This is a genomic window from Flavisolibacter ginsengisoli DSM 18119 (assembly GCF_900129295.1).
In the GTDB taxonomy this organism is placed as follows: Bacteria; Bacteroidota; Bacteroidia; order Chitinophagales; family Chitinophagaceae; genus Flavisolibacter; species Flavisolibacter ginsengisoli.
Genome location: NZ_FQUU01000020.1, coordinates 1 through 57,671 on the forward strand (window position 1 = coordinate 1; position 57,671 = coordinate 57,671).

The window sequence follows — 57,671 nt, forward strand, 5'->3', positions numbered from 1 at the left end:
CTCTTCAACCTAAATCAATAAAGTAACGAATTCTATTTTGAAATAGCCCAATAGTCTTACAGGTATGATACGCTGTTCTAATGCAGTCCAAAGATGCTTCGTGCCTCAGCATGACAGCGTTCGATTGTTTATGTATTGCAGCCAGTCTGTTACATTGAGAGACATGTTTTCATTTAGGCTTTGTAAAAGCCTATTATGAAAATGCTCTCCAACCTAACCAATTGTTTGACCTTCGCAACGACAGCATACAATAGTTCTCTTCAGACCTAACGAACCAGAAACAAAAAACCAAAAACCAGAAACTGTCTATACAGCATGTTTAAGGAGAAACATTGGGATTTGGTAATCCGGTGGAAAATCTCCTTCAAACCTTACCTTCCAGTCATAATCCTCCATATATAGTTGAAAGTACTCTGTGTCTTCAGCAGTAAGTGGTGCTGTTACTTTGACAAGTAGTTTATTCTTCATCTTCTTTACCTTTTCTTTCTTGGGCTCTTTCAGCCTTGCTTCCAGTTCCTTTTCAAAGGAAGAAAGCAGCAGCGTAAACTGTTCCTGGGTAAGGGAGATGCGCTTTTGCTCTGAAAGAAAGCTATACAGGGCAGTGAATACATCCCCTATATCCATTCCCTGTTTTAAACCAAAAATAGCTATGGTCCTTACCTGTTTAAACAAATGCCTGTATCTTCTTTTGGTGGGAACAAAGCGGTAGATGATGGAAGACATGATATTGCCTGTACCAAACCTCTGAGCACTTCTCCTGCTTCCTTCAAAGGCAGTGTCCTTCCAGAAGCGCTTACTACTTACTCCGGGAAGCATTCTTACCAGGTAGCCCCACATCTGATCATAATAAAAGTTGGTGTCGCCATCCACTGTACCTGTTGCCTTAACGTATCCTGTTTGCTTTGCCATTTGATATTGGATTTTATAACTGCAAGATTTTGAAAATCCATGTCAGTTCAAAACGACCATGTCCGTTTTGGCCGCTTTTGGCCGAATTGACCGATAATGACCGCTTTTGGCCGCTGGAGAGAGTTGAAAAGTTGAAAGGTTAACAGGTTGAAAAGTTGATAAGGAATAGTCCTCACTTCAACTCACCAATCATCCTTATAAATCCTGCTAATCACAGTTCTTTCCTTCATCATTCGATATTCCTTGTTCATCTGTTCGATATTCCCTCCTTCTTTCAGGGAAAGCCCAGCCAACGCCCTATCTCCGGTATAGATACTGCGTGATCACCACGCAGTATCTATACTGTAGCTATACAGTTGATGGGGAGTTGATGGGGAGAAGCTTACCTGGAAATGGTGATAAAATTGAAATCAAGCAGAATCAGATGATGGATTGCCGTCATACAAGCAATTCTTCGGTAATTTGAAGTATGAATGCAACACCTCTGGCTGAGCGCATGAGGCCCAGGCAGCTTGATGATCTTGTGGGCCAGGAACACCTTACAGGAAAAGGCAGTATTTTAAGGACGGCCATAGAGCATGGTAAGATACCCTCCATGATCCTTTGGGGACCACCCGGAACCGGCAAGACCACGATAGCCCATATCATAGCCAATACGCTTAATGTCCCCTACATACAACTTAGTGCCATCAGTTCGGGGGTAAAGGATGTGAGGGATGCTATTGGGCAGGCTAAACTGACTACAGGAACCATCCTGTTCATAGACGAGATCCACAGATTTAATAAAGGGCAACAGGATGCCTTGCTTGGAGCTGTTGAGAAGGGAACGATCACCCTGATAGGAGCAACTACAGAAAATCCCTCCTTTGAAGTGAACAGCGCCCTGTTAAGCCGCTGCCAGGTATATGTGCTGAAGCCTTTGGGTGAAGAGGATCTGAATGATCTTTTGAAAGAAGCCATTCAAAAAGACGAATGGCTGAAAACAAAGAATATTGAATTGAAAGAAACAGAGGCGCTACTAACCATTTCAGGTGGGGATGCCCGCAAACTTTTAAACCTGCTGGAACTGGTAGTGGATGCTTTATCAGGCAAGAAAGAAATTGTGATTACTGATGAACAAGTGATGAACATTGCACAGCAGCGCATTGCCCTCTATGATAAAAGCGGGGAACAGCATTATGATATTATTTCAGCTTTTATCAAATCCATGAGGGGTTCTGATCCCAATGGGGCCATTTACTGGCTTGCCCGGATGATAGAAGGTGGGGAAGATGTAAAATTCATTGCCAGGCGTATGGTGATCTTTGCCAGTGAAGATATTGGCAACGCCAATCCAACAGCTATTGTATTGGCGAATTCCTGCTTTGAGGCAGTAAATAAGATAGGCTATCCTGAATCAAGGATCATACTGGCACAATGTGCTACTTACCTTGCTGCCTCGCATAAAAGCAATGCATCCTATATGGCCATTGAGGAGGCATTAGATAAGGTTCGCAATGAAGGTGACCTTCCTGTTCCACTTCATATCAGGAATGCTCCCACAGGGCTGATGAAGAAGATGGGCTATGGCAAGAACTATAAATATGCACATAGCTTTGAAGGCAATTTTGCTGACCAGGAATTTCTTCCGGATGAATTAAAGGGAACCGTTTTTTATGACCCGGGTAAGAATCCCCGGGAAGAAGAGCTACGCAAATTCCTGCGCAGTCTCTGGAAAGACAAATACAATTATTGACCAGGGTTGAGCATTATATAATAGTTTAGCAGCTTTCAAATCTTTGATCACCTCATGAAAAAGATATTATCCATACTCCTGTTTGCAGTGGTGGCTACTCCACATGTTTCTTTTGCACAAACCATCATTCACCGCGATCCGGAAATAGAACAAATGGTAAAGGAAATATCTGCAGATTCACTGAAGTCCTATATCCATAAGATGGTAAACTTTGAAACCCGCAGTACACTAAGCACTACAAAGGATAAAAAGAAAGGAATCGGTGCAGCACGGGAGTGGGTAGTACAACGGTTCAATGAATTTTCCGCCAATAGTGGCGGAAGAATGACTGCCTTTGTAGATACTACTACCATTGCAGCTGATGGCAAACGCGTGGATGTAGCAACCCACCTCGGCAACGCCATGGCCATACTCAAGGGTACAGATTCAACAGACAACAGGATCTATTTGATAAGCGGCCACCTTGATAGCCGTGTGACGGATGTAATGAACCGCACCGACCAGGCTCCCGGAGCAAATGACGATGGAAGCGGTGTAGCGGCTGTTATGGAATGTGCACGCATCATGAGTAAGCATAGATTTCCAGCCACCATCATTTTTGTGGCGGTAAGCGGCGAAGAGCAGGGACTCCTGGGTTCAGGTTATTTGGCGGATAAAGCCAGGAAGGAAAACTGGAATATAGATGCTATGCTTAACAATGATATTGTTGGCAGCAATAACAGTAATGAAACCAATATTATTGAGAATACAAAGCTGCGGGTGTTCAGCGAGGCCTTTGCTACCACTGATACTGGAAGAATAGCTCAAAACATCCGCAACATGGGCCTGGAAAACGATGGTAAGGCACGTCAACTGGCACGCTATGTCAAAGAGATTGGTGAACGTTATGTTGACAACATGCAGGTGGTAATGATTTACCGCAATGACCGTTTTCTTCGCGGCGGTGATCATACTCCATTTGTGCAGAAAGGTTTTGCGGCGGTGCGCCTGACTGAAATGAATGAGAATTACAACCATCAGCACCAGGACCTGCGCACCGAAAAAGGGATCATTTATGGCGACCTGCCTCAGTTCATGGATTTTGAATACCTGAGGAAAAATACAGGTGTCAATCTATCAACATTAGCCAACCTGGCAAAAGCACCCTCCATGCCACAGGAAGTGAAGGTGGATGTAAAGAACCTTACCAATTCTACTACCATGGCCTGGAAAGCACCAAAGAACGGACAAGTAAAAGGGTATTATATATTAATGCGGGAAACCACCTCGCCGGTATGGCAAAAAAAGATCTATACAGAAGCTACAACTGCCACGCTACCCTATTCCAAGGACAATTATTTTTTTGCAGTACAAGCTGTAAATGATAGTGGCAATGAAAGCCTTCCTGTAGTTCCGGGTGTTGGTCGTTAAATTTGCGGCATGTCAACACAATGGGTGCTGAAAACATTTGAAGCATTGACCCCTTTTGAGCTTTACGCTATACTTCAGTTGCGCAATGAAGTATTTGTGGTGGAACAGAACTGTGTGTTCCAGGATGCAGATGATAAAGACCAGGCGTCCTGGCACCTGATGGGCATGCAGGGAGACAGGCTGGTGGCTTACACCAGGCTGGTGCCACCTGGGGTCAGTTATAATGAACCTTCTATTGGACGGGTAGTGACGGCACCAAAGGTTCGTGGCACTGGAATTGGCAAAGAATTGATGCAACAATCTATCAATGAATGTTACCGATTATTTGGCGAACAGCCTATCAAGATTGGCGCACAGTATTACCTGAAACAATTTTATGGTTCGCTGGGCTTCGAACAGGTAAGCGAAATATACCTTGAGGATGGCATTGAACACATCTATATGGTTAAGCAATGAGCCAGAGATCCATATTCCTACGGCCAATTATTTTACATACACGATTATCTTACTGCAACATTCTCATTCAAAAAGTACGCACGTTTTGCCGGCTGCATTCATTTTATGTTTTACAAAATGCCTTTAAGTAATCTGCGCTAACAAAGGATAATTAAAATAAGCTCATTTAGCAGCTTATTTATTACGAAATAGATAATCTACTTATTATTATTTAGTAGTTCTACTATGGGTCTTTAGGGTTTCCTCTTGATTATTGAAATTTCTTTACTATACACTTGTACAATATAATTCATGTACATACTTTAGCCATGTTATCCAAATCCTTGTTAAAACCAAAAACCCAATTCTATGAGAACAAATGTACCAGGCGTACGTACACTAGTACTCATTCTCGCGTTAACCCTTTCTACTTTACGAAGTTTTTCCCAATCTATATCTACCGGCAACGGTAAGGTTGAAATCGGCTTAGGAATAGGCCCATTGATATTTCTGGGTGATCTTGGTGGTAACTATGGAAAAGGCACACGGTTTGTGAAAGACATAAACTTCTCTACTATCAATCTTGCCAAAGGCATCTTTGTAAATGTATATCCTGAAGAGTGGATAGGCTTTCGGGTAGCCATTAACCAGGGTCGCCTGGAGGGCTATGATAGTGTCGTTCATAATAAAGGTGGTGATGAATATTTCCGCGAAAAGCGAAACCTGCAATTCCAGTCACCTCTCCTGGAAGCATATGCAGCATTGGAAATTTACCCTACTGTATTCATGGAGCGATATGATGGATTGCAAGGCAAACTACGCCCTTATGGTGTGATTGGTTTTGGAGCTTTTAAATTCAATCCTAAAGGAAAATATTATGATCCATTTGGAAGAGCTACCTGGGTAGATCTAAAGCCATTAAGGCTGGAAGGCCAGGGAATGGCTGAATACCCTGACCGTAAGGAATACAAACTGATGTCCTGGGAGATACCAATTGGTGGAGGTGTAAAATACTATGTAAAGGAAAACTTTTATGTTGGTATGGAAATCATGCACCGCAAATCATTTACTGACTATGTGGATGATGTGAGCACTACTTATATAGACAATGCTTTGTTTGCCAATTACCTGACACCAGAGCAGGCAGCTATGGCCAACCAGTTATACTTCCGTGAAGGTTTCAAGCCTGGAGGATCATCTAACCGTGTGCCACCAGATGGTGAGCAGCGTGGAAACCCAAAGCAAAACGACAGCTTTTTTTCAACCATATTAAAACTTGGCTGGAGATTGAATGATTCCAATTCACCAAACGGAAGAGCAGCCAGGCAAATGCGTTGTCCTTCATTTTATTAATACTGTGAATATGAAAAATAAACTGATACTAACTGCTTTACTTTTTGTTTGTTTCACGGCAGCAAATGCCCAGGCAAGCAACTACGCATACAGCCTTAATTCTACAAATGAGAGCAAGGCAAGGGATACTGACAAGAAGAATAACACTGTTAGTATAAGTCCCAATCCAAGTTATACCGGTGATATCAGTGTAACCTCCAAATCAGAACAGGAATTACACTTTTATATATTCGACCTTGAAGGTACTTTGATCTACCAGACCGTTTTAAAGACCAAAGAGAAGAAAGCCATTAACAGTCTGAATAAAGGCACTTATATGTATAATGTATTTGCCAATGATGAAAGCATAGAAGAAGGTAAATTAATTATCAAATAAAAACATTTCCAATAAGCGGCAGAGAGCTTAATAAAATGCAATATCGGTTGATGAAACCTAATCCGTTCCCTATATTCGTACGCTAAATTTTATTAACTACTTTCTGCCCTCCTTATTGGAACTTTTTTCACCTTAGTTCTTTTCATTGCCATAACTAAAATCCCGTAGAGGCAGAGGGCTTGGTATAATCTTGTATCCGAATGAAAAAGCCACCAGCTCTTTTCAAGAGATTTGCTTAAATACCCTCTGCTATAATATGGGTTCCCTGGATGCTATTGCTTTCCTGCAATAATGAGTGCAATTTTCTTTCCTTAACTTCTTTACAATTAAAGTATTAATTTGAATCATTGAATGCGTAAACCAATTGGTACGCAACATGTAATTCATCCTTACTGACTTTACATGTCACAGCCGTTACTTCAATTCTTCCTTGAGGAAACGTGCAGTGTGGCTTTGCTTAACCTTTACAAGGTCTTCGGGCTTACCTTCAAATAATACAAGTCCACCTCCTTCGCCTCCTTCAGGACCAATGTCTATAATATGATCAGCAACTTTAATGACATCCATATTATGCTCAATAACCAGGACCGTGTTGCCCCTGTCCACGAGTTTATTCAATACCTCCAGCAAATGGTGTATATCCTCAAAGTGTAAACCGGTTGTTGGTTCATCAAGTATATAAAAGGTCTTCCCTGTATCTCTTTTAGCCAGTTCAGTTGCCAGCTTCACGCGCTGTGCTTCTCCCCCACTGAGTGTCACTGCCGACTGTCCCAGCGTTATATATCCAAGTCCAACATCTTCGAGTACTTTTATTTTCCTGTAAATGAAGGGAACTGCAGCAAAAAATTCTACTGCTTCTTCTACCGTCATATTTAATACATCTGCTATTGACTTTCCCTTATAGCGTATTTCAAGAGTTTCCCTGTTGTACCTTTTACCATTACATTTTTCACAATGCACGTATACATCAGGCAGAAAGTTCATTTCTATGGTTCGTAAGCCACTGCCTTCACAGACCTCGCAACGACCGCTTTTTACATTGAAGGAAAAGCGGCCTGCGTTGTAACCGCGGATCTTGGCTTCGGGAATGGATGCAAACAAAGTTCTGATCTCTGTAAAAAACCCACAATAAGTGGCAGGGTTACTTCTTGGTGTACGACCAATAGGTGACTGGTCTATTTCTATGACCTTGTCAATATTTTCAAGCCCTGTAATTTTTTTATAACCCAGCGCATTGAACTTTGAATTGTAACAATATTGTGATAACAAAGGATAAAGCGTTTCATTGATCAGGGTAGACTTACCACTGCCGCTAACGCCTGAAACCACGATCATTTTTCCCAACGGAAACTTAACCGATACATTTTTAAGGTTGTTACCAATGGCTCCCTTTATTTCTATGTTCTTTCCATTTCCTTTTCTCCTTTCTTCCGGAACAGCAATTTTTCTTTCCCCATTGAGGAAATGAGCAGTGAGGGTATCTTGTTTCAGAACAGACGCCGGTGTGCCCTGGGCCATAATATGCCCGCCATGAAAGCCTGCCTTGGGTCCAACGTCAATTAAATGATCTGCAGCGAGCATGATGTCCTTATCATGTTCTACCACTATCACGCTGTTTCCAATGTCCCTTAAGTTTTGAAGTGCTGTGATCAACCGGTGGTTATCTCTCTGGTGCAACCCGATAGAAGGTTCGTCTAGCACATAAGTTATTCCCTGCAGTTGTGAACCGATCTGTGTAGCCAACCGTATACGTTGTGATTCGCCACCGCTCAATGTCCTGGTTGGACGATTGAGTGATAAATAAGTAAGACCTACATCAAGCAGGAACTGGAGCCTTTCTCTTATTTCTTTGATTATCTCTTTGGCAATTATATTCTGTTTGTTGCTAAGCCTTGACTCAATGCCTACAAACCATTGTTGTAATTGAACAAGATCTTTATTACTTAATTCCGCGATATTGTTTTCGTCAACCTTAAACCAAAGGCTTTCTTTTTTCAGCCTTGTACCACCGCACGTGTTACAGGTTGTGAGTTCCATAAAGGCTTCAGCCCATCGTTGTATGGCCTCACTGGTGCTGGTAGCAAACCAACGCTTCACCTGGTTTACCACTCCTTCAAATTCTCCACTGTACACATTACCATCTATCTGCTCATCATCAAACTGCAACTCCTCTCCTGTTATGCCATCTTCCTTACCATATAGTACAAGGTTCAGTGCTTTTTCAGGCAGCTCCTTTATGGGCTTGTCAAGACTGAATTTATTCTTCCTGGAAAGAGTTTGCACCTGCCTGAATATATAAGCTTCTCTTTCACCTCCCAATGGAGCTATACCACCTTCGTTAATACTTAAGTTATCATCAGGAATGATAGCTTTCATATCAACAGTATAAACCTGTCCCAAACCTTTACATGTGGGACAAGCACCATAGGGTGAGTTGAAGGAAAAAGAATTAGGTGATGGTTCCTCATAACTGATGCCGGTATCTTCACACATCAGCTGGCGGCTATAGGCTGCTTCCCCGTATTTTGATAATGATGACTTTTGACCTTCTGCTTCATACATCACAAACATCAGGTCTTTACCCAGGCGAAGTGAATCCTGGACGCTCTGGCTGATGCGCGTACGCATATCCTTTGTCACTTTCATGCGGTCTACCACCAATTCTATGTCATGTATCTTATAACGGTCAACCTGCATTTTTGGAGTAAGGTCTTTCACCTCACCATCTACCCTTACTTTTAAATACCCCTTCTTTCTTACCTCTTCAAATAGTTCACGGTAGTGCCCTTTACGCCCCCTGACCAGGGGTGCCAACAGTGTTATTTTATAGCCATCAAATCTTTTGTAAATATTGTTCACGATCTCATCTTCACTCCACCGTACCATTTTCTTCCCGGTGTTATAGGAATAGGCATCACTGGCCCTGGCGAATAGAAGACGCAGGAAATCATACACTTCTGTAACAGTTCCAACAGTGGAACGGGGGTTCTTGTTGGTTGTTTTCTGTTCAATTGAGATTACAGGAGAAAGCCCTGTGATCTTATCAACATCAGGACGTTCCATCTCACCAATGAACTGCCGCGCATAAGCGCCAAAGGTTTCCATATACCTGCGTTGACCTTCCGCATATATAGTATCAAAGGCAAGAGATGATTTACCACTTCCACTGATCCCGGTTATTACCACCAGCTTATTTTTTGGAATAGCGATATCCACATTCTTGAGGTTGTGCTCTTTAGCACCAAAAACTTCTATAAACTCTTCAGGCATTTCACCATTTCCAGGCAACAAATTTTTTTTCATAATTAAGCTCCACAGCTAAAAAGCGAAGATACGTTGACCTTTTATTTTGCTAAATAATTTAACAATCAGGGCAGTGCCGGGGAATTATTTTCCTGTTTTTTAAAATTTGGCACAGTATTACGTAAGTAGGGCGAAAACCTTTCCCAAATAAAAAGTTTTACGTATGAAAAACACCATTTTTCTATTTATTGCAGCACTGTTCATCACAGCTTCTGTAAATGCACAATCAACTGTTGACTCAATCAGAGCCAAGTATACGCTTCAGCCAATGCCAGGAGCTTTAACACTTGAAAAAGCTTTCCCGGTTCTAGGTACTTATCACCTGACAACCGATTCTACGAGTACACTTACTGTTAGTATGGATTCAGCCAGCAAAGGCATCGTATGGGTTGAAGGCCTGCCACAAGGAAAATTCAAAGCTTTCCTGAAGCAATCGCCTGCAACTTATAGAATTACTGCTCAGAAAACAGAAAGCGGCACAAGTGTACCAGAAGGAACTTTGATGTTTGACACAACTACCAACACATTAAATATTGCGTTAGGTAAAGCATACAACGAAGCCAATCCAGCTGAGATCTTTGGAACTGTAGCTGATGCAGGAGTATCTGCTGATGTGGCTAACACAGGTACAGAAGTTAAAGTGAAAACTAAAACAAAGACAACGAAATCAAAAGCCAAGGTTGTATTTTACTCTGCCACAAAAGTAGATCAGAATACTACAGCTACGACAGGTTCGCTGCAGCCACAAAGCCATCAATAAATAAATAGCTTTAAGATAGTCTTCTCGGTAAATAGGTAAAGAGGTTGCTCATGCAGCCTCTTTTCTTTTGTAAGGCCCGGTAGTAAATTTTGAAACTGTTAACAGAATTCTTAAAATTTCGTTAGGGAAACAATTGGGTATGGAGTTTGGAAACTGCAAAGGAAATAAAACGCTATGAAGACAATTAAACTATTGACAGTAACAATTGCATTGATGGGTCTTATCGCCACCGGATGTAAAAGCATGAACAAAACACAGAAAGGTGCGGTAATTGGTGCTGCAGGAGGTGGTGCTATAGGGGCAGTAATTGGAAAGGCAGCAGGCAATACCGCAATGGGGGCTATTATAGGAGCCGCAGTAGGAGGAGCAACGGGTGCAGTGATAGGCCATAAGATGGACAAGCAGGCAGAAGAAATGAAGAAGGTATTAGGTGATGCTGAAGTGAGGCGTGTTGGAGAAGGTATTGTAATTGATTTTAAAGAAAAGGTGCTTTTTGGTTTTGACAGATCAGACCTGGGTGCCAGTGCAGCAACTAACCTTGATAAATTGATCAATGTCCTGAATAAATATCCCGATACAGATATCAAGATCCTTGGACATACAGATAATAAGGGTACCGCAGAATATAACCAGGGGTTGTCAGAACGCCGGGCCAATTCGGTATCAGGTTATTTAAGAAATCATGGCATTAACAGCGGTCGTATAAGTACAAAAGGAATGGGAGAAAATGATCCGATAGCTAGTAATGATACAGAAGAAGGCCGCTCGCAAAACCGCAGGGTTGAATTTGTTATCACTGCGAATGAAAAAATGAAAGCTGATGCCAAAAAAGAGGCCGGGCAATAAACAGCGTAATCCTTAAACTATAGAATATGAATAAGAAAATGATCATTGCCGCTATTGCGGGAATCATGACAGGAACTGCCTATGGACAAAGCATGGTTAAAGAAACTGGACGGACCAGTTTTGGGATCCGGGCAGGTGTAAATTTTCAGAACATCAATGGAAAAGATGGTGCCGGTAATAGCTTGAAAAATGATCTTTTAACCGGATTCAATGCGGGTTTTAATGCTGAAGTACCATTGAGTTCAGGGTTTTACCTGCAGCCTGGGGTCTTGTACAGCGCAAAAGGTGCCAAATGGGCTAGTGGCAGCAAGGTGAAGCTGTCTTATATAGAAGTGCCGGTAAACTTTGTGTATAAGCCTGTATTAGGCTCAGGCAATATGTTATTAGGATTTGGACCTTATGTAGGGTTTGGCATTAAGGGAAAAGTAGAATCGCCTAATGGTTCTTCAGAAGATGTAAAGTTTACCAAGGACTATGATGCTACAGCTGGTGCCCCCCAATTCAAACGTTTTGATGCGGGTGGAAACTTACTGGCAGGCTATGAGTTTGCGAATAACGTTTCTTTCCAGGTGAATGCACAATTGGGGTTAGCGGATATCAATCCAAAGACCACTTTAACCAATGACAAGACCAAATTGAATAATACTGGTTTTGGCTTGTCGCTTGGTTACCGGTTTTAACATCCATCCATTCTATATCCACGAAACCGCTTTCAGTGAAAGCGGTTTTTTTATTACTTACATTTCAGGGCCCTATATCTTTGTCTCTAAAAGCCTTCCTGTTTTGTTAAGAAGTCAAGCCTATTGGCATTTTAGATTTGCTGCCGGTTTTAGCCTGTTCTTAGGTATCCTTATAAGTTTTTTTCTTACTGTTTATGGTAAGAACCATTCATTCCTGATCATCAATCAATTTCACAATCCCTCATTCGATGTATTCTTTAAATATTACACCTACCTGGGTGATGGAATGATATGGTTACCCCTTTTAGCCTATGTGCTTGTTTATAAAAAGGACTTTCTTTTTACCGTCATAGCTGCTTTCGTTATCTGCACCCTATTAACGCAATTCTGCAAATGGGTGGTATTTCCTGATGCCATGCGGCCTATTGCCAGTTTAAGGCAACAGGCACATATCATTTCGGGGGTGGAAGTTCATAGTACCAGTAGCTTTCCTTCCGGCCACACGAGCATCGCTTTTACCTACGCCTTGCTGATGGCCTTTTTATTAAAAAGAAAATTCTGGACAATCTTTTTCCCTGTGGTGGCCTTTTTTGTAGGTTATTCAAGGGTTTACCTTGCCCAGCATTTTGTGACTGATGTACTGGCAGGCATTGTTGTTGGTATTACATCATCATTCCTTGCATTGGTGATGTATCAAAGATTCAGGGATAGCAAAAAGCTGAAGGAAGAAAACCAAAAGCAGTTCACTAAAGCTGTTTAATTAAAGATTAATAATTAATACAAAGTCCATTAATACTTTCTGACTTGTTTTCAAATAAAGAATTAGAGAGCAACATACACAATAACCATGATCAATGAAGTAAAGATCCTGCAGACAGAAATATTATCAGATAATTGGTACACCCTCAGGAAGGTGGTCTATGAATACGTAAAAGCCAATGGGGAAAGAATGGTTCAAAGCCGGGAAGCCTATGATCGTGGTAATGGAGCTGTAATCCTGCTTTATAATAAAGAAAACCGATCAGTCATTCTCACAAGGCAATTCCGCTTACCGACATATATTAATGGTAATGAAACAGGTATGTTGATTGAGGCCTGTGCAGGATTACTGGACAAGGACGACCCTGAGGCCTGCATCCGGAGGGAAACAGAAGAAGAAACAGGATACAAGGTACAGGATGTGCAAAAGGTATTTGAAGCCTATATGTCCCCAGGTTCTGTAACAGAAATACTTTATTTCTTTGTGGCACAGTATACTCCCCTGATGAAAATCACAGATGGTGGTGGCATGGAACATGAGGAAGAAAATATCAAAGTATTGGAAATGAGCATAGACACAGCCATGGAAATGATGAAGTCGGGCGAGATACGCGATGCAAAGACAATTATGTTACTTCAGTATGCACTTCTAAATAATTTATTCTAATGTCAATATCTTCTTTAATGATATTGGTGGCAGGGCCTTACCGTTCCGGCACCAATGACCAGCCCGAGCTCATAGAAAAGAATGTAAAGGCCATGACAGATACGGCCTTACAACTGTATCAAATGGGTCATTTGCCGGTGTTAGGTGAATGGTTTGCGCTTCCACTTATAGAAGCCGCAGGATCGAAAGCCATTGGAGATGTAATTTTTAATTCGATGTTTCACCCTATAGCTATTCAATTGATCGATCATTGCGATGCAGTACTAAGAATTGGAGGCCCTTCGACAGGTGCAGATGAAATGGTGAATGTTGGTCTTTCCAAAGGAAAAAGGATCTTTAAAGGGATCGATGAAGTGCCTGGAACAGGGAACATATAGTTTGCTTTTTAACTTTTATTCCGGGACTCTTCTATACTTAATTTACCAGTGGGCATAACCTGTTCTTTACAGGCATGGAAGGCCAGGTGACAGTGCAGCACCCCGGAAAATTGAATCAAAGTTGTGAAGCAAGCATGTGCCGGGAGTACCTTTGATTAAAATAACAGTCATGGAGTTAGGTATTGGTATGTTTGGGGATCAGCACATTAACAATAAGGGTGAAGTGCAGTCCACGCAGCAGCGGTTACAAGAGCTAATAGAGGAGATCAAACTGATGGACGAAGTGGGACTGGACTTTTTTGGTATTGGCGAACATCACCGTCCGGACTATGCTGTGTCGACACCTGAAATTATCCTGGCAGCTGCAGCAACAGTAACTAAAAACATCAAACTGGGTAGCGCTGTTGCAGTATTAAGTTCCTCTGACCCGGTGAGATTGTATCAAAGCTATGCTACTATAGACCTGATCTCGGGAGGACGCGCCGAACTAATGGTGGGGAGAGGAAGCTTCATCGAGTCTTTTCCGCTATATGGCTATGACCTGAAAGATTATGATGCTTTATTTGAAGAGAAACTGAACCTGTTATTAGAAATCAATAAAGCAGAACGGGTAAACTGGAAAGGACAGTTCAGGCCTGCACTTGTCAACCAGGAAATCTATCCCCGTCCTGTAGATAATCACCTGGATATTTGGGTAGCCGTGGGAGGTACACCAGAATCGGTTCTCCGTGCCGGAAAGCATGGATTGCCGGTGATCTTTGCCATTATTGGTGGCAATCCTGCACAATTCAAGCCCTTATTTGATTATTACAGGAAAGTATATGAACATTTTGGCCATGATGCAAAGACACTCCAGGTGGGTGTTCATATGCATTCTTTTTTTGGAGAGAATAGCAAACAGGTAGCAGAAGCATATTATCCATTATATGCAGCTCAAATGGACCGCATTGGACGTGAGAGAGGGTGGCATGCCTACCAATCGCAGCAATTTGAGAACGGGCGCGGCCCGCAGGGTCATCTTTTGATTGGTGATGCTAATGAGGCCATTGATAAGATCCTGAAAATGGAGGAACTGTTTGGTCTCACTCGTTTTTCTGCGCATATGGATGTGGGTGGCCCATCGCATTTGTCTTTAATGAAATCCATTGAGTTGTTTGGGACTAAGATCGCCCCTAAGGTAAGGGAGGCATTGGCAAATAAACAGCAATAATTAGGAGGGAATAAAAGTCAAAAGGTAAAGCCTTTGGGGTACTACCGTGCTTTAGGGCTCTTGCATGTTAACTAATAAGCTGCACCTGTTTCAAAACAATAATGAATAATTTAATCAGCTTGAAGGGAATTCTGCTTTTTTAAATAAGGCACGTTGATCTTTATCTCCATCATTATGAGTCTTGAAATGGATGGTGAGGCCACCATCTCAATTTGACGACAATTGAAAAGATTTGTAACTCCTGCATTAATAGAAACCATTGCATTGAATTTATAACCAGCACTCAGGTCAACCGTTGTGAAACCACCCAATGGTCCCCAGTCAAAATTCTTGATGAGAGGGGGCTTGCCTGGAATTTCAATTTTTCCTCTTTTGCCTTTACCGGCTACAGTTCCTATCTGGCTACCACTATAAAATTCATATTGTTCCACATAGCGCATGGAAAAGTTGACAAATAATTTTGACTTAAATAAGTTCTGAAGATTTATTATGGCGATGGCCCTGTTTTGGGGCGTGTTTAAACTTTTTTCTTCAGCAGATACATAACCGTCTTTATTGGCGTCATTCTTAGGATTATCCTTTTTTATGTCTGATCCAAACCAGGAATATCTCACAGTAAAATTGATATGCTTATTGTAACTGTAGCTCACGCCTGCATCTATCCCAAAAGTTCTGACGTCTCCATAATTAAAAAACGTACTGAATGAAGCATTCTTTAAAGTATCGTTCTGAATTGATCCTGCAATAGCCGGGTTGTGTGTGACTAGAATTCCATTTACCGATATCACTCTTCCACCTACGCTTCGTGAAGGACTGATGAAGTTTTTACTAAGTCCATTATAATAGTTCACATCTATGTATAATTTCCTGAAGAAGTTTCCTTTATATCCGATCTCCCATGTTTGCACTTGTTCGGGCTGTAAAGGAGTAGTTGTTCGGTAATCTTCAGTATTGTGAATATTGGTTCCATTTGGTATGTAATATATACCTGATGCATTTCCAAAAAGAGATCTGCCGATACCGGCATATTGATTTTGAATGGAAGGCATTGCATAAGCTTTTCCCCAGGTGATGCGCAAGCTTCCATCTCGAAATCCTTTCAATAAGCCAAACCGGGGAGCAAAAAAGTTTCCAAAATTGCTATGGTGATCCAACCGGAGGGTACTGATGAAGCGGAACTTTAATGGCAATGATTTATCCAGTTGCACCACGGCCCCATATTGAGTAGTTCTTATTTTTTGAAAACTATCAATCAGAGTCAGGCCATATCCATTCGGCATATCTTTTTGAAACGCCATACCTGCTACCAGCAACAAACCCGCTTTTTCAAAATGATAGTTGTATTGCGCATCCGCATTGACACGTTGACTTTTTTCTGTCACATAATTTCCCAAACGCGTTGCAAATATTTCGGCAGAATCCGGAGGCAGGTAGCGGTTAGGCCCTATGGTTTGGCTACTGTGAGTTCGGTTCCAGAAATCACGCGTGTAGTTCCCCAAAAACAAAACCTTTCCAAGGTTGCCCCAGGTATTATAAACATTGGCAAATAAGTGTGGGTGAACAAAACGTGCCTGCAGAAAACCATAAGTGATATTTTCCAGGCGATTGTGTGTGCCGGTAGTTACCTGTGTCCTTGTAAACTTACTACCACCACCTGACACAATAATATCCTCACCAGGCTTTAGTGTATAATACAAATGCGCCTCACCCCGGGAGCGCCTGAAACCAAAGTCCTGGATGCGTTCGGGAATAGCGACTGCAGAACCAAAGAAGGGCGTATTGCCATTTTGATTGCCAGCATACACTGAATCGTGCCATTCATAATCTTTACCTATCGCATGTTCGCCTGTGATTTTATATGCCCATTTATTATTGATCTGCAAAGCATGCCGGAATCGGGTACTGTACTGGCTTTGACTTCCAATACTAGCAGAAACTGATGTTCCCTGGTATTGCCGCGGATCTTTGGTAATATAGTTGAACAGGGCATTATGTGCATTGGGGCCATAAAGCGCGGATTGGGGGCCCATTACGATTTCTATTCGTTCTATATCATCTTTTATAGTGCTACCGTTATTGAACAAGGCAAGTCCGGCACTTGCTGCGGCCATGGTGTTTCTCCCATCTACCATCTGGAAAACCTTGTTGTTGAAAGCACTGTTTAATCCCCTTGCATTAAAAGTAATGTCATCAACTCCAGAGCGTGTGTATTCAATGCCCTGAACCTTACGTACAAGTTCCGTGACATTGGATCCTGGGAATTCCTCCAGGTCCTTTCTTCCGATCACCTGAATAGAAGCAGGTGCGTTTGTGATTTTTTCCGGTCGCTTGGATGCAGAAATAATTACTTCATTTCCTATACGATTTCCTACAGTCAGTGAAACATTTACAAAGCTGTTATTGTGATCACTGATTGAAACAGGCAACTCCATTTGCTCATAAGCCACATGAGAAATGATCAGAAATATTTTCCCTGGAATCAGATCGCGCAATATGAATTTGCCCTTATCATCGGAAATTGTAAAAATATTTGTGCCTTTTACAGAAACACTTGCCCCGGGCAATGCTGTATTCGTTTGTTCATCGAAAATGACTCCATTTACCTTTCCTGTATTTTGAGAAAAAGCTAAATGAAAACCAAGCAGAAGCAAAGGCAAAATGATTTTTTTCATAACACAACTGGTGTTTGATATCACTGGCAGCTTTGTTTAAAAATTAATTCCCCTGCAGCTTCAAAAAGACATTGCGATAGAGCTTACCAATGGGCAGCTCTTTGTTTCCTATTTCAACACTTTCGGCAGTAAACGATTTCAATTTGCTTAATGAAACAATGTATGAGCGATGTACACGAATGAACTTGCTGTCAGATAGCATGGCTTCAACAGAAGCAATGGTTTGTCGCGTGATTAAATATCCCTTGTCCGTGTAAACCTTCACGTAGTCTTTGTCGCTTTCAATGTAGAGAATGTCATCAAGCAACACTTTTACCATTTTGCGATCGACACGTAAATAAATAAACGACGCAACAGCCTTATTTCCTCCAGCCATCAAAAGTGGTGAATCCGGTTCTTGTTGCTTTTGCGGAAATGCTTTATTAACTGCTCTCAGGAACCTATCGAACCGGATGGGCTTCAATAAATAGTCTGTAACGTCCAGCTCAAAACCTTCGTGCGCATATTCTTTATGTGCGGTAGTAAAAATAATTTTAGGAATGGTACGTAAGCTTCGTACGAACTCGGTACCACTAAGTTCCGGCATTCTGATATCCAGGAAAATTATATCAACAGAATGCTCCTGCAGGAAAATAGTGGCATCAATCGCATTTCCAAATTCACCCATTAATTTTAGCTTAGGCATTTGCTGAATGTACCTCTTAATGACGTCTCTAGCCATCGGCTCATCATCAACAATGATACATTTGGTCGTTATGTAGTTGCCATTAGACATAAGTTGCTTCTGATTTCTCAACCCGAACTTCATGTTGTAGGGGTTCCCCTTTGATTAATTCAACCCTGAGGTCCACTACATACACCTCTGCTTCCTCTCTTATCTGCAGATCATATTTGCCAGGGTATAATAATTCAAGTCTTTGCCGAACATTATTGATGCCGATACCGTCTTTGCTTTGTTCCCCAACCACAGCAGGCACTTTTCCATTCATTAATTTCATGACCAGGATTGCATCCCTTAATTCAACAGTAAGGCTAATCCATGGACGCTGAAGCACCTTGCTGGTTCCATGTTTAAAACAATTTTCCACAAAAGGCAGTAGCAGTAAAGGTGCTATAGATAGATTCCCTGTCTTATCTGGTATCAACACATGCACATCTAATTTGTTACCATACCGGATTTTTTCCAGGTTAATATATTCTGAAATCATTGAAAACTCTTGGTTTAAGGGCACTAAATTCTTTTGACCCTCATACAAAATATACCTGAGCATATCTGAAAGTCCCATGATCATTTTCGACCCTCTTGGTGACTCCAGTTGTGTCTGGGAATAAATGTTATTGAGTGTATTGAATAAAAAATGGGGATGCACCTGTGCTGTAAGCAATTGCATTTGAGCGGCAGTGTTTTCCTTTTGCAGTTGAAGGGTCCGCAAATTTTTTACATAGTAATACTTAAACATTTTAAAACTAGCTGCTAAGGCCACAGCAGTCAATGCCCCCTGCATAGCTGATAAGTATGCCAACATATATTTTAAAGATGTACTGGCGCCCTGGAATATTGCCGCTTGTGATGATATCCATATTACTTTATGCCATGGAATATAAATTAATAAGGAGGCGCTAACAGAAATAGTAATGATCAAAAGAATAATTACCCAAAAAGATGCCTTAATATATTTGCCTGTGAATACATACCGTGGAAGTATAAAATAAAGGAAAGGATAAACCACTATTGCCTGTGGCAAGAGTAATAAAAACGCCTCGGCCATAGATTGAAATATATTAGGCAAATGTCCAGTATCCTTCAAAAATTTCGGATTGAACTCACGCACCAAACCAAACCAAAAACCCCAAAAGCCCCAAAAAAGTAAATGCCTGTAAATACGGTACTTTCTTTCGTCAGAAAGTATAAACTTATTGTTGCCAAGAATGCTCATGCTTTTACAAGAATTTCATTTAAAGGGATAAATGAATCTGAATGCTTTCCCGGATACAAATCTTCCATTAAATATAATTTAATTTAAGATTAATGCGAAATACGAAGAGCAGGAAAAGACAGACGAAAGATTAAGCACGATTAATGCTTTTTACCTGCGACGAAAAACATTCTAAGAGGTAGTTTACCAACAAAATATACTTTCGTGAGAAGTCTGGCTTACTAAACGACAGGCATCTACTTTCTATATCTAAAGCTTTTGCATTTGTCGCATTTTGTAAAAGAGCGGTAGTAATGAAAAATAATTTTGATGTTGTAAACAATTATAATAATCAAAACCTTTTTACCATGACTACTTTATCGAGGCTTACAATTTCCGGTTTTTTGTTGCTCTTTATTTTTATTTCCTGCAAGAAAGAAATAACTGAACCAACCGACATAAATGCATCGACCTTAAAAAAAAGCAACTCACCGCTTAATCCTGGATTTGTAGAAAATGATATGGTGCTCTACTGGAATGACAAAGTAGCTACCGTGCTTGGCGCACCTATGAACCAACCCACACGCACCCGCTATTTTGCCATCATTGAAATAGCTGTTCATGATGCTTTGAATAACATTAAGCCCAAGTATGAAGGCTATGTACTAAATGACCGTGAGCAACATGCTGATCCAGATGCTGCTGTAGCCGCCGCAGCCTATTGGGCTATAAAAGGACTGAACCGGCAAGGATCCTTTCCAGTAGATGTATGGTATAATGAAAGTCTTGCCACCATACCTGATAACGAAAGCAAAGAGTTGGGAAAAACACTTGGCAAAAAAGCTGCTGACGCAATTATTTCCAACCGAGCAAATGACGGATTTACGCAAACTATCCTTACCTCACTCACCCCTGCTAATGGAGTGAATCCTGGTGAATATCGTTCAACAGTCACCGCCGTAAATAGTGTACCGACACAAACGCTTTTCCCTTTCAGGATACTTTATAACTGGGGCACAGTAATGAAGCCTTATGTAATTGAAAGCAACCAGCAATTCAGGCCTGACGGTCCTTACCCAGTCACCTCTAATGATTATACAGCCGATTTCATTGAAGTTAAATCAAAGGGATCAAGGGCAGCAAATACAAGAACTGAAGAAGAAGATAAGATGTCAAAATTCTGGAGTGAGAACCGGCAATCTATCCTCTGGAATAATATTGTGCGAAAAGCTATTGAAAACAAGAAGCTCGATGCATGGAAAACTGCAAGATTATTTGCCCTGATGCATGTATGTATGGCAGAAAGCATCAACTCACAATTTAATGCAGGATACTATTTTTATTCATGGAGACCAGAATCTGCTATCCGCCTGGCTGCAGCAGATGGCAATAACGATACTGAAGCTGACCCAACCTGGTTGCCTGCTTTGTCAGAAACGCCTACATCTGCTACTCCTTCTGTACCTGGTTATCCTAATGGCTTTGCTGCTTTTGGTGGAACAACAGCTGAAATACTTCGACTGTTCTTTAACTCTGATGAAACCTCAATTGAAATCACTACTTCATCAACCAATCCTGCTGTTACAGAACCTAAACCTACCTTTCATTTCTCTACTTATTCTGAAGCGGCAAGAAGTAATTCGCTGAGCATGATCTATTCAGGATGGGATTTTAGAAAATCAGTTTTAGATGGAGAAACAATGGGAAGACAAATTGCCAATTATGTATTTAACCATGCTTTTAAAGAAGTGGAATAATTACATTAACAAGATATAAGCAGCCTAAACATTCCCAGGGGTATAATATAATTAAACAAGGTGGCCTTAAAGCCGCCTTGTCCAGTTTAGTCTTTAACAGAGTTAAGCTCTACTGATCAGCCTCAAATATATTTTTTATAAGAACTATGAAACTATTACGCAACCAAATGTTGTATGTATCAGCTGAAGTTTTTCACTGCTATTACTTTGTTATAGAGTTAAATACGAGCCCTTGCAAAAGAGCTAACGCAGTACTCTTTCCCATCAATGTATATGAATGACATGGAGGTATAATGAAAGATTGTGTATCCTTTGTGATTAGTTATTTCTTCTTTCAATAAGAAAAGTCTATCTTCACCCTGACAATTTGAGCCTCGCATTAGTATTCAATAATTATTCTGCATCTGCATCTTAGTTAATTTTTACTCCTCGCCTTCCTCAGATATTTTTAATCTATTTATATTTTCAAATGAACATTTATGTTTCCAATTTAAGCTTCAACGTACAGGATGAAGACTTAAGAGAATTTTTTACACCCTATGGTGAGGTTTCTTCAGCTAAGATCATCAACGACAGGGAAAGTGGCCGTTCAAGAGGCTTCGGCTTTGTTGAAATGAGCGATGATGAAGCATCTCAAAAGGCAATAACTGAATTAAACGAAGCCACCATTGATGGCAGAACCATTAAAGTAATGGAGGCTAAACCGAAAGAGGATAGACCCGCCCGTAACTTCAATAGTGGTAACAGTTATAACAAAAACAGATATTAATTAGTTGTTTATAAAAAAGCCCCGGTCAACCGGGGTTTTTTATTGCTTATTTAGTTTCATCATTAAATTTTAAACATGGAAAGATTTGTAAAAGAAATAGAAGTAGGAAATGAAAACAGGTTATTTGAATTTACCCGTATGGAGAATGTGAATGGCGTTAAATTCTTTATTACATCTAAAGATGAAAAAAAGAAACCTATTTCCTTTAGCCTGGTCCGTGCAAAAGATGATAACTGGAAGCTGAACCCAGGATCACTGCGTTGGTTGTATGGAATAGAGTCACAATTAGCAGATGCTATTCGCGATTCCCGTTTAAATTAAGCATTTGTATAGTAAACAGGGTTATTTGTTACTACAAATGAAATAGTGGTCAAGTAACTCGGTCGAACAGAAAAATGTTTAGGAGTAATCCCAACAGAAACAATAGCAAGTAAGACTTGCTTTTTTCTTTTTAAGTGCCACCAACCTTCATGGATATAATTTGCCTGGATTGCATATATATGCTTTAAGGTAATTGGACTAGGGCTTACTGTTATTTATTATTTTGTAGATATCTACCCTCCTGTCCTTAAGGTTCCTTACAGCCCCAAAACTGTGAAGTTCTTTTAACAGATCCACATCAACATCCGCTATCAATGTGGTTTCAGTATTTGGAGTGGCTTCCGCTTTGATTCCATTACTTGGAAATGAAAAGTCAGAAGGTGTAAAAACTGCCGATTGGGCGTATTGAATATCCATGTTGTGAACCTTAGGCAGGTTGCCCACACTACCAGCAATTGCCACATAACATTCGTTTTCAATTGCCCTTGCCTGGGCGCAGCTACGTACACGGGTATAACCGTTTTGTGTATCTGTCATAAAGGGAACAAATAATATTTGCATTCCCTGTTCAGCCAGCAAACGTGGTAATTCAGGAAATTCAACATCGTAACAGATCAGTATGCCGATCTTGCCGCAATCCGTGTCGAAAGTAGCAATTGAATCACCTCCTACCATTCCCCAGGCACTCTTTTCCGCAGGTGTTAAGTGAATCTTCTCATACATCTCGTAGGTACCATCTCTGCGGCACAGAAATCCTACATTGTGCAGCATTCCGTTGTCTAAATAAGGCATGCTCCCCGTAATGATATTAATGTTGTAGCTAATGGCATAGGCCATAAACTTATCCCTTAAAGGAATGGTTGATTTAGCTATTTCCCGCATGGCTTCGGCGCCACTTAAATGATTATAGGCAGTCATTAATGGAGCATTGAATAATTCGGGGAAGAGGATAAAATCACTTTGATAATCGCTAACAACATCCACAAAAAACTCGATCTGCTCACATAATGATTCCAGGTTCGGAAAGGGCCTCATCTGCCATTGTACCAATCCCAGTCTTATAATTGATTTTTTAGAATTGATATGAGCTGCTTCCTCATTATAGTAGATATTATTCCATTCTAATAGAGAAGCGTATTCTAACGACTCTGTATCACCGGGCAAGTATCCCTTCAATATCTTTTTAACATGGAAATCGTTTGATAACTGGAAGGATAAAGTAGGGTCGTGGATTTCTTTTCCTTTCACCTTGTCAAGGTATTCTTTAGGGGAAAGCTTATCTGCATAATTTTTAAATTGCGGAATACGCCCTCCTGCTATGATTGCCCTAAGGTTATGCCTTTCACATATTTCCTTCCGGGCATCATACAATCTTCTACCCAGGCGCATGCCCCTATACTCAGGGTGCACAAAAAAGTCGATGCCATATAAAACATCTCCTTTTGGATTGTGTGTAGAGAAAGTATAGTTCCCTGTAATCTGAGCATAGGTATGATTGTCGCCAAACTTGTCATAATCGACAATTAGTGAAAGGGCACATCCTGCTATAGCGCCATTGACCAATAAACAAATCTGCCCTTCCGGAAAGATCTCCACCAGCTTACTAATATGAGCCTCACCCCAAAAAGAAGCGCCTTCCCAATCGGAATAAGCTTCTACCATGGAAGCTTTTAGCCCTAAATAATCATCTTTGGTAAGCTTCCTTAACTCGATCTTCAGATCCTCGTTCTTGATATCCATAGGGATGCAATTTACCCCGCTTTTATAAAGTCCTTAGTTAAAACCCTGTTTTATAAAAGCTCATTTCTTTGATTTCTCTAAATTGAAAAAGTGGAAATTCCTGATTAGCTGCTATTGTCCTTATTGGTCCTAAACAGATTTGGCCACTTTAGTGTTGCGCAATTACATATGTTCTACCTTCAACCATAAGTACTTCCGTTTGGATGACGCCAAAATAAAAGCCACTTGCTTTTATTAGAGTTTGATCTTTTATGTCGGGAAGTAAGGATTGATACCTCTGACGTATTCTAGTGGAACACATTGTGCTACCATGCTGTACCACATCCCGATTGATTAATGAATTTGCTATAATTCAATAAATGTTGATTTCAATTGCAGCTTTTAAAATATCTATACGGCAAGTTGTTCTAGCTTTCTTTGAGAAACAGCAAGGGGCTTTTTAAGGTGGAAGTATTTTTTTAATTCCAGAGCTTTTTCTTCTATCAAGACCCATGAAAGCCAGGAAATAAGCAACAATGTAACAAAACTTTCTACCATGATAAGGCCTTCGCTATAATAGCCAATTTCCATGGGCAAAAAGCTATTAAGAGTTTTAAAATAGGATCGGAAGATTTGAGGGATAACCAGGTGGTATAGGTAAATACCATAACTTATTTTCCCAATGAACATCAATGTGTTGCTTTCCAGTAAAAATTTAAAAGATTGTTTTTCTTCCGGAAGGGTGCTACGATACATGATATAATTAATCAACCACATTCCAAAAAAGGAAATAGATTCCCTGGCTATAATAAAGCTCCATTGCTGCTGAAGGGTTTGTATAATTAAAACAATAAGGAGCATACAGAAACCTGCTGACAAAATGATATGCGTTTTTTTCAGGTAAGCCACCGGCTTTTCTACAAAGATCCAGGCTAAGAAGCCGCCCATAGCCAATGAGTCGAGACAAGTATAAGGCAGCATTTGTCCAAACAAATTATTTCTTACGCTGTATTCGCAAACAATGCCAGTGAAAGCTGTAGCAGCAAGCACATAAGGCATCCATTTCTTATTTAAAAATAAAATTAGCCAGGGCCAGAGAATGTAAAACTGCTCCTCCACTCCCAACGACCAAAGGTGAGAAAACGTAAAATTCCAATGCTGTATTTTAAAAAAATAAATATTAGGGGTATAAGTAATCAAAAATTTCATTTCATAGCTTTCCACATCCTTAGAAAATAAAGAAAGCAGTGTTATGTACAGAAAGTAGATAGGGAAAATGCGCAATGTACGCCGTATAAAAAACCATATAAAAACATTTGTTAGTTTGATATTCTCCTTTTCTGCTTTGTTTCGTGCTGACAACAATATTTGGGTAATCAAAAAGCTGCTCAAAACATAAAATACATCTATTACGTTGAATCCATAGGGAATGTATTGTTTCATAACATTGCCCGGTACCCAATGAAAGAATACAACAAAAAAAACAGCTAACGCTCTTATACTGTCAAAGGCTTTTATATATTTCATAAGGTGGAGGAAGGCAAGGCCACAGTCTTTGCTCTTTCCACAAAACTTAAAAAAATATGGCAGTGGTAAAAGAAAGTCAGGAGTTCATCTTTGTTCAGAGATTAAAAAGGGTTGTTTTTACTTTTTAGGTACACTTCATGCATCCAGGTTTTTTGTTTTGTCTGGAAGACAGGATTAGCTACGCTGATCCTAAAATGGGCGGCCTAAAACAAACAAAGCCTCTGCTTGCACTTCGTGCATCCTGGGGTTTTTGTTTTTCCGCCATCAGCAAGCAAGCTTGCATGGCTCTAAAACAAATGATAGGATTAGCTACGCTGATCCTAAAATAGGGCGGCCTAAAACAAACAAAGCCTCTGCCTGCACTTCGTGCATCCTGGGTTTTTTGTTTTTCCGTTTTTGCAAGCAAGCTTGCAACACTTCAAAACAAAAAACCCCTGGCTTTCGCCAGAGGCTTTGTTTGTTTAGTCGGGAAGACAGGATTCGAACCTGCGACCCCCTGGTCCCAAACCAGGTGCGCTACCGGCCTGCGCTACTTCCCGTTTCCAGCGGTGAGGGAGGGATTCGAACCCTCGGTAGAGCTTTAAGGCCCTACGACGGTTTAGCAAACCGTTGATTTCAGCCACTCATCCACCTCACCCTTTGCCCACAATTCCCTCACCTCATTTGCAAGGGTTGCAAAAATAGGGATATCAGGGTAATTACTAAAAAAAATAAACCCCAAATTCTAAAATTTTTGCTTTAGAATTTGGGGCCTTTAATATAAATATCAATCTATTACATAGCTGCCAACTGCACTTTTTGCTGTAGTTCCATCACGCTGTCGCGGAAGGTACCATCAGTATCCATAAGGTCCTTTACAGTCTGGCATGAGTGAATTACTGTAGTATGGTCACGTCCGCCAAAATGTTCTCCAATAGTCTTTAATGAATTCTTGGTAAATGCTTTAGCCAGGTACATTGTGATCTGCCTTGCCTGCACGATCTCCCTCTTACGGGTCTTCTGAAGAAGCTTGTCATAAGGCACATCGAAATAATCACAAACCATTTTCTGTATGGTATCGATGGTAATTTCTTTACTGGATGTTTTTACAAAGTTTCGCAACACTTTTTTCGCAAGGTCTAGGTCAATTTCTCTTCGGTTAAGCGAAGATTGTGCCAATAAGGAGATCAAGGCTCCTTCCAACTCACGGATATTGGTGTTGATATTGTAAGCTATATACTTCACTACTTCTTTAGGCATTTCCAACCCGTCATTCTTCATCTTTCTTTCAAGGATCTCAATACGGGTGTCATAATCAGGCATTTGAATGTCTGCACTTAATCCCCACCTGAAGCGACTTAATAATCTTTCCTGAACACCTTCAAGGTCTTTTGGTGATTTATCAGAGGTCAATACCAATTGCTTTCCTGATTGATGCAGGTGATTGAAAATAGCGAAGAAAGCATCCTGGGATTTCTCTGCCCTGTTGAAAAATTGCACATCATCAATAATCAATACATCTATCAATTGGTAGAAGTGTATAAAATCATTTATGGCATTATTTCTACTATGGTCTACAAACTGGTTGATAAACTTTTCAGAACTCACATACAACACAACTTTATTAGGCTGCAGTCTTTTCACTTCATTTCCAATAGCCTGGGCAAGGTGTGTCTTTCCCAATCCTACGCCACCATAGATCACCAATGGATTGAATGAATTAGCTCCCGGCTTTTCCGCCACCGTTTTGCCAGCCCTGCGTGCTACCCTATTACTATCACCTTCTATATAAGACTCTAATGTATAATTTGGATTCAGTTGCGGGTCGATATGCATTTTCTTCAACCCTGGAATAACAAATGGATTTTTGACAGGCGTGTTGATAACGAGTGGGAAGTCCATTTCATTATTGGTAAAAGATTTATAAGAATGACCCGCCATGTCAACAGTCACTGGTTTGTTGCGGGTATTACCTCCGTCCACCATAATCCGGTATTCCAGGCGTGCATCCTTTCCTAACTCTCTTTTTAATGTCTTGGCCAACAGGTTTACATAATGTTCTTCCAGGTATTCATAAAAGAACTGGCTTGGCACCTGGATGATTAAAACATTCTCTTTTAAAACAACAGGTTGAATAGGCTCAAACCATGTTTTAAAATGCTGCCATTCTACAATATCTTTTATGATAGATAAACAATTGGACCAAACTAGTTCTGCATTTTTCTCCATGTACGCCAAGGCAGTTTTTATATTGAGTTACAAATTTATTCAGATAAGTTTTTCACAGAGTGTGTAAAAAATTATTTTTTTAGGACAGGAAAGCGAATATCTAAAAAAGCATGCTAAAAAAAAATTTTTATATCTGAGAATTTTTATTACCTGAAGAAGAAGACCAATTCCAAAAATTTCCCCTTTCAATCTACGAACATTTTGGGTTATTACAACTATAAAAAGCTGAACTCTTCTTTTAATCTGACAAGAATCATTTAATCAAATAGAATTGGGAACTCCTTATGCTTAATTCCCAATCTCTTCCTCCATTTTTGCATGGTCATTCTTTTCGGGATAAAAACCTGACACATGCAACAAAAAATTTCCTTAAAGCTACTTCCTTCAGAGGCCGCAGATGATCAAGTCATAAAGAAATCACTCTCTCAGTCTATTGGTATTCCACAGGATAGAATCTCGGGGTTTACCATCAATAAGAGATCTATTGATGCACGGGGTAAACAGCCATGGATCAATCTTACGCTTACCTCCTTCATTGACGAACCTTTTCATTATACCAGGGATCTTGTTCCACTTGAATTGAAAGATGTTAAACAATCTGACACCAGGGTAGTTATAATAGGAGCAGGACCTGCCGGCCTGTTCACTGCCATGCGATTGATAGAGCATGGTATTAAGCCTGTTGTATTAGAAAGAGGCAAAGATGTCCGTGCTCGAAGACGTGATCTTGCTGCCATTAATAAAGAAGGAGTTGTAAACCCGGAGAGCAATTATTGTTTTGGAGAAGGAGGTGCCGGCACTTACAGCGATGGTAAACTCTATACAAGAAGTAATAAAAGAGGTAACATAGACCGCATTTTGAATATACTGGTTCATTTCGGTGCTTCTGAATCTATATTATCCGACGCACACCCACATATAGGAACCAATAAGCTTCCACATATCATTACTGCTATCAGGGAAAAAATAATTGAATGTGGCGGAGAGGTGCTTTTTGAAAAAAAGGTCACTGATTTCCATATTATAGAAGGTAGCATTAAAGGTGTACAATGTAGTGACGGTGATAGCGTTAGAGGTGATGCTGTGGTACTGGCCACCGGCCATTCTGCACGGGATATTTTTGAATTGCTACATGCAAAGAAAATATTAATTGAACCAAAGCCTTTTGCACTAGGGGTAAGGGTTGAACATCCCCAGGCTCTTATAGACTCTATTCAATACCACTGCCCTTCACGCGGTGAGTATCTGCCACCTGCATCTTACAGCCTGGTGCAACAAGTTCAGGGCAAAGGTGTTTTTTCCTTCTGCATGTGTCCTGGTGGTATCATTGCTCCTGCTGCCACCAATCCCAACGAGATCGTTGTCAATGGCTGGTCACCTTCTAAAAGAAATAATCCCTATGCCAATAGCGGTATAGTGGTAACGGTAGATGAAAAAAACATTGCCCCATTCAAAAGTCATGGGCCTTTAGCAGCCATGTATTTCCAACAATCCGTTGAGCAGAAGGCATTTGAGATTGGGGGAGGCAAATTGGTTGCCCCTGCACAACGCATGGCAGACTTTACCAAAAATATAGTGTCATCCAATTTACCGGATTGCAGTTACCTGCCCGGAATTCACTCTGCTAATTTAAAAGAAGTACTGCCCCCATTCATATTGCACTCTCTGCAAGGCGCCTTTATTGAATTCGGTAAAAAAATGAAAGGCTACCTGACCAATGAAGCAGTAGTAGTAGCTACGGAATCCAGGACATCATCCCCTGTACGAATTCCCAGGGAAGAAGAAAGCCTTGAGCATCCCCAAATAAAAAAACTCTTTCCTTGCGGAGAAGGAGCAGGATATGCCGGTGGAATAGTAAGTGCAGCTATGGACGGCGAAAGAATTGCCAACCGCATTGCAGTGATTACAGGCAAAGCCAAATAAAGCTATTTATATACGAATACTTTCCTTTTGTATGGGCAAACTGTCTTTTGGTATAATTTTATCGCCAGGCCGTTTCCAGGATTTTATATTTACCACACAAAACTCTCTGCATGGCTCTATTAGAACTTCATAATTTAAAAAAGTATTACGCCACTCAAAAAGCTGTTGATGACATCAGCTTTTCAGTTGAACCGGGAACCATATTTGGATTATTAGGACCCAATGGTGCAGGCAAAACTACTTTGCTTAGAATGATCACCGGCATTCTATACCCCGATTCTGGTAGCATACTTTTTAAAGGGGAACCTTTTGATGCTATGAAAGATGTTGAACAGATCGGGTATATGCCTGAAGAAAGGGGATTATACAAGAAAATGAAGATAGGTGAGCATGCTCTATACCTTGCTCAATTAAAGGGACTCGAAAAAAACGAAGCATTAAGGCTGATCAAAGAATGGTTTATAAAGCTGGAAATGCAAAGCTGGTGGAATAAGAAAGTGGAAGATCTGTCCAAGGGTATGTCACAAAAGCTCCAGTTTGTAACCACGGTATTGCATGATCCCAAACTGATCATCCTTGACGAACCTTTTAGTGGTTTAGATCCTGTTAACAGCAATATCATCAAAGAAGAGATATTCAAACTGGCAAAAAGAGGTGCTACCATTATTTTCAGTACACATCGTATGGAGCAGGTGGAAGAGATATGCGACCAGATTGTGCTTGTCAATAAAGGCCAGAAAATATTAGACGGAAGCGTAAAGGAAGTAAAACAGCAATTCAAGCAAAACCTATTTAAAATAGGTTTAGACTCTAATACCAGCCTGGAAAACAGTAACGTTTTTGAAGTTATAAAAGAAAACGAAGACCATTCCTTAATTGTAAAGATCCAGCAGGGCTATACACCTAACGATGTATTACTGCATTATATCAACCAAAACATTCCTATCCATTCTTTCCAGGAAATACTGCCTTCTCTGAATGAGATCTTTATTCAGTTGGTTGAAGGCACACCGGCTGCAAGGCAATTTCAACACATACCTGCTTAAAACATTACCATGAACAAAACTGCACTCATTATTAAGCGCGAATACCTGAGCCGCGTACGCAAAAAGACCTTTATACTTTCTACTATACTGACCCCTTTGCTTTTTGTAGGTATCATTGGCACTGTGATTTTCGTTACAGTCAAAAACATCCGCAATGAAAAGATCGCCGTTGTGGACCCCAATGGAATTTTAAAAGCCAACCTCGAAGGAAGTAAGTCAGTCAGCTACGATTTCCGAAATGATATTGATACCAGTAATTTTAATACAAAAGGTTACTCAGCTTTATTATATCCTCCCCATACTGGCATCAATCAAACGAATAATTTTAAGGTCATCACAGAAAAAAGCCTTAGTCGCTTTGCCAATGACCAGATAGAAAAAGATATCGCCCGTGCATTGGAAAATAATATAATCGCGGATTCTCTGAAGATAGATCCCCGCCGCATTGATGATTTAAAAAAACAGGCCGAGCTAACCTCAGTTGAATCAGTGAAGAAAGGTGAGTTGGGAAACAGTACCCGGTCCGATTTCAATTTGGCAAGCAGCATTGGCTATCTAACGGCCTTTCTAATCTACATTACTTTATTTGTTTACGGTGTGATGGTTATGAGAGGTGTTATGGAAGAAAAGACTAACAGGATAGCTGAAGTGATCATATCCTCAGTAAAGCCCTTCCAATTAATGATGGGAAAGATATTAGGGATTGGTGCCGTAGGATTAACACAATTCCTTATCTGGATCGTATTGATTTTTGGCATCAGCAGCGTAATGATGTCCTTTATTCCCGCTGAAGTATTACAACAAGTGCAGGCCCAGGGCAACCAAATGTCTGGCTCATCTGCCCAAACTTCTGAAGCGATAAAGACCATTGCCAATGCACAACTAACTCTTTCATCAGTCAACTGGCCCCTGGTCATTGGTTGCTTTATTTTCTATTTCATTGGTGGATATTTATTTTATGCTGCCTTGTTTGCAGCAGTGGGAAGTGCAGTGAATGAAGATGCGCAGGATGCACAGAGCCTTACATTCCCTATCACCATGCCCATAGTGATTGCCATCATCATCATGATCAACTCCATTAATGACCCCACCAGTTCCCTGGCCAAATGGAGCAGTATCATTCCATTCTTCTCCCCTATTGTGATGATGTCAAGAATTCCATTTGGTGTTCCCAGTACTGTTGCCTATTGGGAATTAGGCGTTTCTATGGTTTGCCTGGTGATTGGTTTTCTCTTCACTACCTGGTTGAGTGCCAAAATATACCGGACAGGCATCCTTCTGTATGGCAAAAAACCAAGCTGGAAAGAAATGGCTAAATGGATCAGACGTTAAAGAAAATGAAAAATACATGAGTAAATTTGGTTTTACGAAATCAATCGTACATTTGATACGAAGAGTTTCGTTAATCAAAAAACCATGTTTATGAATCAGAAATCAATACTACAGAAGTTACCCATTGTCGCAATAGGTGTGGCTGTTGCTTGTACAGCCCTTGCCTTTCAACAACAACCTTTAAAAACAAAACCAGCACATAGTGATACTTTACCTGACCGCAACCGGAAGGTCAGGAATATTGATGATGCCCTTGAGGAACTGGAAAGAAGCAAGGCGGAGGTGGATCGTTCATTGAAAGACATAGATTTTAATAAAATGGAAAAAGAGATCCAGGAGGCCACTAAAAACCTGCAGTTAGATACAAAAAAAATGCAGGAAGAGCTTGCGCAGGCAATGAAAGAAGTTGATAAAGCTAAAATCAATGCCGATATACAAAAGACTTTCCAGGAGGAGAACCTGGCAAAAATGAAAGCCAGCCTGGATAGCAATATAAAGTCAGTAGATTTCGATAAGCTTAAGGCAGAAATAGAGAATTCTGTAGCTAAAGTAGATTGGGATAAGATCCATGAAGAACTGGAAAAAACTAAATCAGTCAACATGGATAGTATCCAATCCAATCTTAAAAAAATAAGGCCTGAAATAGAAAGATCCATGAAACAGGCTCATGAAAGCATTGATAAGGCAAGGAAAGAATTGACAGGATATAAGCATTTCCTTGATGGTCTCACCAATGATGGTTTAATCAATAAAACCAATGATTATACCATTCAGTACAAGTCCGGCAAATTGACCATCAATGGCACGGAACAACCAGCATCTGTAACTAATAAGTACCAATCCTTTTTGAAGGAGAAAAAAGATTTCACTATTGAAAAGTCAAAAGACGATTTTAATATAAAGAATGATTAAACCGACCTGGCTTAATTGCTAAAAACATTCAAAAGAACTCCTCCATGGGGTTCTTTTGAATTTCATACCTGTACTAACTTCATTGTGCATTTAATTAACATTATTATGGAAATGTATTTTATTGCACAGGTGCTCCCTCCAGCATTAAATGAAAAAATTCTTGCTTTTAAGCAATTCATGCTAGAGCGTTTTGAATGCCGTGTTGGATTAAAATCACCTGCACATATCACTTTCATTGCACCTTTCTGGGAAGACATAGGGAAGGAAGATAGTTTGATAGCAGATCTTGATCATATCAGCAGGCCGCACTTTCCCTTTTACATCAACACTATAAATTTTGGAGCATTTAAACCAAGAACAATATTTGTTGATGTTATGGCTAATGACAAACTAAATGAATTAAAGAGTTCAATTGAATCCCAACTTTTAAACAGTAAGAAGTATAGTATCAAGTCAGAAGGAAGACCTTTTAAGCCCCATATAACCATTGCCACCCGTGACCTTTATAAAAAAAACTTTAGTGAGGCCTGGTCCTATTTTGAAAACAAACAATTTAATGAGCAATGGATGGCTGACTCTGTGTCTATATTGCGCCATAACAAAAAAAACTGGGATGTCATTCACACATCCCAGTTCGCAATTTCTTTAGAACAAATTATTCAAAATCACTGAATAACAGTCCGGGCAATATATGAAAAACATCATTTTCAGACATCTCTACATTTAACTGGCAACCTTCTTCAGGTCTTATGGTAACTTTTTCCTTTGTCACCTTTTTAAAGCCATCCTTTTCAAATACCAGTTTGTAGGTACCCGGCTTGAGGTCAGTAAAATAATAGTTCCCATTTCCATCAGTCAGGGCTACCTTTTCCTTTTTAGAACTGGAATAGGCTACCACATTCACATTGCATAATGGCTTATGTGTATCAGCATGTATAACCCCTCCGGCTATATCATTTTTCTTAGTGTTCTCAACTTCTGTCCCAGGAGTGGTATTAGCCCGAGACAACATAGCAGTTAAGCAAAATACCGAAGTAATAAGCAGTGGTTTCAATTTCATGGTTTTCTATTAATAGGTGATCCGCATCTATACCTCATTAACCTTCATAGTTAAATTTACTATTATTTATGGGATTTGAAAGCCCCTCCTGAAATTCCTTCCATAGATTATGCACTATGTCTGCAGCAGGTAAGATATTATGCAACAAGGCACTAGCCTGTCCTATCTCCAATTCCCCTTCATCCAGGTTTCCTTCATACATACCCGTCTTAGCCCTGGCCCTTCCTAATAAAACCTTCAGTTCTTCTACAGTAGCGCCCCGGGTTTCAGCTTCCTGTACCTGCTGGAAAAATTTGTTTTTCAAAAGTCGCACCGGCGTTAGCTTCTTCAAGGACAATTGGGTATCCCCTTCTGCTGCACCAACCACCGCCTGTTTGAAATTTAAATGCGAAGAAGCCTCTTCACTGGCTACAAACCTGGTACCCACCTGAACGCCTTCGGCACCTAACACCATACACGCCAGCATTTGCCTCCCTGTTGCAATACCACCTGCAGCAATCACGGGGATGGATACAGCATTACTAACAGCCGGTATTAAAACCAAAGTAGTTGTTTCTTCCCTGCCATTATGCCCACCTGCTTCAAAACCTTCGGCAACCACAGCATCACAACCAGCATCCTGGGCTTTTAAGGCAAACTTGCTGCTGCTAACAACGTGTACGACCTTAATATTATTTTCTTTCAGCTGTGAGGTCCATGTCCTGGGATTACCCGCTGATGTAAATATGATTTCCACTCCTTCCTCAATAATTACCCTGATATGTTTATCAATGTCTGGATAAAGCAGTGGGATATTAACACCAAATGGCTTTTCAGTAGCGGCCTTACACTTCCTTATATGTTCCCTTAAAACATCCGGGTACATACTGCCGGCACCTATCAGGCCAAGACCCCCGGCATTGCTCACCGCACTTGCCAACTTCCAGCCAGATGCCCAGATCATACCTGCTTGTACAATAGGGTATTGAATATGAAACAGTTCCGTTATCCTGTTAGAAAACATAAGTAAAAATAAGCGAGGGTTTCAGATTTTCCTCTCTTATGGTAATATGTAAAAATGAAAAAAGGATCAACCCAGGTCGATATCTGTATTGTCCCCAATATTCAGGGACCTGGTTTCACCCCTGATAGTAGTGTCGCTCCCAATGAGTGAATCATCCAATACAATATCAAAAAGATTGGAAAATGATCCTATGATAGAATTCTTAACAATAGAAAAATCGATGGTTGTATCGTCTCCAATAGTAGCGTTTGGACCTACTATCGAATTTTTTATAGTACATCCCTTGCCTATACTAACCGGCTGAATCAAAACTGTATTCTCATACTCAGGCCTTAACTCCGCCTTTGCACCAAATTTTTTGAGAAGGGTTGCATTGGATTCCAACAGGCTCTCTCTTTTACCACAGTCAAACCAACTGTCTACCTTAAAAGCATTAACATGTGCACCATTCTTTATCATGCAATCCAGGGCGTCTGTTATGCTGTATTCTCCATGCGTTTTGATGCCCTGCTTGATATTGACATCAAGGCATTGAAAAAGCATTTCTGTTTCCTTTATCTTATAAATGCCTACCAGCGCCATATTTGATTTGGGAATATGTGGCTTTTCAACAAGATGAGTTATGTTGGCGTCACAATCTATTTCAGCTACACCAAAGCTTCGTGGGTCGTCCACCTTTCTCACACCAATCATGGAAGTATTGCTATTGATCACTGCAGAAACGTCATAGTCGCAAATAGTATCACCCAATACAATCAGTATTTCATCATTGGCCACAATATTACTGGCAAGCCTTACAGCATGCCCTATTCCCTGCCTGTCATTCTGGTACACAAAATGAGCGGTAATAGTAGGATAGTTTGCTTTTACATAGTCCTGTATCTTTTCACCAAGGTATCCTACTATAAAAATAAATTCGTTGATACCGGCATCCCTTAACTGGTCGACGATAATACTTAGTACGGTCTTCCCTGCCAGGGGAATCAGGGCTTTTGGTTGTGTGTAAGTATGCGGTCTTAATTTAGTTCCTGCACCGGCTAACGGAATAATTGCTTTCATTGATAATTATTTTGGTGGTCATTAGGCACCTTTCCATACACTTCCACCATTATTCATTGATTATTCAATAAAAAGAAGCGGTCGAAATTACTGATTTTATATTAAACAAGTCAAATGCCTTTACTTGGCAGTACACACTTATTTTTGCAATATGTACCTGGTGATAAAAAGGTTAATAAGCCATTGAATTTTGTTCTTTCACCGTCCCGTACAGCAGAACCATAATCAATCAGCATGCAAAGAGATCAACTTGTTTTTGACATTATTCAAAAAGAATTACAACGCCAGCGCCATGGAATTGAATTGATCGCCTCTGAAAACTTTACCTCACTGCAGGTGATGCAGGCCATGGGTAATGTAATGACCAATAAATATGCAGAAGGATATCCCGGAAGAAGGTATTACGGAGGATGTGAATTTGTAGATGAGACCGAGCAATTGGCTATTGACCGCATCAAACAGGTTTTTCATTGTGAATACGCCAATGTGCAACCCCATAGTGGTGCACAAGCCAATGCAGCTGTGCTGCTTGCGGTGCTAAAGCCCGGAGATAAGATCCTTGGTCTTGACCTTAGCATGGGAGGGCATCTTACCCATGGCTCACCAGTCAACTTTAGTGGCAAACTGTACCAACCTTTCTTTTATGGTGTGCATAAGGATACAGGTCTTGTGAATTATGAACAATTGGAAGAAGTTGCCCGCAAAGAAAAACCCAAATTGATCATCTGCGGAGCTTCAGCCTATAGTCGTGATTGGGATTATACCCGCATCCGGAAGGTAGCTGATGAAGTAGGCGCTTTTGTAATGGCCGATATTGCCCATCCTGCAGGTCTTATAGCCAAAGGACTTCTTGCATCTCCTTTCGAACATTGTCATTTTGTAACATCAACCACACATAAAACGCTAAGGGGTCCAAGAGGTGGTATCATATTAATGGGTAAAGACTTTGAAAATCCTTTTGGTGTAAAAGATCCAAAGGGAAATACCAGGATGATGAGTCACCTGATGGATATGGCAGTTTTCCCGGGCATACAGGGTGGCCCACTGGAGCATGTAATAGCCTCCAAAGCCATTGCTTTCGGAGAAATATTGAGTGATGAATTTACAAGCTATGCCCGCCAGGTGCAGTCGAATGCCCAGGCCATGGCAAAAGCATTGGTAGCTAAGGAATACAATATCATCAGCGGAGGTACGGACAACCACCTGATGCTGATAGACCTGAGAAATAAAAATATCACAGGCAAAAAGGCCCAGGAAACCCTTGACAAGGCGCATATCACTTTAAATAAGAACGCGGTTCCATATGATGACAAAAGCCCGTTTGTAACTTCAGGCATTCGTATAGGCGTGCCCGCCATAACTACCAGGGGCATGAAAGAATCTCATATGCAGACAGTGGTAGACCTTATAGATAAAGTGTTAATGAATATTGATGATGCACAGATGGTTAGCACTGTCTCCAAAGAAGTACATGAATTCATGCTGCAGTTTCCACTATACCCTGAATTAAGCTAAACAGAAATATATGATCCAAAGAATTCAAAGCATTTGGTTACTACTGGTGGCTGCTTTTTGCGCCATTACTTTTCGTTTTCCTTTTGCCAACGGCGATTATTTAAAAGATACGGTACCTGCAAGTGTGCCCCTTGAGGCAACAACTACTATCTGGTTAAGTATCATTACCGTGGTAACAGGTGCTCTTGGTTTTGTTACCATCTTTCTTTTTGACAACAGGAAGCTCCAGTTAAAACTTTGCTACCTGGGCATTTTTCTTTCCATCATACTGCTGTCGATGTACTTTATAGAAATGACCAATTTTGGCAATAGCGTTATTGCCCTATGGTGCATCTTTCATTTTGCCATTCTGGGTAGTTATATTTTAGCTGCCAGAGGCATATGGAAGGATGAAAAACTGATCAGGAGTATGGACCGGTTGCGATAAGATCTTCCCATTGACCATAAAAAAAGGCTGTTTCGAAACCTGCGAAACAGCCTTTTTTATTTCCTTCCCGCAACTTGCCTCCTTATCACCCTCTACTTTACTGGATTTATTCAACCATGACATCATTTTCAATTATACCAATGAATGTATAAAGACAAAGGTTCTCCCGGGTCAAACCGAAGATCTTCCATAGATATACCAGGCATATTCCAAGGATATCCCAACCCTTATATAGTTGGGATATCTATGGGATATCTATGGGTCATCTATGGGATATCTATGGGATATCCTCCCCTTAACCTGGACCCTGAACGGAACCCTACCTTCCGGGAGTATATAAAACCGTAAGAATACCCTGAAGTAGCAGGATAGGATCATTGAATGGCATGATTCAGGCACCCTTCACTCATTACACGGAATATGGGTCTGCAGACGATTGCCAATAAAAAAGGCCGGAAACTATGGATAACATAGTTTCCGGCCTTAGATAAAAAAGTTGTTTAGCTTATTGCTTGATCACTTTCAGAGTTTCTGCACCGCCGGTACCGTTTTCAAAGCGTACCAGGTAAAGACCTGGTTTAGCTGTTGAAAGGTCAACCAGTGTTTGCTGGCTACCGGAATTGGGAACCATAGATTTTACCAACCTGCCATCCGCAGAACTGATGCTTAACAAGCTGCCATTCACAGCTTCATTGTGTTGTACCGTCATTGTATTTTTGGAAGACATGTATGCTTTCATTGGCACTGCAAATTGACCTCCCTTGAAAACTACCACAATGCTATACATGTATTTGCCATCATTATCTACAGATTTGATCCTGTAGAATCCTGTAGCCAAAGGCTTGTTGTCTACATAGCTGTATGAGCTGGACAGGCTTGCCTCAACAAATCCAATAGTTGTAAAGCCACGGCCATCACCGCTTCTTTGTATTTCGTAACCTTTTACATTCTCCTGCATGTCAATGTTCCAGGTAAGGCCTACACCGGCATTAACGGCTTTAACATCAACACGTGCAAAATGAACCGGAAGTGGAGTAGCATTTGCAATCACACGTGTGATTTGGAAATCATCGAAAGTCAAAGAGCCTCTTCCAGAAGTACCAGGATCTGTAGTAAATACTATTACGAAACGGAAAGGTGTAGAGGATGGATTGAAAAATAAATTGTTCACTTGAAGGCATTGCACTCCTGAAACTCCTTGCGATCCACTTGACACTGTACCTATAGGTACTATGCCATTAGCACTTGTTTGAACATTAACAGTGTATGACGTAACCTTGGAACTTCCCCCTATTGTAAACCTTAAATTAACTGTTGGGGCAAGGGTTGTATACGTGGGTGTAGTCAAGTGATAACTAGTATTCTCAGCCGCTGATGGAATACTAATATATTGTTGTGAACCCTGGATCACCTTTGTCCATCCTGTTCCTGAAAACCCTGATAAGCTGGTTGTTGATCCATCATTAAAATTGGCTCCTTCTGCTCCATTAAAATTTATGGAATTACAGGCGGTATTAGATAGTGGGGCCAATGATACCTGGCTATAACTTTTTACGGTTACAAATGAACATGCGAGTGCTAAAGAGTAAGTAAAAATCCTTCTCATGAGAATGCGTTTAAGTTTGAAAAATCGGTTAAACGGCAGTCAGAGGAAAATTGGGGTTAGGATTTCGAGAAGGTATTGTAATTCAGAAGGCCTTTTCCAATGGATATGAGAGGATAGTACAAACTTATATTGAATTTTCAAAGATTGCAATAGCAGCTCAACAATTTCTTCACTTATTTTATATGATTCCTGTCATAGAAACTGCCCGGTCCTGCTTTCCTTTATTTTTTTGAGATCAGAAGGCTTTCCTTCAAACACCAGGTAACCCCCATCGGCACCTGCTTCGGGACCGAGGTCTATGACCCAGTCTGCACTTTTAATAACATCGGTATTATGCTCTATTACAATGATGGAATGGCCTTGTTCTATCAGGGCATTAAAGGAGGCCAGGAGTTTTTTGATATCGTGGAAGTGCAGCCCCGTTGTAGGTTCATCAAATATGAAGAGGATCTTGCCAATGTTTTTTCCTTTTCCTAAAAAAGAAGCCAGCTTCACTCTTTGGGCTTCACCACCGGAAAGGGTATCTGAAGATTGTCCCAGTTTGACATATCCAAGACCTACATCGCTCAGGGGCCTGATACATCCACTGATATTTTTTTCGTCCTTAAAGAACTCAATGGCCTCGTCCACGCTCATTTCCAATACCTCAAACACATTCTTGCCTTTGTATTGCACTTCAAGCACTTCCTCCTTGAATTTTTTACCATGGCAAACTTCGCAAGTGAGGTGCACATCGGCCAGGAACTGCATTTCCACAATCTTCTCGCCTTCACCCTTACAGGCGTCGCAACGTCCACCATCTACGTTAAAGGAGAAATGCTTGGGCTGAAAACCCCGCATTTTACTCAAAGGCTGAGAGGAGAACAGGTCCCTGATATTGTCCCAAGCCTTGATATAGGTAACGGGATTGCTGCGTGAGGATTTTCCAATTGGATTCTGGTCAACCATTTCCACGCTGGCTATAGAGTCAGTATTACCTTTTATACTTCTATGGAAACCCACTTTATCAGCCGCTTCACCATGCAATTTCTTAAGTGCAGGAAAGAGTATATGCTTGATAAGAGTGGTTTTTCCGCTACCACTGACTCCACTTACCACACAGAGTACATTTAATGGAAATTCAACAGTAACATCTTTTAAGTTATGCTGGCGGGCTCCTTCGATAGTGATGGATTCATTCCACTTCCTCACCTTTGCCGGGGCATCAATGCGAAGCTCACCTTTTAAATATTTTCCCGTCAGACTTTCGGGGTTTTTAATGATAGCGTCATAATCTCCTGAAGCAATGACCTCGCCACCCAAATGGGATGCTAAGGGACCCATATCAATAATATGGTCCGCTTCACGCATCATCATTTCATCGTGTTCTACCACCACTACTGTATTGCCAAGGTCACGCAGTTCTTTAAGTACACTGATCAAATTATTGGTATCCCGTGGATGAAGGCCTATGGAAGGCTCGTCAAGGATATACAAGGAATTGGTAAGGTTGCTGCCCAGGCTTCTGGTTAACTGAATACGCTGGCTTTCACCGCCGCTGAGCGTATTGGCCAGCCGATTCAGGGATAAATAACCTAAGCCCACGCTAAGCATTGTATCAATACGGTGATTGATCTCTATAAGGATCCTTTTAGCTACCTGCGCCTCAAATGGTGTAAACTCTTTGGATGCATTGTCAAACCACACCCGCAGGTCACGTATAGGCATTTCACTAAGCTCCCCAATATGTTTACCATTTACTTTGATGTATAGGGCTTCTTTACGCAACCTGTAGCCCTGGCAATCGGGGCATAAGGTCCTACCCCGGTACCTGCTTAAAATAACTCTGTACTGAACCTTATACAGGTTTTGCTCAACTTCCTTAAAGAAATCATTGATACCATTTACAAACTGGTTCCCTTCCCATAACACCTTGTATTGTTCAGGGGTAAGATCTGCAATAGCCTTATGAACCGGGAAATCAAACTTTCGGGCATTGCGGATAAAATCTTCTTTCCATTTGCCCAGCTTTTCTCCTTTCCAGGGAGCTACCGCACCTTCATAAACACTTAAAAGCTTATTAGGTATTACCAGGTCATCGTCAATGCCAAGCACCAGGGAAAAGCCCTCACATGTGGGACAAGCCCCATAAGGATTGTTGAATGACAATAGATTAGGTGATGGCTCTTCAAAGTTGATCCCGTCAAGCTCAAACCTGTTATTAAAAGAAAGTAGTTTCTCTCCGTTCACTTCAAGGTACACATCCCCTTCTCCCTCATAAAATGCAGTTCCAATTGAGTCAGAAAGCCTGTGGATATCATCTTCGTCAAATTTCTTTACCACAATACGATCTATGAGCACATATACATTTTCAGGGTAGGTAAAAGCTTCAATAAAATCACCAGGTGAAGACAAAAGTTCCTCAATATGGTAAATCTTACCCTCTTTGACAGGGTTTTCCTTTTGAACATGAGAAAAAGGAGAAACATAGATCCGGCTGAACCCCTTTTGCATTAATATATTCAGTTCTTCCCTTTCGTCCCTATTGCGATGTTGTTTAAAGGCCGCCAGGATAAAAGCTTTATTGCCTTCCTTAAGGTGCACTATAGCATCCAGTACATCTATTACATCATCTTTCTTAACCACCCTTCCTGAAATGGGAGATATGGTTTTTCCGGCACGGGCAAAAAGTAACCTTAAGTAATCATAGATCTCAGTCATGCTGCCCACAGTGCTGCGGGGAGTGCGGGTTATGACCTTTTGTTCGATAGCAATGGCCGGGGCCAATCCTTTGATATAGTCCACATCCGGCTTATCCATGCGATTCAGGAATTGGCGCACATAAGCACTAAGACTTTCAGCATACCTGCGCTGACCCTCTGCAAACAGGGTGTCGATTGTCAGTGAAGATTTTCCCGAGCCGGAAACGCCGGTAACCACAATAAACTTATTGCGGGGGAAACTGACATCTATATTTTTAAGATTATGTACCCGGGCTCCCTTTATAAATATAGAATCCGCGGTACCATTGTCCTTTGCCTGTTTTTTAGCCTTTGCTGTCTTTTCTTTCATTATTGTCACGCAAAAATAAGAACATGCTAAATAGTTTAGTTTGAAGGTTAACAGTTCTTTTAGGAAAAGAATCCAGGGAAGTGCAATAAAAATTGTGAAAATTGAAAAAGAATTCTATTTTTAGGATAAGAAAATAATCCTATTCTATAAAACCACTAAAACACTTCTCGCCTATCGCTTAAACTTCTACTCTGTTTTTTTTATTATTTATTGTTCGTCCATATCCGAAGACCACCTAAACTGTAGGAGTTTATGAATTTATTATCCAGACTGTCCGACCACGAGCTCATCAACTCGTTTACCACAGGTAATGTTAACGCTTTGGAAACCCTTGTATTGCGTCACAAGGAAAAGCTTTATACCTCTATCTTCTTCCTGGTGAAGGACAAGTATCTTGCCGAAGATATCTTCCAGGATGTTTTTATCAGAATTATAGATACTATACGTAGTGGCCGCTACACGGAGGAAGGTAAGTTTCTTCCCTGGGCTATGCGTATTGCTCATAACCTGTGTGTTGATCACTTTAGAAAAGTAAAGCGTACACCTGTTATTAAAAACAGTGAAGATCAGGATATTTTCGAGGTCCTTAATTTCACTGAAGATTGTGCCGAAACCAAAATGATCAAGCGCCAGAGTTATAACAGGGTGAAAGACATGCTGGATCTTTTACCAGAGGACCAAAGAGAAGTGATCATCCTGAGGCATTATGGCGATATGAGTTTTAAAGAGATTGCAGCCGTCACCAATTGCAGCATCAATACAGCGCTGGGAAGAATGCGTTATGGATTGATCAACCTTAGAAAGATGATGATGCAAAAACAAATTGCACTGTAATAATGAGGACCTGAAGTCTTCATAGAAGATATGTCATTCTTATTCTCCCACTACATGCTTGCCGTAGTAGGTTGAATAAGAATGACGCCCAATTAAAAATGCTCCTTTAGAGGAGCATTTTTTTATATAACCATACTATGTTCAATTATTGTGCAGGCATCATTTTATCTACAATGGCCTGGGATACACCTGTGAAGCTGAATCCACCATCATGAAACAGGTTCTGCATCGTAACATACCTGGTAAGATCGCTAAATAAGGTGGTGCAATAATTAGCGCAATCTTCGGCAGAAGCATTGCCCAGTGGACTCATATTATCTGCATAATCAACAAAGGCATCAAAACCCTTTACCCCGCTCCCGGCTGTAGTGCGTGTGGGTGATTGAGACACTGTATTGACTCTTACTTTTTTACGAACTCCATAATGATAACCAAAACTCCTGGCCACGCTTTCCAATAAGGCTTTGGCATCTGCCATTTCATTATAATCAGGAAATACCCTTTGAGCAGCTATATAGGATAAACCGACAACACTACCCCATTCATTAATGGCATCCATATCCCAGGCTGTACGCAAAACCCTGTGAAGGCTCATAGCAGATATATCCATAGTTTTCTGGTTCCACTCGTAGTTCATCTCCGTATAGTGCTTGCCCTTTCTTACATTCAAACTCATTCCAATGGAATGTAACACGAAGTCTATGCCACCATTAAAATGCTTTTGTGCTTCTTCAAAAAGGTTTTTTAAATCATCCATATTAGTGACATCAGCACCAATAACAGGCGCCTGAACTTTTTCAGAAAGTTTATTAATCTCACCCATACGCAGCGCCACAGGGGCATTGGTTAGCACGATCTGTGCTCCCTGCTCGTGGCATTTTAAGGCCGTTTTCCAGGCAATGGATTTTTCGTCAAGCGCACCAAATATGATTCCTTTCTTACCTGCTAGAAGATTATTTGCCATAATAAGTTGATTTTATTGATGCTGCCCATACACAAATTTTAGTAACAGCCATACAAATATAAATGTATAGACAAATGCCAGGGCAAGACCTGTGAACATATAGATTAAAAAACGGAGGAAAGAGGTGCGGGGTGCTAGCTTTTTTACTAATACCTGGTTGATATAATAAACAGGGATTATGACAAATACAATAAAAGCTGCCAATCCTATCAGATCATGCTTCATTTGTCCATTCAATTCATGATCATTTCCCTTGCATTTTCCATGGCAGCCGCAGTAGGCTTTTCACCACTTAACATCCTGGCAATGGCCACTATACGTTCGTCTGTGTTCAACAAGCGCATACCTGTAGTAACCGTATCATTTTTAAGTGCTTTATATACAAGATAGTGAGCATCGGCCTTACCGGCGATCTGTGGCTGGTGCGTGATACACAACACTTGCCTGGATGCCGCCAGTTCTTTCATAATGGCACCTACCTGCCTGGCAGCTTCACCGGAAATACCCGTATCTATCTCGTCAAAAATAAGCGTGGGCATATTCATAGACCTGGCTACCAAAGATTTTATACAAAGCATTAAACGGCTCAATTCACCACCGCTTGCCACCTTTCTGATTGGCTGAAAATTATTGCTTTTGTTTGCATCAAATAAGAAGACCACATCATCAATGCCATAATTATATAATGGCACTTTCCTGATCTCAACCTTTAAACGTGCATTAGGCATGCCCACAGGCCCAAGCATTTTATTGACCTGTTGCTCCAATGGCTTCACCTGCGCCAGTCGGGCAACTGATATTTTAGAAGCCAGGTCTTCAGCCTCTGATAAAAGCTGCTGGTGCTTCTTTTCTGCTTTAGCAATGGCGTCATCTATATTCAAAACTTCCTGCAACCTGGCATTGAGGTCTGCATGAATACCAAGCAGTTCATTGGTTGTTTTCACACCATGCTTTTTAAGCAGTTTATAGCCTAAGGATATACGCTCATTGATCTTATCAATTGTGGAGGCATCGGAACCTATATGATCATTGATCCTTTCAGTTTCGTCCGCTATATCCTGCAATTCAAGGTATGAGGATTGCAGCCGCTGTACGAGTTGAGGAAGTTCGGGATGCAGATCTGCATATTGCTGCAGCTGACTACTCAATGTTTTTAAACGACGGATCAAAGGGGCTTCATCTTCTTCCAGTTCAAAATACGTTTTCGTGAGGGCGTTTTTAATTCCTTCTGCATTAGTGAGCATTTTTAATTCCTGCTCCAGTTCTTCCAGTTCATTTTCCCGGAAGCCTGCTTCGTCCAACTCATTAAATTGAAACTGGTGGTAATCAAATTCTTTTTCAAAACGGCTCTTTTGCTCTGTCAGGAGGTCCAGTTCATGGGCCGCAGCCTGCATATCAGCATACAGCTGTCCATATTTTTTGAGGTTTTTGCTATTGCCTGCCAGCACATCCAATACTTCTCTCTGAAAGTCGGTTTGCCCCAACTCCAATGTATCAAATTGCTGGTGAAGATCCACGAGCAAGCTGCTTAATTGATTCAACTGGCTAAGGTTAACAGGTGTATCATTAATGAAAGCCCGTGATTTGCCATTAGGAGCGAGTTCCCTGCGCACGGTTAATTCATCTAAAACATCCAATTCATTAGCTTTAAGAAAGCTGACCACATGGCTGTCTGAGGCCTCGCCCTTAAAACAACCTTCCACTACACATTTGCTATCTTTATTCTTTAAAATATTACTTTCAGACCTCTGGCCCAATATCAATCCCAATGCACCGACAATGATTGATTTGCCTGCCCCTGTTTCACCTGTTATAATATTCAGATTGGATGAAAAGTCAATTTCCAATTGTTCTATTATAGCATAATTGCGGATAGATAACCTGCTCAACATAATCAGTGACAAATTAAAGCATTTCCTATTTCTCAAATAAAAAAAGCCGCTATTTTAGAGCGGCTTCTGAATAAATATTTAACGTTCTTATTTTATTTCAATAGAGTCTGTCAGTTCTGAGTCAACCAGGATACGACCACAGTTTTCGCAAACCATAACTTTTTTACGCTGTTTGATCTCACTTTGCTTTTGAGGGGGAATATAATAAAAGCAACCACCACAAGCATCCCTTTCAACAGGCACAACAGCCAGGCCATTGCGGTAATTCTTACGGATCTTTTCATAGCTGGCCAGTAAACGAGGGTCAACATGCGATTTGGCTTCCTCGGCCAGCTTATTAAAATGTTTTTCTTCTTTTTCGGTTGCGGCAATGATCTTTTCCAATTCACCCTTCTTGTTAGCTAGTACACCTTCTTTAGTGGCAAGGGCTTTTTTAGCCTTATCCAGTGCCTGGGCCTTCTCGGCTATCTCTTCATTGGCATCTTTGATATGCTTTTCACACAGCTTTACTTCCAGCTGCTGCATCTCCATTTCTTTATTAATAGCTTCAAACTCCCGGTTATTCTTTACGTTTTCGCTTTGCTTCTCATATTTTTTTATCAAAGCTTCGGCTTCCTTGATTGCTTCTTTCTTTTGAGCAATAAACTCCGTGATACCGTTGATCTCTTCTTCTATACGAAGCTGACGAGCATGCAAACCATGAATTTCATCTTCCAGGTCAGCCACCTCAATAGGAAGTTCACCTTTTAAAATGTGAATTTCATCCAGCTTGGAATCCACTTTTTGTAACTGCACCAGTGAACTAAGCTTTTCTTCTACTGAATATTCTTTAACGTTTGCCATTTTAAGTTTATAGTTTGAAGTTTGTTTTTACGGATCATCAAACGTCAACCATGAATACCAACCTGCATTATTAAGTTATTTCTGCCTCCCGGCTACATCTATTATCCTAAATAATTGACTGGATTTGTATTCACGCTTGATTTAAGGACGGCAAAGGTAGGGAATTTTTTGAGCAAAAGGTCAGAGAGAAGCTCTACAGTATACTGCTCGCTTTCATAATGACCTATATCTGCCAGGACTATTTTACCTTCTGCATCGAAAAACTCATGGTATTTCACATCACCGGTAATATATATATCAGCCTGGCTGCTAATGGCTTTCTTTAGCAAAAAGCTGCCAGCCCCGCCACAAACAGCCACTTTTTGAATGGGTTTTCCCAACAGGCTGGTGTACCGGATACCATTTGCTGCAAAACGGTCCTTTAATAAATTCAGAAACCCTTTTTCTTCCATTGGGGCTTCCAGGTACCCAACCACCCCTGAACCCATGCCCAGGTGGCTATTTTCCATGGTAAATATATCATAAGCCACTTCTTCATAGGGGTGGTGCTTAACCAGGGCTTTTACTACCTGGGTTTCCAGGTAGAAGGGATACACGATCTCTATCTTGGTTTCTTTTTCCTGGTGCTGTTTGCCAATTTCGCCCACGTAGGGGTTGGCGCCTTCTTCAGCCTTAAATGTTCCGGTGCCTTCACTGTTAAAAGAGCATTCTGAATATTGACCTATATGTCCTGCACCGGCGTTAAAAACGGCTTTTCTCACCTCTTCGGCTTTATCAACGGGTGCAAATGTGATGAGCCTGCGTAGTAACCTTTTTTTTGGCTGAAGCACCTCTATGTCTTTTAGTCCGAGCTTTTGGGCTATCATGCCATTGACTCCTAGTAATACATTATCAAGATTGGTATGGGCTGCATAAAGAGCAATATCATTTTTTATAGCTTCTATGATTATACTTTCAACGTAGCTTTTGCCATTGATTCGCTTCAGTCCCTTGAAAATGATTGGATGGTGAGATATGATAAGATTGCAATTGCTTGCCTGCGCTTCTTTTATTACCTCAAGTGTCACATCAAGAGAGCAAAGTACTCCTGAACATTCCCGGTCACCATTACCTGTGATAAGACCAGCATTATCATAATCCTCCTGCAATTCAGGGGCAGCAAATACTTCAATAGCAGAAATAAGATCAATTATTTTCATGAGTGAAAGTTAGTGCTTTGTAGTTTTGAATGAATTCAATGACCATCATAAATCGAATAAGCAATATTTTTCAAACCGATCGAAGCCGTACTGTTGAAAGTATTCAAAGACGCCAGGCTTCAAAAAGGTTGAAAAAACGGGTATTGAATTACCTGCGTGACTTCCTGATCATTATACTAGGCGTGGTTTCTGCTGGTTTTGGACTCAAAGGCTTCCTGATGCCCAATGGCCTGATTGATGGAGGGGTGACCGGTATCTCCTTATTGATCAACAAGGAATCACATATCTCTTTATCTATCCTGATACTTATTTTAAACATTCCATTTTTGTTATTAGGTTTCAGGCAGATCAGTATGGGCTTTTGCATGAAGAGCATTGGCAGTATTACAGCCCTGGCAATAGCAGTGGCTATCATCCCCTATCCTATAATTACCAATGATAAAATATTAGTAGCTGTATTTGGAGGGTTTTTCCTGGGTGCGGGCATAGGCCTGGTGATCAGGGGCGGAGCAGTCATTGACGGCACTGAGGTGCTTGCTATTTATTTAAGTCGCAAGGCAAGTCTTACAGTAGGTGATTTTATTCTGATCTTCAACATTATAATTTTTTCTGTAGCTGCCTACCTGCTCACTATTGAAGTGGCCTTATATTCCATCCTGATTTACCTGGCAGCATCTAAAACAGTAGATTTTATACTGGAGGGTATTGAAGAATTTACAGGTGTCACAATTATTTCTACAAGAAGTCACCAGATAAGCCAGATGATCAAGAAAAAGCTGGGGCGGGGCCTTACTATCTATACTGGAAGAAAAGGCTTTGGTAAAAGTGGTGAAAGCAACCAAGAGGTAGATATTATTTTCACTGTCATTACAAGGCTGGAGATCAACAGGCTCACCACTGAAGTGGAAAGAATAGATCCAAGGGCTTTTATAGTAATGCAAAGTATTAGAGATACAAGAGGTGGCATGGTAAAGAAGCACCCTTTAAAGGAAAAGTAATTAGAAGCCTTATCTTCTTTATTAACTGGTGTACATCGCCACTATAGTATTGCCAAATCATTATTCCCTTAGATTTGAAAAATGAACACCCCTGAACTATACGAATTGTACAAAAGCAAAATGCAAAGAATTGCAGATATAAGAAATGCAAGTGCATTAATGCAATGGGACCAGGAAACATACATGCCACCAAAGGGTGCTACCCTCAGGGGCCAACAAATAAGTACTCTTTCAGAATTAAGCCATACACTATTTATTGAAGAAGAATTAGGCAGCATCTTAAATGACCTGTCAGGAAAGAATGATCTTGACATCACCCAAAAACGGAATGTTGCAAGAACATTGGAGGATTACCAAAAGAACAAAAAATATACGTCTGCATTTGTGCGGGCTTTATCTGACCAGGTCAATAAAGCCTTTCATGCCTGGATAGAGTCAAGGAAGCAAAATGCGTTCTCCATATTTCAACCGGAACTGGATAAACTCATTGCACTAAAAAAACAGGAAGTCCAATTACTTGGTTTTGAGAAACATCCATATGATGCCTTATTGGATGAATTTGAAAAAGGATGTACCGTGGAGTTGCTGGACAAAACTTTTTCCGGCATTATCCCGGTATTAAAAACCTTACTCGGTAAAATTGCAGCCAGCCCGCAGGTGGATGACAGTTTCCTGCAACAGGCTTTTCCTAAAGAAAAGCAATGGGAATGGGGAATGCACCTGGTGAAACAATTGAATTTTGATTTCGAAGCAGGAAGGCAGGACATTAGTGAACATCCCTTTAGCACCAGTTTGAATAGCAAGGATGTGCGGATTACAACACGGATTGACGAAAATGACTTTGCCAATATGACCTGGAGTTGTATTCACGAAACAGGGCATGCCTTATATGAACAAGGACTATTAAGTGAAAATTATGGACTTCCTTTAGGTGAAGCCTGCTCCTATAGTATACATGAATCTCAATCAAGGCTGTGGGAGAACAATGTGGGGCGCAGCCTGGTATTCTGGCGCCATTATTTTTCGGGGCTTCAGCAATTTTTCCCCGAACAATTTAAAAATGTGACAGTAGATCAATTTTATAAAGGCATTAATAAGGTACAACCTTCATTTATCCGAACGGAGGCTGACGAGATCACCTATCATTTCCATGTGTACATACGATATGAACTGGAAAAGAAGCTTATAGATGGTTCATTAACTACCGGGGACATACCCGCCTATTGGAATGAACAATATAAACAGCTAATGGATATTACCGTGCCGGATGACAAAAATGGCTGCCTTCAGGATGTGCACTGGAGCCATGGAAGTTTTGGGTATTTTCCCACTTATAGCCTTGGAAGCTTCTATGCAGCCCAGTTTTTCCACCAGGCAGAAAAAGAGATCCCTTTGCTACAATCCGGGTTGGAAAAGGGAGATTCTTCCCTTCTTTTAAAATGGCTGAGAGAAAAAATACATAGTAAAGGAAGATTTTATACAAGCGAAGAATTGTGCAAAGCTGTGACGGGCACTGGTTTGGAAATAAATTCTTTTACTTCCTACCTGTTGGATAAATACAGTTCAATTTATACCTTGTAAGCAAATACTCTTATGAAACAGATCTATACCCTTATCCTCCTATCATTTCTTTGCGGTTGCAGCAAAGAACAGTTAGTGAAAAATGCAGTTATTGATGCCATGACATCCGGGCAATGGAAAGTTGTGAATTTCAAAAACGATAATACTGATAAAACCAGTGATTTTGCAGTCTATAAATTCCAGTTCAAAGAGAACCTGACAGTAGATGCCATCAATAGTACTTCAGTGGAAACTACAGGTACCTGGACAGCAGATGGAAATGCAAGGACGATTAGCTCCACATTTAATAATGCAAATGCTACCATAACCTTATTAAATGGGACCTGGCAGATCACTGATAATAGCTGGACTTACGTGGTAGCCTCTCAATCGGTAAATGGGACCATCAAATCATTGCGTCTAGAAAAGCTTTGAGACATTTTTTTATTTAAATCCAATTAATGAAATACCGGGAATACTTTTTGCAATTATGAAACGTTAATCTTTAACAACCTTACGAAAACTTGCCTAAGGGGCCTAAAAGTGAGCAAATTGAGACTGAAAACAACTGTTACCATTATAATGCTGTTTTTAGCAGTCGTAATTCATGCTCAGGCACCTACCCCCAACTTTTCAGCTTCAGTAACTTCAGGATGCTCTCCTTTAGTTGTAGATTTCAATGATCTTTCAACCGGTAATCCAACAAGCTATTTCTGGGATTTTGGTAATGGTGCCACTTCAACAATTAAAAATCCCTCAACCACGTATTTTAAGGAAGGGGTTTATACTGTCAAATTAACCGTTACCAATAACAGGGGTTCCAATACATTAACACGTTCCAGCCTTATAACAATTTATGGAAAGCCAATACCACAATTTTCTGTGAGTGATAGCACAGGCTGCTTTCCCATCAGGTCCCAATTTACAGATGCATCCGGATCCAGTTCAGGTACCACTAATACAAAATGGTTTTGGGATTTTGGAGATGGCACACAAGCCACTGACCAGAATCCTTTACATACTTATACTTCGAGTGGCAATTTTGGGGTGACCATAAAAGTCACCAATGATAAAGGGTGTTCGAATGTTTTAACAAAGCCTGCCTATATCAGGACCACTAATGGAGTAAAATCCGATTTTACCAATTCAATGGCAGGGGTTTGCAAACCTCCATTTTCAATAAGTTTCACTAATAACTCAACCGGACCTGGCACACTTTCCTACCTATGGGATTTTGGAGATGGAAATACTTCTACAGTTCAATCGCCTTCCCATAGTTATATAACACCCGGAAATTATACTGTTAGTCTTGCTACCACCAGCACAGCCGGTTGCTCTGATACAATGATCAAAAAAGACCTGTTTGCTATTCTTGATATCCATACAGATTTCAATGCTCCGGACAGCATTTGCATTAATAGCGAAGCGGGATTTATAAATACTTCATCGCCTGTGCCGGTGAGCTCATTATGGAAATTTGGAGATGGAACGAGCAGTACGGACACTATGCCAATTAAAAGGTTTACAAATGTTGGCAACTTCAATGTGACTTTATATAATACCTATAGCTTTTGTAAAGATTCTTTTACTAAGGCGATTAAAGTATTGGCTAAACCCAAAGCAAATTTTACTGTAAGTAGTACATTCAAGTGCAGTCCACCCTTTTCAGTAAACTTCACTGATGCAACACCAGGGGCTGTTTCCTGGTTATGGAATTTTGGCGACAGCACCACCTCCACTGATCAGAATCCAGTGCATGTTTTCAACGATTTTGGTTACTATACGGTTAAACTCATTACTACCAATGCTTCCGGATGTTCAGATACTTTGCAAAAAGATTCATTGATAAGTATAGTTAAGCCTATTATTACCTTACCAGACTTACCTCAAAATGGGTGTATACCATATACAATCAATCCTTTAGCAAATATTATTACGGGTGACAATGTAACTTCTTATTTATGGGATTTTGGTGATGGAGGGAGTTCTACACAAAAAAATCCAACTTATACTTATTTAACGCAGGGCACTTATACGGTAACATTAACTATTACCACAAGTACCGGATGCACGGAAGTCTTTTCATTACCTGCTGCAGTAAAAGTAGGAACAAGGCAACCTGTGGATTTTACTGTTTTACCTAATCCTGTTTGCGCTTTGCAACCAGTTCAATTCACCGGCATTTCAGATACCTCTGATGCCTGGCTTTGGGAATTTGGGGATGGCGCTGCAGCAACAGATAAGAACACCTCCCATTCCTACCAGGATATAGGAACATTTACTGTAACCTTTACTGCCTATAATAATGGCTGCCCTTCAATCATTAAAAAAACAAATGCTATCACTGTTAGCCCACCCATTCCTGCCTTTAGTTTCGATGTAGATTGTTCCAATAAACTTAAGGTGAACTTTACTGATAAATCACAAGGAGCCATTAGCTGGTTATGGGACTTTGGCGATGGCACAACATCAACTTTACAAAATCCTACGCATACTTATAGTACTTATCAAACGTATACAGTATCACTTACGGTTACAAACAATACCTGCTCAAACAGTATTTCAGATGCAGTTAAGCTGTTTACTGATATGCCTGATTTTAATGTGACCAATCCTACAGTTTGCCGCAAATCAACTGTTTATTTTGGTGCTGTGGTAAAAGATCCGGCCAACTATGTTAGATATATCTGGGACTTTGGAAATGGTGGCACCTGGGATAGTGACCTTTTTGACCGTACAGGCGCAGCGTATCATTATTATTCCGTAGCAGGAACTTATGATATTACTTTAACGCTAACGGATATACATGGTTGTAATACTGTGGTCACAAAAACCAAATATGTACGCATTAATGGACCAACAGCTAATTTCTCATCTATTAATCCAAATGGTTGTGTTTCTACTGTAAGAAACTTTACTGATCTTTCAAAGGATGATGCCATTCACCCAATAAAATCATGGAAATGGGATTTCGGTGATGGAATCATTACCACGCTTACCAAACCACCTTTTACCCATACTTACGCTGATACCGGTACCTATTCTGTAAACCTCGTCGTAACAGATTCTGTGGGCTGCCGTGATAGTATTTCCAGAGCAAACCTCATTCATGCTACCAATCCAAAAGCGGCATTTACAGTTGATACGCTAGCATGCCCGGGAAGTAACTTAACATTTACCAATACTACTGCCTCTACTGGGTTTACCAGCTCCTGGAACTTTGGTGATGCAACTAGTTCAACACTTGTTTCCCCTGTCCATTCCTATACAGATTCAGGGTATTATTCTGTAAGTTTAATGATCACAGATCAATATGGTTGTACGGATACGCTGACTAAACCAAACCATATCCGGGTGGCACGGCCTGTGGCCAGTTTTTCATTGAGCGATTCAATAAGTTCCTGTGTTCCTTTCGAAGTACAGTTCACTAATACCTCCTATTTCACGAACTCAATTTTATGGAACCTTGGAAGTGGAACGAGCAGCGTTCCCAACCCTGTTCAATACTATATTACGCCTGACACATACCAGGTAAGCCTTACAGTTACCAGTCCGGGGGGATGTACAGATAAAGCTGTTAAAAGTATAACCCTATACGATACGATTGGATCCAAAATCACTTATTCACCATTAAGTGGATGCAAGCCGCTGAATGTATCCTTAGCAACCTACAGTCCGGGGCCTGTTACCTATACCTGGGACTTTGGAGATGGAGTTATACTTAATAATAAAACTGACAGCCTGGAGCATATCTACAATTTCTTTGGAGATTTTGTACCCAAGATCATTATGACTGATCCATCTGGATGTCAATATCCCATCACAGGATTTGATACAATCCATATTATAGGGGCGATTGCGAAATTTGGACTGGATAAGAAGCTGTTATGCGACAGTGGGCTGGTAACTTTTATTGATTCAACCACTTTCAATGATCCATTAACTTCTTATCAATGGAGTTATGGAGATGGTTCTACTTCCACCTTACCTGATCCGGGGAGCCATTATTACGCCTCACCGGGCATTTATTCGGTATCCGTAAATGTAGCTACCCTTAACAATTGTGTGGACACTTTCACCTTGAAGGATATAATAAAGGTTGTTCAAAGTCCATTAATATCGATTGTGAGTGATACCGTTGTTTGTTTAGGGGATTCAATGCTTCATAAAGGAGTCTTCCAGCGAAGTGACACTTCTGCAGTTAATTGGTTATGGAATTTCCCTAATGGAAACATGTCTGTTTTGCAAAATCCTGCATTGCAGGCTTATGGCACAGCAGGAAACTATTCTATATCCACTATAGCTACGAATAGCAGCGGCTGTGCAGATACGGCTTATAAAAATCTTCTTGTCAACCCTTTACCAGTTATTACAGTTCCATCACCCTTAACGAAACAAGCCGGATTTCCATTAACCATTCCGGCCTCATACAGTTCAAATGTGACCAGTTATACCTGGATGCCTGCCGCTACATTAACATGTACTGATTGTCCACAACCAGTTACCAATACAAAATTCAATAAACTATTTAGTGTTGCCGTAGTAGACAGTAACGGTTGTCGCAACAGGACCAACGTCCAGGTAATTGTTGTATGCCCTAATGCCAATGTATTTATCCCAAATACTTTTTCACCTAATGGTGATGGTAGTAATGATGTACTTTATGTAAGAGGAAAAGGATTGGAAAGGGTTAAAACCCTTAGAATATTTAACAGGTGGGGAGAAGTGGTTTTCGAACAGACTAACTTTCCGGTAAACGATGCTTCCTATGGATGGAATGGCAGGTACAAAGGTGCTTTACCTCACCCGGATGTATATGTGTACCAGGTAGAAGTATTTTGTGAGAATAGCGATATCATACGTTTTGAAGGAAACGTTGCCTTGATACAATAGTTATGAGAAAGAAATTATACCATATTATTTTTTCTTTATTAACCCTGTGTTGCAACGCTCTTGTGTCTGGGCAGGACATTCATTTCTCTCAATTCTTTGAAGCCCCTCTTTTAAGAAACCCATCGCTTGCCGGAATCTTCACAGGAGATATTCGTATTCAGACTGTTTACAGGGATCAATGGAATAGCCTGACCGATGCATTTAAAACATTTTCTCTTAACGGTGAGTATAAAATGCCAGTAGGCAAGGGTTCTGATTTCTTAACTACCGGCTTACAAATATTACACGACCGTGCTGGCACTGTGTCATGGGTTTCCACACATGTTTTACCTGCTCTAAACTTTCATAAATCACTAAGCAATGACAAAAACAGGTATTTATCACTTGGTTTTATGGGTGGCTTTGTTCAAAGAAGTTTTGACAGGAGTAAAATGACTACTAACAGTCAATATGATGGCATGGGTGATGGTGAGATCTTTCTTAAGCCACTATATTCTTACCTGGATGTTTCTGTAGGAATGAGTTATAATTCCCAAATTGGCGAAAACCCCAATAACAACTTTTTTGTTGGTGCAGCGTATCATCATTTAAATAAACCAAAGAATAGTTTTTACCGTAATGCATCTGCTGAACTGGAACCGAAATGGGTAGGTTCCGCAGGTGTACGTCTTGCCGTAACTCCTATAAGTTACCTGACTATCCAGGCAGACCATTCCAGGCAGGGACAATTTATGGAAACTGTGGGTGGTGCATTATATGGAATTAAAATAGGAGATGATTGGGATAAGCCATTATATACCATTCATGGCGGGGCCTTCCTTCGTTGGAACGATGCTTTGATCCCTGTCATCAAACTTGATTATGCACCATTTTCTGCATCCTTTAGCTATGATATAAACCTATCTAAATTAAAAACCTCCAGTTATGGCCGGGGAGGATTTGAATTGAGCATTTCTTACATAGGATTTATCAATCGTGAAATTGAATCATTGAATTGCCCCAGGTTTTAAAAATATCATTGCCAGGTTTCGTCATGCTAACCATCAAGTATTATTCTCCCTAAAGCCTGGTCCAGCCTATCAAGACGCTTCGACAAGCCTCCTTTTAATGAGTATATTATTACATTGGCAAAAACAATAGATTCTATACTTTCATAGGATATATCGATATTATGAACCTGCAACAATTAGAATATGTAGTAGCAGTAGATCAAAACAGGCACTTTGCCAAAGCCGCTGAGAAATGTTTTGTTACCCAGGCCACATTAAGCATGATGGTTAAAAAACTGGAAGAAGAATTAGGGATCATTTTATTTGACAGGAGTAAACAACCCGTAGTTCCAACTGAAGCTGGCAAGATAGTAATTGAGCAGGCACGTGCGGTTTTAAAAGAAACAGCATTAATAAAAGATCTTTCGTTAAATCTTAAATCAGGTTTACAGGGCGAACTAAAAATAGGCATTATACCAACTTTAGCCCCCTACCTCCTACCCTTATTCCTTCAATCCTTTCTTAAAAATTATCCATCGATTAAATTAAAGATCCAGGAACAAACAACAGATCAACTTTTATTACAGCTCTCCTCGGAAAAAATTGATGTGGCTATAATGGCCACTCCTCTGAATGATAAAAACTTTAAAGAGAGACATTTGTTTTATGAAGAGTTCAAGGTTTTTGTTTCATCCACTGATAAGAACTTAAAAAAGAAATACCTCTTACCAGAAGATATTGATATTAATAAACTGTGGTTATTGGAAGAAGGACATTGTCTGCGTTCACAGGCATTAAACCTTTGCGAATTGCAGAAACAACAGGCCAGGGCGCATAATCTTGATTATGAAACCGG

The 57,671-nt window shown here is 40.6% G+C and carries 47 protein-coding genes and 2 tRNA genes (1 of these 49 running past the window's edge); 29 read left to right on the forward strand and 20 right to left on the reverse strand.

Annotated features, from left to right (window positions below):
- Positions 1 to 306: 306 nt before the first annotated feature.
- On the reverse strand, positions 307 to 909 hold the full coding sequence (locus BUA53_RS17740) for a hypothetical protein (RefSeq protein WP_072836738.1): 603 nt from the start codon (positions 907 to 909) through the stop codon (positions 307 to 309).
- Between the two features lie 469 nt (positions 910 to 1,378).
- Between BUA53_RS17740 and BUA53_RS17745 the strand changes: the two genes are divergently transcribed.
- The 5 genes from BUA53_RS17745 to BUA53_RS17765 all read left to right on the forward strand — a co-directional run bounded on the left by BUA53_RS17745 (position 1,379) and on the right by BUA53_RS17765 (position 6,218).
- Positions 1,379 to 2,644, forward strand: a complete 1,266-nt coding sequence (locus tag BUA53_RS17745) for a replication-associated recombination protein A (protein WP_072836739.1) — start codon at positions 1,379 to 1,381, stop codon at positions 2,642 to 2,644.
- A 54-nt stretch (positions 2,645 to 2,698) separates the two neighbouring features.
- A complete protein-coding gene (locus BUA53_RS17750; RefSeq protein ID WP_072836740.1) occupies positions 2,699 to 4,054 on the forward strand; it encodes a M28 family metallopeptidase in 1,356 nt (451 codons plus the stop codon).
- Positions 4,055 to 4,063: 9 nt separating this feature from the next.
- Positions 4,064 to 4,510: a GNAT family N-acetyltransferase gene (locus BUA53_RS17755; protein ID WP_072836741.1), complete on the forward strand. Its 447-nt coding sequence runs from the start codon at positions 4,064 to 4,066 to the stop codon at positions 4,508 to 4,510.
- Between the two features lie 348 nt (positions 4,511 to 4,858).
- Positions 4,859 to 5,842 carry a hypothetical protein gene (locus BUA53_RS17760; protein ID WP_072836742.1) on the forward strand — a complete coding sequence of 328 codons (984 nt, stop codon included), beginning with the start codon at positions 4,859 to 4,861 and terminating at the stop codon, positions 5,840 to 5,842.
- A 10-nt stretch (positions 5,843 to 5,852) separates the two neighbouring features.
- Positions 5,853 to 6,218 carry a T9SS type A sorting domain-containing protein gene (locus BUA53_RS17765; RefSeq protein WP_072836743.1) on the forward strand — a complete coding sequence of 122 codons (366 nt, stop codon included), beginning with the start codon at positions 5,853 to 5,855 and terminating at the stop codon, positions 6,216 to 6,218.
- Between the two features lie 414 nt (positions 6,219 to 6,632).
- Here the strand turns inward: BUA53_RS17765 and uvrA (BUA53_RS17770) are convergent, their stop codons facing one another.
- Positions 6,633 to 9,521 (reverse strand): excinuclease ABC subunit UvrA, encoded by a 2,889-nt coding sequence (uvrA, locus tag BUA53_RS17770; RefSeq protein WP_072836744.1) that lies wholly within the window; start codon positions 9,519 to 9,521, stop codon positions 6,633 to 6,635.
- 163 nt (positions 9,522 to 9,684) lie between these two features.
- Between uvrA (BUA53_RS17770) and BUA53_RS17775 the strand changes: the two genes are divergently transcribed.
- The 7 genes from BUA53_RS17775 (at position 9,685) to BUA53_RS17805 (ending at position 14,820) form a co-directional block, all read left to right on the forward strand.
- Entirely contained in the window at positions 9,685 to 10,281 is a 597-nt protein-coding gene (locus BUA53_RS17775) for a hypothetical protein (RefSeq protein ID WP_072836745.1), read from the forward strand.
- Positions 10,282 to 10,455: 174 nt separating this feature from the next.
- On the forward strand, positions 10,456 to 11,127 hold the full coding sequence (locus BUA53_RS17780) for a YiaD family glycine zipper/OmpA-like lipoprotein (RefSeq protein ID WP_072836746.1): 672 nt from the start codon (positions 10,456 to 10,458) through the stop codon (positions 11,125 to 11,127).
- 26 nt (positions 11,128 to 11,153) lie between these two features.
- Complete coding sequence (locus BUA53_RS17785; protein ID WP_072836747.1) at positions 11,154 to 11,807, forward strand: porin family protein; 654 nt, start codon at positions 11,154 to 11,156, stop codon at positions 11,805 to 11,807.
- Between the two features lie 103 nt (positions 11,808 to 11,910).
- Entirely contained in the window at positions 11,911 to 12,567 is a 657-nt protein-coding gene (locus BUA53_RS17790; RefSeq protein WP_175546113.1) for a phosphatase PAP2 family protein, read from the forward strand.
- Positions 12,568 to 12,654: 87 nt separating this feature from the next.
- Positions 12,655 to 13,233 carry a GDP-mannose pyrophosphatase NudK gene (nudK, locus tag BUA53_RS17795; protein WP_072836749.1) on the forward strand — a complete coding sequence of 193 codons (579 nt, stop codon included), beginning with the start codon at positions 12,655 to 12,657 and terminating at the stop codon, positions 13,231 to 13,233.
- Positions 13,233 to 13,610 (forward strand): DUF4406 domain-containing protein, encoded by a 378-nt coding sequence (locus BUA53_RS17800; protein WP_072836750.1) that lies wholly within the window; start codon positions 13,233 to 13,235, stop codon positions 13,608 to 13,610. Before nudK ends, BUA53_RS17800 begins: the two co-directional genes overlap by 1 nt.
- Positions 13,611 to 13,779: 169 nt before the next feature.
- A complete protein-coding gene (locus tag BUA53_RS17805) occupies positions 13,780 to 14,820 on the forward strand; it encodes an LLM class flavin-dependent oxidoreductase (protein WP_072836751.1) in 1,041 nt (346 codons plus the stop codon).
- Positions 14,821 to 14,930: 110 nt separating this feature from the next.
- Here BUA53_RS17805 and BUA53_RS17810 read toward each other — a convergent pair whose 3' ends face one another.
- The 3 genes from BUA53_RS17810 to BUA53_RS21460 are packed head-to-tail and all read right to left on the reverse strand — an operon-like array spanning position 14,931 to position 19,429.
- Entirely contained in the window at positions 14,931 to 17,492 is a 2,562-nt protein-coding gene (locus tag BUA53_RS17810; protein ID WP_072836752.1) for a TonB-dependent receptor, read from the reverse strand.
- A gap of 43 nt (positions 17,493 to 17,535) precedes the next feature.
- A complete protein-coding gene (locus BUA53_RS17815; protein WP_072836753.1) occupies positions 17,536 to 18,267 on the reverse strand; it encodes a LytR/AlgR family response regulator transcription factor in 732 nt (243 codons plus the stop codon).
- Positions 18,260 to 19,429, reverse strand: a complete 1,170-nt coding sequence (locus BUA53_RS21460) for a sensor histidine kinase (RefSeq protein ID WP_072836754.1) — start codon at positions 19,427 to 19,429, stop codon at positions 18,260 to 18,262. Before BUA53_RS21460 ends, BUA53_RS17815 begins: the two co-directional genes overlap by 8 nt.
- Before the next feature lie 293 nt (positions 19,430 to 19,722).
- Between BUA53_RS21460 and BUA53_RS17825 the strand changes: the two genes are divergently transcribed.
- The 3 genes from BUA53_RS17825 to BUA53_RS17835 all read left to right on the forward strand — a co-directional run bounded on the left by BUA53_RS17825 (position 19,723) and on the right by BUA53_RS17835 (position 22,255).
- The gene (locus BUA53_RS17825; RefSeq protein WP_072836755.1) at positions 19,723 to 21,165 is read left to right on the forward strand and encodes a vanadium-dependent haloperoxidase; all 1,443 of its coding nucleotides are present in this window, start codon (positions 19,723 to 19,725) and stop codon (positions 21,163 to 21,165) included.
- Positions 21,166 to 21,634: 469 nt separating this feature from the next.
- Positions 21,635 to 21,934, forward strand: coding sequence for an RNA recognition motif domain-containing protein (locus BUA53_RS17830; protein WP_072836756.1), 300 nt, complete (start codon positions 21,635 to 21,637; stop codon positions 21,932 to 21,934).
- Between the two features lie 75 nt (positions 21,935 to 22,009).
- Positions 22,010 to 22,255, forward strand: a complete 246-nt coding sequence (locus tag BUA53_RS17835; RefSeq protein ID WP_072836757.1) for a hypothetical protein — start codon at positions 22,010 to 22,012, stop codon at positions 22,253 to 22,255.
- A 198-nt stretch (positions 22,256 to 22,453) separates the two neighbouring features.
- Here BUA53_RS17835 and BUA53_RS17840 read toward each other — a convergent pair whose 3' ends face one another.
- From BUA53_RS17840 to dnaA, 5 genes are all read right to left on the reverse strand, one after another.
- Positions 22,454 to 23,995, reverse strand: coding sequence for a bifunctional GNAT family N-acetyltransferase/carbon-nitrogen hydrolase family protein (locus BUA53_RS17840; RefSeq protein ID WP_072836758.1), 1,542 nt, complete (start codon positions 23,993 to 23,995; stop codon positions 22,454 to 22,456).
- A 390-nt stretch (positions 23,996 to 24,385) separates the two neighbouring features.
- Positions 24,386 to 25,501 (reverse strand): acyltransferase family protein, encoded by a 1,116-nt coding sequence (locus tag BUA53_RS17845; protein WP_072836759.1) that lies wholly within the window; start codon positions 25,499 to 25,501, stop codon positions 24,386 to 24,388.
- A gap of 465 nt (positions 25,502 to 25,966) precedes the next feature.
- Positions 25,967 to 26,040, reverse strand: a tRNA-Pro gene (locus tag BUA53_RS17855).
- Positions 26,041 to 26,047: 7 nt separating this feature from the next.
- A tRNA-Ser gene (locus BUA53_RS17860) sits at positions 26,048 to 26,138 on the reverse strand.
- A gap of 137 nt (positions 26,139 to 26,275) precedes the next feature.
- Positions 26,276 to 27,709, reverse strand: coding sequence for a chromosomal replication initiator protein DnaA (gene dnaA, locus BUA53_RS17865; RefSeq protein WP_072836761.1), 1,434 nt, complete (start codon positions 27,707 to 27,709; stop codon positions 26,276 to 26,278).
- A gap of 351 nt (positions 27,710 to 28,060) precedes the next feature.
- On the opposite strand from dnaA, the gene BUA53_RS17870 reads away from it, so the two are divergent.
- The 5 genes from BUA53_RS17870 to BUA53_RS17890 all read left to right on the forward strand — a co-directional run bounded on the left by BUA53_RS17870 (position 28,061) and on the right by BUA53_RS17890 (position 33,594).
- Positions 28,061 to 29,632, forward strand: coding sequence for an NAD(P)/FAD-dependent oxidoreductase (locus BUA53_RS17870; RefSeq protein ID WP_072836762.1), 1,572 nt, complete (start codon positions 28,061 to 28,063; stop codon positions 29,630 to 29,632).
- Positions 29,633 to 29,742: 110 nt separating this feature from the next.
- Positions 29,743 to 30,678, forward strand: a complete 936-nt coding sequence (locus BUA53_RS17875; RefSeq protein ID WP_072836763.1) for an ABC transporter ATP-binding protein — start codon at positions 29,743 to 29,745, stop codon at positions 30,676 to 30,678.
- Between the two features lie 9 nt (positions 30,679 to 30,687).
- A complete protein-coding gene (locus BUA53_RS17880; RefSeq protein WP_072836764.1) occupies positions 30,688 to 32,010 on the forward strand; it encodes an ABC transporter permease in 1,323 nt (440 codons plus the stop codon).
- 90 nt (positions 32,011 to 32,100) lie between these two features.
- The gene (locus BUA53_RS17885; RefSeq protein ID WP_139256482.1) at positions 32,101 to 32,922 is read left to right on the forward strand and encodes a hypothetical protein; all 822 of its coding nucleotides are present in this window, start codon (positions 32,101 to 32,103) and stop codon (positions 32,920 to 32,922) included.
- 105 nt (positions 32,923 to 33,027) lie between these two features.
- A complete protein-coding gene (locus BUA53_RS17890) occupies positions 33,028 to 33,594 on the forward strand; it encodes a 2'-5' RNA ligase family protein (protein WP_139256483.1) in 567 nt (188 codons plus the stop codon).
- Here BUA53_RS17890 and BUA53_RS17895 read toward each other — a convergent pair.
- The 3 genes from BUA53_RS17895 to BUA53_RS17905 form a co-directional block, all read right to left on the reverse strand.
- A complete protein-coding gene (locus BUA53_RS17895) occupies positions 33,578 to 33,982 on the reverse strand; it encodes a carboxypeptidase-like regulatory domain-containing protein (RefSeq protein WP_072836767.1) in 405 nt (134 codons plus the stop codon). The two genes, BUA53_RS17890 and BUA53_RS17895, sit on opposite strands and share 17 nt — an antisense overlap.
- A gap of 37 nt (positions 33,983 to 34,019) precedes the next feature.
- A complete protein-coding gene (locus tag BUA53_RS17900; protein ID WP_072836768.1) occupies positions 34,020 to 34,985 on the reverse strand; it encodes an NAD(P)H-dependent flavin oxidoreductase in 966 nt (321 codons plus the stop codon).
- 66 nt (positions 34,986 to 35,051) lie between these two features.
- On the reverse strand, positions 35,052 to 36,044 hold the full coding sequence (locus BUA53_RS17905; protein ID WP_072836769.1) for a sugar phosphate nucleotidyltransferase: 993 nt from the start codon (positions 36,042 to 36,044) through the stop codon (positions 35,052 to 35,054).
- Positions 36,045 to 36,278: 234 nt separating this feature from the next.
- Between BUA53_RS17905 and BUA53_RS17910 the strand changes: the two genes are divergently transcribed.
- Together BUA53_RS17910 and BUA53_RS17915 are read left to right on the forward strand one after the other, a co-directional pair.
- Positions 36,279 to 37,559 carry a serine hydroxymethyltransferase gene (locus BUA53_RS17910; RefSeq protein WP_072836770.1) on the forward strand — a complete coding sequence of 427 codons (1,281 nt, stop codon included), beginning with the start codon at positions 36,279 to 36,281 and terminating at the stop codon, positions 37,557 to 37,559.
- Positions 37,560 to 37,569: 10 nt separating this feature from the next.
- On the forward strand, positions 37,570 to 37,986 hold the full coding sequence (locus tag BUA53_RS17915; RefSeq protein WP_072836771.1) for a DUF4293 domain-containing protein: 417 nt from the start codon (positions 37,570 to 37,572) through the stop codon (positions 37,984 to 37,986).
- Positions 37,987 to 38,491: 505 nt separating this feature from the next.
- On the opposite strand, the gene BUA53_RS17925 is transcribed toward BUA53_RS17915, so the two are convergent.
- Together BUA53_RS17925 and uvrA (BUA53_RS17930) are read right to left on the reverse strand one after the other, a co-directional pair.
- Positions 38,492 to 39,592, reverse strand: coding sequence for a T9SS type A sorting domain-containing protein (locus tag BUA53_RS17925; RefSeq protein ID WP_072836773.1), 1,101 nt, complete (start codon positions 39,590 to 39,592; stop codon positions 38,492 to 38,494).
- 192 nt (positions 39,593 to 39,784) lie between these two features.
- Entirely contained in the window at positions 39,785 to 42,643 is a 2,859-nt protein-coding gene (gene uvrA / locus BUA53_RS17930) for an excinuclease ABC subunit UvrA (protein ID WP_072836774.1), read from the reverse strand.
- 252 nt (positions 42,644 to 42,895) lie between these two features.
- Between uvrA (BUA53_RS17930) and BUA53_RS17935 the strand changes: the two genes are divergently transcribed.
- Positions 42,896 to 43,477: an RNA polymerase sigma factor gene (locus BUA53_RS17935; RefSeq protein WP_072836775.1), complete on the forward strand. Its 582-nt coding sequence runs from the start codon at positions 42,896 to 42,898 to the stop codon at positions 43,475 to 43,477.
- Between the two features lie 145 nt (positions 43,478 to 43,622).
- On the opposite strand, the gene BUA53_RS17940 is transcribed toward BUA53_RS17935, so the two are convergent.
- The 5 genes from BUA53_RS17940 to BUA53_RS17960 form a co-directional block, all read right to left on the reverse strand.
- Positions 43,623 to 44,441 (reverse strand): enoyl-ACP reductase FabI, encoded by an 819-nt coding sequence (locus BUA53_RS17940; RefSeq protein ID WP_072836776.1) that lies wholly within the window; start codon positions 44,439 to 44,441, stop codon positions 43,623 to 43,625.
- Positions 44,442 to 44,453: 12 nt separating this feature from the next.
- Positions 44,454 to 44,666 (reverse strand): hypothetical protein, encoded by a 213-nt coding sequence (locus tag BUA53_RS17945; protein ID WP_072836777.1) that lies wholly within the window; start codon positions 44,664 to 44,666, stop codon positions 44,454 to 44,456.
- Between the two features lie 8 nt (positions 44,667 to 44,674).
- A complete protein-coding gene (recN, locus tag BUA53_RS17950) occupies positions 44,675 to 46,333 on the reverse strand; it encodes a DNA repair protein RecN (RefSeq protein ID WP_072836778.1) in 1,659 nt (552 codons plus the stop codon).
- Positions 46,334 to 46,420: 87 nt separating this feature from the next.
- Positions 46,421 to 47,176, reverse strand: coding sequence for a zinc ribbon domain-containing protein (locus BUA53_RS17955; RefSeq protein WP_072836779.1), 756 nt, complete (start codon positions 47,174 to 47,176; stop codon positions 46,421 to 46,423).
- Positions 47,177 to 47,277: 101 nt separating this feature from the next.
- Positions 47,278 to 48,375, reverse strand: coding sequence for a Nif3-like dinuclear metal center hexameric protein (locus BUA53_RS17960; protein ID WP_072836780.1), 1,098 nt, complete (start codon positions 48,373 to 48,375; stop codon positions 47,278 to 47,280).
- A gap of 38 nt (positions 48,376 to 48,413) precedes the next feature.
- Between BUA53_RS17960 and BUA53_RS17965 the strand changes: the two genes are divergently transcribed.
- From BUA53_RS17965 to BUA53_RS17990, 6 genes are all read left to right on the forward strand, one after another.
- Positions 48,414 to 49,373: a YitT family protein gene (locus BUA53_RS17965; RefSeq protein ID WP_217653025.1), complete on the forward strand. Its 960-nt coding sequence runs from the start codon at positions 48,414 to 48,416 to the stop codon at positions 49,371 to 49,373.
- 120 nt (positions 49,374 to 49,493) lie between these two features.
- Positions 49,494 to 50,954 carry a carboxypeptidase M32 gene (locus BUA53_RS17970; protein WP_245793207.1) on the forward strand — a complete coding sequence of 487 codons (1,461 nt, stop codon included), beginning with the start codon at positions 49,494 to 49,496 and terminating at the stop codon, positions 50,952 to 50,954.
- Positions 50,955 to 50,966: 12 nt separating this feature from the next.
- Positions 50,967 to 51,368, forward strand: a complete 402-nt coding sequence (locus BUA53_RS17975) for a lipocalin/fatty acid-binding family protein (protein WP_072836783.1) — start codon at positions 50,967 to 50,969, stop codon at positions 51,366 to 51,368.
- Positions 51,369 to 51,476: 108 nt separating this feature from the next.
- Positions 51,477 to 55,826 (forward strand): PKD domain-containing protein, encoded by a 4,350-nt coding sequence (locus tag BUA53_RS21465; RefSeq protein ID WP_217653026.1) that lies wholly within the window; start codon positions 51,477 to 51,479, stop codon positions 55,824 to 55,826.
- A 2-nt stretch (positions 55,827 to 55,828) separates the two neighbouring features.
- Positions 55,829 to 56,836 carry a PorP/SprF family type IX secretion system membrane protein gene (locus BUA53_RS17985; protein ID WP_084080237.1) on the forward strand — a complete coding sequence of 336 codons (1,008 nt, stop codon included), beginning with the start codon at positions 55,829 to 55,831 and terminating at the stop codon, positions 56,834 to 56,836.
- Between the two features lie 161 nt (positions 56,837 to 56,997).
- Positions 56,998 to 57,671, forward strand: the 5' portion of a protein-coding gene (locus BUA53_RS17990) for a hydrogen peroxide-inducible genes activator (RefSeq protein WP_072836785.1). 262 nt of this gene lie beyond the right edge of the window; only the first 674 of its 936 coding nucleotides appear in the window; the start codon lies at positions 56,998 to 57,000; its stop codon lies off the right edge, out of view.

Excerpts from the sequence above, each read along its gene's own strand:
- BUA53_RS17740 (WP_072836738.1), bottom strand. The coding sequence starts at position 909 with ATGGCAAAGCAAACAGGATACGTTAAGGCAACAGGTACAGTGGATGGC.
- BUA53_RS17745 (WP_072836739.1), top strand. The coding sequence starts at position 1,379 with ATGAATGCAACACCTCTGGCTGAGCGCATGAGGCCCAGGCAGCTTGAT.
- BUA53_RS17750 (WP_072836740.1), top strand. The coding sequence starts at position 2,699 with ATGAAAAAGATATTATCCATACTCCTGTTTGCAGTGGTGGCTACTCCA.
- BUA53_RS17755 (WP_072836741.1), top strand. The coding sequence starts at position 4,064 with ATGTCAACACAATGGGTGCTGAAAACATTTGAAGCATTGACCCCTTTT.
- BUA53_RS17760 (WP_072836742.1), top strand. The coding sequence starts at position 4,859 with ATGAGAACAAATGTACCAGGCGTACGTACACTAGTACTCATTCTCGCG.
- BUA53_RS17765 (WP_072836743.1), top strand. The coding sequence starts at position 5,853 with ATGAAAAATAAACTGATACTAACTGCTTTACTTTTTGTTTGTTTCACG.
- uvrA (WP_072836744.1), bottom strand. The coding sequence starts at position 9,521 with ATGAAAAAAAATTTGTTGCCTGGAAATGGTGAAATGCCTGAAGAGTTT.
- BUA53_RS17775 (WP_072836745.1), top strand. The coding sequence starts at position 9,685 with ATGAAAAACACCATTTTTCTATTTATTGCAGCACTGTTCATCACAGCT.
- BUA53_RS17780 (WP_072836746.1), top strand. The coding sequence starts at position 10,456 with ATGAAGACAATTAAACTATTGACAGTAACAATTGCATTGATGGGTCTT.
- BUA53_RS17785 (WP_072836747.1), top strand. The coding sequence starts at position 11,154 with ATGAATAAGAAAATGATCATTGCCGCTATTGCGGGAATCATGACAGGA.
- nudK (WP_072836749.1), top strand. The coding sequence starts at position 12,655 with ATGATCAATGAAGTAAAGATCCTGCAGACAGAAATATTATCAGATAAT.
- BUA53_RS17800 (WP_072836750.1), top strand. The coding sequence starts at position 13,233 with ATGTCAATATCTTCTTTAATGATATTGGTGGCAGGGCCTTACCGTTCC.
- BUA53_RS17805 (WP_072836751.1), top strand. The coding sequence starts at position 13,780 with ATGGAGTTAGGTATTGGTATGTTTGGGGATCAGCACATTAACAATAAG.
- BUA53_RS17810 (WP_072836752.1), bottom strand. The coding sequence starts at position 17,492 with ATGAAAAAAATCATTTTGCCTTTGCTTCTGCTTGGTTTTCATTTAGCT.
- BUA53_RS17815 (WP_072836753.1), bottom strand. The coding sequence starts at position 18,267 with ATGTCTAATGGCAACTACATAACGACCAAATGTATCATTGTTGATGAT.
- BUA53_RS21460 (WP_072836754.1), bottom strand. The coding sequence starts at position 19,429 with ATGAGCATTCTTGGCAACAATAAGTTTATACTTTCTGACGAAAGAAAG.
- BUA53_RS17825 (WP_072836755.1), top strand. The coding sequence starts at position 19,723 with ATGAAAAATAATTTTGATGTTGTAAACAATTATAATAATCAAAACCTT.
- BUA53_RS17830 (WP_072836756.1), top strand. The coding sequence starts at position 21,635 with ATGAACATTTATGTTTCCAATTTAAGCTTCAACGTACAGGATGAAGAC.
- BUA53_RS17835 (WP_072836757.1), top strand. The coding sequence starts at position 22,010 with ATGGAAAGATTTGTAAAAGAAATAGAAGTAGGAAATGAAAACAGGTTA.
- BUA53_RS17840 (WP_072836758.1), bottom strand. The coding sequence starts at position 23,995 with ATGGATATCAAGAACGAGGATCTGAAGATCGAGTTAAGGAAGCTTACC.
- BUA53_RS17845 (WP_072836759.1), bottom strand. The coding sequence starts at position 25,501 with ATGAAATATATAAAAGCCTTTGACAGTATAAGAGCGTTAGCTGTTTTT.
- dnaA (WP_072836761.1), bottom strand. The coding sequence starts at position 27,709 with ATGGAGAAAAATGCAGAACTAGTTTGGTCCAATTGTTTATCTATCATA.
- BUA53_RS17870 (WP_072836762.1), top strand. The coding sequence starts at position 28,061 with ATGCAACAAAAAATTTCCTTAAAGCTACTTCCTTCAGAGGCCGCAGAT.
- BUA53_RS17875 (WP_072836763.1), top strand. The coding sequence starts at position 29,743 with ATGGCTCTATTAGAACTTCATAATTTAAAAAAGTATTACGCCACTCAA.
- BUA53_RS17880 (WP_072836764.1), top strand. The coding sequence starts at position 30,688 with ATGAACAAAACTGCACTCATTATTAAGCGCGAATACCTGAGCCGCGTA.
- BUA53_RS17885 (WP_139256482.1), top strand. The coding sequence starts at position 32,101 with ATGAATCAGAAATCAATACTACAGAAGTTACCCATTGTCGCAATAGGT.
- BUA53_RS17890 (WP_139256483.1), top strand. The coding sequence starts at position 33,028 with ATGGAAATGTATTTTATTGCACAGGTGCTCCCTCCAGCATTAAATGAA.
- BUA53_RS17895 (WP_072836767.1), bottom strand. The coding sequence starts at position 33,982 with ATGAAATTGAAACCACTGCTTATTACTTCGGTATTTTGCTTAACTGCT.
- BUA53_RS17900 (WP_072836768.1), bottom strand. The coding sequence starts at position 34,985 with ATGTTTTCTAACAGGATAACGGAACTGTTTCATATTCAATACCCTATT.
- BUA53_RS17905 (WP_072836769.1), bottom strand. The coding sequence starts at position 36,044 with ATGAAAGCAATTATTCCGTTAGCCGGTGCAGGAACTAAATTAAGACCG.
- BUA53_RS17910 (WP_072836770.1), top strand. The coding sequence starts at position 36,279 with ATGCAAAGAGATCAACTTGTTTTTGACATTATTCAAAAAGAATTACAA.
- BUA53_RS17915 (WP_072836771.1), top strand. The coding sequence starts at position 37,570 with ATGATCCAAAGAATTCAAAGCATTTGGTTACTACTGGTGGCTGCTTTT.
- BUA53_RS17925 (WP_072836773.1), bottom strand. The coding sequence starts at position 39,592 with ATGAGAAGGATTTTTACTTACTCTTTAGCACTCGCATGTTCATTTGTA.
- uvrA (WP_072836774.1), bottom strand. The coding sequence starts at position 42,643 with ATGAAAGAAAAGACAGCAAAGGCTAAAAAACAGGCAAAGGACAATGGT.
- BUA53_RS17935 (WP_072836775.1), top strand. The coding sequence starts at position 42,896 with ATGAATTTATTATCCAGACTGTCCGACCACGAGCTCATCAACTCGTTT.
- BUA53_RS17940 (WP_072836776.1), bottom strand. The coding sequence starts at position 44,441 with ATGGCAAATAATCTTCTAGCAGGTAAGAAAGGAATCATATTTGGTGCG.
- BUA53_RS17945 (WP_072836777.1), bottom strand. The coding sequence starts at position 44,666 with ATGAAGCATGATCTGATAGGATTGGCAGCTTTTATTGTATTTGTCATA.
- recN (WP_072836778.1), bottom strand. The coding sequence starts at position 46,333 with ATGTTGAGCAGGTTATCTATCCGCAATTATGCTATAATAGAACAATTG.
- BUA53_RS17955 (WP_072836779.1), bottom strand. The coding sequence starts at position 47,176 with ATGGCAAACGTTAAAGAATATTCAGTAGAAGAAAAGCTTAGTTCACTG.
- BUA53_RS17960 (WP_072836780.1), bottom strand. The coding sequence starts at position 48,375 with ATGAAAATAATTGATCTTATTTCTGCTATTGAAGTATTTGCTGCCCCT.
- BUA53_RS17965 (WP_217653025.1), top strand. The coding sequence starts at position 48,414 with ATGACCATCATAAATCGAATAAGCAATATTTTTCAAACCGATCGAAGC.
- BUA53_RS17970 (WP_245793207.1), top strand. The coding sequence starts at position 49,494 with ATGCAAAGAATTGCAGATATAAGAAATGCAAGTGCATTAATGCAATGG.
- BUA53_RS17975 (WP_072836783.1), top strand. The coding sequence starts at position 50,967 with ATGAAACAGATCTATACCCTTATCCTCCTATCATTTCTTTGCGGTTGC.
- BUA53_RS17985 (WP_084080237.1), top strand. The coding sequence starts at position 55,829 with ATGAGAAAGAAATTATACCATATTATTTTTTCTTTATTAACCCTGTGT.